46 protein-coding genes, 1 tRNA gene and 6 pseudogenes (2 of these 53 running past the window's edge) are annotated in these 57,065 nt (G+C 72.2%); 22 read left to right on the plus strand and 31 right to left on the minus strand.

Features of this window, described 5'->3' with window-relative positions; translation table 11 throughout:
• A protein-coding gene (locus ACZ3UD_RS23520; protein ID WP_465590931.1) for an Ig domain-containing protein crosses the window boundary here: on the minus strand, positions 1-694 show its 5' portion. The gene continues 1,205 nt to the left of window position 1, outside the view; the window shows 694 of its 1,899 coding nt (coding positions 1-694); the start codon lies at positions 692-694; its stop codon lies beyond the left edge, outside the window.
• A 538-nt stretch (positions 695-1,232) separates the two neighbouring features.
• On the opposite strand from ACZ3UD_RS23520, the gene ACZ3UD_RS23525 reads away from it, so the two are divergent.
• Complete coding sequence (locus ACZ3UD_RS23525; RefSeq protein ID WP_465590934.1) at positions 1,233-2,438, plus strand: protein kinase domain-containing protein; 1,206 nt, start codon at positions 1,233-1,235, stop codon at positions 2,436-2,438.
• On the opposite strand, the gene ACZ3UD_RS23530 is transcribed toward ACZ3UD_RS23525, so the two are convergent.
• The 8 genes from ACZ3UD_RS23530 to ACZ3UD_RS23565 form a co-directional block, all read right to left on the minus strand.
• Positions 2,435-3,880, minus strand: coding sequence for a hypothetical protein (locus ACZ3UD_RS23530; RefSeq protein ID WP_465590937.1), 1,446 nt, complete (start codon positions 3,878-3,880; stop codon positions 2,435-2,437). The genes ACZ3UD_RS23525 and ACZ3UD_RS23530 overlap by 4 nt on opposite strands.
• A 3-nt stretch (positions 3,881-3,883) precedes the next feature.
• On the minus strand, positions 3,884-7,489 hold the full coding sequence (locus ACZ3UD_RS23535; protein ID WP_465590940.1) for an MFS transporter: 3,606 nt from the start codon (positions 7,487-7,489) through the stop codon (positions 3,884-3,886).
• Between the two features lies 1 nt (position 7,490).
• On the minus strand, positions 7,491-8,543 hold the full coding sequence (locus ACZ3UD_RS23540; RefSeq protein ID WP_465590942.1) for a hypothetical protein: 1,053 nt from the start codon (positions 8,541-8,543) through the stop codon (positions 7,491-7,493).
• A 73-nt stretch (positions 8,544-8,616) separates the two neighbouring features.
• Positions 8,617-9,705, minus strand: a complete 1,089-nt coding sequence (locus ACZ3UD_RS23545; RefSeq protein WP_465590945.1) for a WD40 repeat domain-containing protein — start codon at positions 9,703-9,705, stop codon at positions 8,617-8,619.
• Positions 9,706-9,920: 215 nt separating this feature from the next.
• Positions 9,921-10,391, minus strand: coding sequence for an ATP-binding protein (locus ACZ3UD_RS23550; RefSeq protein ID WP_465590948.1), 471 nt, complete (start codon positions 10,389-10,391; stop codon positions 9,921-9,923).
• Between the two features lie 98 nt (positions 10,392-10,489).
• Positions 10,490-10,933 carry an STAS domain-containing protein gene (locus tag ACZ3UD_RS23555; RefSeq protein ID WP_465590951.1) on the minus strand — a complete coding sequence of 148 codons (444 nt, stop codon included), beginning with the start codon at positions 10,931-10,933 and terminating at the stop codon, positions 10,490-10,492.
• A 118-nt stretch (positions 10,934-11,051) separates the two neighbouring features.
• Positions 11,052-11,951, minus strand: coding sequence for a SigB/SigF/SigG family RNA polymerase sigma factor (locus ACZ3UD_RS23560; protein ID WP_465590954.1), 900 nt, complete (start codon positions 11,949-11,951; stop codon positions 11,052-11,054).
• A 917-nt stretch (positions 11,952-12,868) separates the two neighbouring features.
• A complete protein-coding gene (locus tag ACZ3UD_RS23565) occupies positions 12,869-14,281 on the minus strand; it encodes an amidase (RefSeq protein WP_465590957.1) in 1,413 nt (470 codons plus the stop codon).
• A 960-nt stretch (positions 14,282-15,241) separates the two neighbouring features.
• Here ACZ3UD_RS23565 and ACZ3UD_RS23570 point away from each other — a divergent pair.
• The 5 genes and pseudogenes from ACZ3UD_RS23570 to ACZ3UD_RS23590 all read left to right on the plus strand — a co-directional run bounded on the left by ACZ3UD_RS23570 (position 15,242) and on the right by ACZ3UD_RS23590 (position 22,198).
• Complete coding sequence (locus ACZ3UD_RS23570; RefSeq protein WP_465590960.1) at positions 15,242-15,562, plus strand: hypothetical protein; 321 nt, start codon at positions 15,242-15,244, stop codon at positions 15,560-15,562.
• Between the two features lie 220 nt (positions 15,563-15,782).
• Positions 15,783-16,088, plus strand: coding sequence for a hypothetical protein (locus ACZ3UD_RS23575; RefSeq protein ID WP_465590963.1), 306 nt, complete (start codon positions 15,783-15,785; stop codon positions 16,086-16,088).
• 126 nt (positions 16,089-16,214) lie between these two features.
• On the plus strand, positions 16,215-17,543 hold the full coding sequence (locus tag ACZ3UD_RS23580; protein ID WP_465590965.1) for a M1 family metallopeptidase: 1,329 nt from the start codon (positions 16,215-16,217) through the stop codon (positions 17,541-17,543).
• Between the two features lie 88 nt (positions 17,544-17,631).
• Positions 17,632-19,374 carry an RNA ligase family protein gene (locus ACZ3UD_RS23585; RefSeq protein WP_465590968.1) on the plus strand — a complete coding sequence of 581 codons (1,743 nt, stop codon included), beginning with the start codon at positions 17,632-17,634 and terminating at the stop codon, positions 19,372-19,374.
• Positions 19,374-22,198, plus strand: a pseudogene (locus ACZ3UD_RS23590) (RNA repair domain-containing protein). Before ACZ3UD_RS23585 ends, ACZ3UD_RS23590 begins: the two are co-directional and overlap by 1 nt.
• Positions 22,199-22,487: 289 nt before the next feature.
• On the opposite strand, the gene ACZ3UD_RS23595 reads toward ACZ3UD_RS23590, so the two are convergent.
• Positions 22,488-22,715 (minus strand): class I SAM-dependent methyltransferase, encoded by a 228-nt coding sequence (locus ACZ3UD_RS23595; RefSeq protein WP_465590971.1) that lies wholly within the window; start codon positions 22,713-22,715, stop codon positions 22,488-22,490.
• A gap of 37 nt (positions 22,716-22,752) precedes the next feature.
• Positions 22,753-23,187 (minus strand): annotated as a pseudogene (locus ACZ3UD_RS23600) (peptidoglycan-binding domain-containing protein); the annotation flags it as partial.
• A 224-nt stretch (positions 23,188-23,411) separates the two neighbouring features.
• Between ACZ3UD_RS23600 and ACZ3UD_RS23605 the strand changes: the two are divergent.
• The 5 genes from ACZ3UD_RS23605 (at position 23,412) to ACZ3UD_RS23625 (ending at position 29,370) form a co-directional block, all read left to right on the plus strand.
• Complete coding sequence (locus ACZ3UD_RS23605; RefSeq protein ID WP_465590974.1) at positions 23,412-24,005, plus strand: helix-turn-helix domain-containing protein; 594 nt, start codon at positions 23,412-23,414, stop codon at positions 24,003-24,005.
• 41 nt (positions 24,006-24,046) lie between these two features.
• A complete protein-coding gene (locus tag ACZ3UD_RS23610; RefSeq protein ID WP_465590977.1) occupies positions 24,047-25,303 on the plus strand; it encodes an MFS transporter in 1,257 nt (418 codons plus the stop codon).
• An 814-nt stretch (positions 25,304-26,117) separates the two neighbouring features.
• On the plus strand, positions 26,118-26,537 hold the full coding sequence (locus ACZ3UD_RS23615) for a YciI family protein (protein WP_465590979.1): 420 nt from the start codon (positions 26,118-26,120) through the stop codon (positions 26,535-26,537).
• Positions 26,510-27,841, plus strand: coding sequence for an RNA polymerase sigma factor (locus ACZ3UD_RS23620; protein ID WP_465590982.1), 1,332 nt, complete (start codon positions 26,510-26,512; stop codon positions 27,839-27,841). The genes ACZ3UD_RS23615 and ACZ3UD_RS23620 overlap by 28 nt, the downstream gene beginning before the upstream one ends.
• Positions 27,842-27,975: 134 nt before the next feature.
• The gene (locus ACZ3UD_RS23625) at positions 27,976-29,370 is read left to right on the plus strand and encodes a pyridoxal phosphate-dependent decarboxylase family protein (RefSeq protein ID WP_465590985.1); all 1,395 of its coding nucleotides are present in this window, start codon (positions 27,976-27,978) and stop codon (positions 29,368-29,370) included.
• A 265-nt stretch (positions 29,371-29,635) separates the two neighbouring features.
• On the opposite strand, the gene ACZ3UD_RS23630 is transcribed toward ACZ3UD_RS23625, so the two are convergent.
• On the minus strand, positions 29,636-30,130 hold the full coding sequence (locus ACZ3UD_RS23630) for a hypothetical protein (RefSeq protein ID WP_465590988.1): 495 nt from the start codon (positions 30,128-30,130) through the stop codon (positions 29,636-29,638).
• 149 nt (positions 30,131-30,279) lie between these two features.
• Between ACZ3UD_RS23630 and ACZ3UD_RS23635 the strand changes: the two genes are divergently transcribed.
• Positions 30,280-30,708 (plus strand): PPOX class F420-dependent oxidoreductase, encoded by a 429-nt coding sequence (locus tag ACZ3UD_RS23635; protein WP_465590992.1) that lies wholly within the window; start codon positions 30,280-30,282, stop codon positions 30,706-30,708.
• A 125-nt stretch (positions 30,709-30,833) separates the two neighbouring features.
• On the opposite strand, the gene ACZ3UD_RS23640 is transcribed toward ACZ3UD_RS23635, so the two are convergent.
• From ACZ3UD_RS23640 to ACZ3UD_RS23655, 4 genes are all read right to left on the minus strand, one after another.
• Positions 30,834-31,625: a putative protein N(5)-glutamine methyltransferase gene (locus ACZ3UD_RS23640; RefSeq protein ID WP_465590995.1), complete on the minus strand. Its 792-nt coding sequence runs from the start codon at positions 31,623-31,625 to the stop codon at positions 30,834-30,836.
• A gap of 247 nt (positions 31,626-31,872) precedes the next feature.
• Entirely contained in the window at positions 31,873-33,930 is a 2,058-nt protein-coding gene (ligA, locus tag ACZ3UD_RS23645; RefSeq protein ID WP_465590998.1) for an NAD-dependent DNA ligase LigA, read from the minus strand.
• Between the two features lie 71 nt (positions 33,931-34,001).
• A complete protein-coding gene (locus tag ACZ3UD_RS23650; RefSeq protein WP_465591001.1) occupies positions 34,002-34,712 on the minus strand; it encodes a ScbR family autoregulator-binding transcription factor in 711 nt (236 codons plus the stop codon).
• Between the two features lie 276 nt (positions 34,713-34,988).
• Positions 34,989-35,432, minus strand: a complete 444-nt coding sequence (locus ACZ3UD_RS23655; protein WP_465591004.1) for a RidA family protein — start codon at positions 35,430-35,432, stop codon at positions 34,989-34,991.
• A 215-nt stretch (positions 35,433-35,647) separates the two neighbouring features.
• Here ACZ3UD_RS23655 and ACZ3UD_RS23660 point away from each other — a divergent pair, with 215 nt between their 5' ends.
• A complete protein-coding gene (locus tag ACZ3UD_RS23660; RefSeq protein WP_465591006.1) occupies positions 35,648-36,283 on the plus strand; it encodes a C40 family peptidase in 636 nt (211 codons plus the stop codon).
• A 2-nt stretch (positions 36,284-36,285) separates the two neighbouring features.
• Here the strand turns inward: ACZ3UD_RS23660 and ACZ3UD_RS23665 are convergent, their stop codons facing one another.
• Positions 36,286-36,762: a MarR family winged helix-turn-helix transcriptional regulator gene (locus tag ACZ3UD_RS23665; protein ID WP_465591009.1), complete on the minus strand. Its 477-nt coding sequence runs from the start codon at positions 36,760-36,762 to the stop codon at positions 36,286-36,288.
• A gap of 107 nt (positions 36,763-36,869) precedes the next feature.
• Between ACZ3UD_RS23665 and ACZ3UD_RS23670 the strand changes: the two genes are divergently transcribed.
• A complete protein-coding gene (locus ACZ3UD_RS23670) occupies positions 36,870-37,280 on the plus strand; it encodes a VOC family protein (RefSeq protein WP_465591011.1) in 411 nt (136 codons plus the stop codon).
• A gap of 158 nt (positions 37,281-37,438) precedes the next feature.
• On the opposite strand, the gene thrS is transcribed toward ACZ3UD_RS23670, so the two are convergent.
• The 3 genes from thrS to ACZ3UD_RS23685 all read right to left on the minus strand — a co-directional run bounded on the left by thrS (position 37,439) and on the right by ACZ3UD_RS23685 (position 40,294).
• Positions 37,439-38,698 carry a threonine--tRNA ligase gene (thrS, locus tag ACZ3UD_RS23675; RefSeq protein ID WP_465591014.1) on the minus strand — a complete coding sequence of 420 codons (1,260 nt, stop codon included), beginning with the start codon at positions 38,696-38,698 and terminating at the stop codon, positions 37,439-37,441.
• Between the two features lie 247 nt (positions 38,699-38,945).
• Positions 38,946-39,677, minus strand: coding sequence for a leucine-rich repeat domain-containing protein (locus ACZ3UD_RS23680; protein WP_465591017.1), 732 nt, complete (start codon positions 39,675-39,677; stop codon positions 38,946-38,948).
• Positions 39,674-40,294 carry a TetR/AcrR family transcriptional regulator gene (locus ACZ3UD_RS23685; RefSeq protein WP_465591020.1) on the minus strand — a complete coding sequence of 207 codons (621 nt, stop codon included), beginning with the start codon at positions 40,292-40,294 and terminating at the stop codon, positions 39,674-39,676. Before ACZ3UD_RS23685 ends, ACZ3UD_RS23680 begins: the two co-directional genes overlap by 4 nt.
• A 150-nt stretch (positions 40,295-40,444) precedes the next feature.
• Here ACZ3UD_RS23685 and ACZ3UD_RS23690 point away from each other — a divergent pair.
• Positions 40,445-41,013 (plus strand): annotated as a pseudogene (locus ACZ3UD_RS23690) (IS630 family transposase); the annotation flags it as partial.
• A gap of 212 nt (positions 41,014-41,225) precedes the next feature.
• On the opposite strand, the gene ACZ3UD_RS23695 reads toward ACZ3UD_RS23690, so the two are convergent.
• From ACZ3UD_RS23695 to ACZ3UD_RS23705, 3 genes are read right to left on the minus strand one after another with little or no spacing between them, the layout of a single operon-like run.
• The gene (locus ACZ3UD_RS23695; RefSeq protein ID WP_465591022.1) at positions 41,226-42,083 is read right to left on the minus strand and encodes a class I SAM-dependent methyltransferase; all 858 of its coding nucleotides are present in this window, start codon (positions 42,081-42,083) and stop codon (positions 41,226-41,228) included.
• 23 nt (positions 42,084-42,106) lie between these two features.
• Entirely contained in the window at positions 42,107-42,451 is a 345-nt protein-coding gene (locus ACZ3UD_RS23700; RefSeq protein ID WP_344641599.1) for a VOC family protein, read from the minus strand.
• 1 nt (position 42,452) lies between these two features.
• The gene (locus ACZ3UD_RS23705; protein WP_280685940.1) at positions 42,453-42,632 is read right to left on the minus strand and encodes a ribbon-helix-helix domain-containing protein; all 180 of its coding nucleotides are present in this window, start codon (positions 42,630-42,632) and stop codon (positions 42,453-42,455) included.
• Between the two features lie 290 nt (positions 42,633-42,922).
• Between ACZ3UD_RS23705 and ACZ3UD_RS23710 the strand changes: the two genes are divergently transcribed.
• Both ACZ3UD_RS23710 and ACZ3UD_RS23715 read left to right on the plus strand, forming a co-directional pair.
• Entirely contained in the window at positions 42,923-43,201 is a 279-nt protein-coding gene (locus ACZ3UD_RS23710; RefSeq protein ID WP_465591026.1) for a hypothetical protein, read from the plus strand.
• Between the two features lie 143 nt (positions 43,202-43,344).
• Positions 43,345-43,860 (plus strand): annotated as a pseudogene (locus ACZ3UD_RS23715) (IS630 family transposase); the annotation flags it as partial.
• Positions 43,861-44,204: 344 nt separating this feature from the next.
• Here ACZ3UD_RS23715 and ACZ3UD_RS23720 read toward each other — a convergent pair.
• A complete protein-coding gene (locus ACZ3UD_RS23720; protein ID WP_465591029.1) occupies positions 44,205-44,693 on the minus strand; it encodes a carboxymuconolactone decarboxylase family protein in 489 nt (162 codons plus the stop codon).
• Positions 44,694-44,796: 103 nt separating this feature from the next.
• Between ACZ3UD_RS23720 and ACZ3UD_RS23725 the strand changes: the two genes are divergently transcribed.
• Complete coding sequence (locus ACZ3UD_RS23725) at positions 44,797-45,768, plus strand: pirin family protein (RefSeq protein WP_465591031.1); 972 nt, start codon at positions 44,797-44,799, stop codon at positions 45,766-45,768.
• 610 nt (positions 45,769-46,378) lie between these two features.
• Positions 46,379-47,410: a site-specific integrase gene (locus ACZ3UD_RS23730; RefSeq protein WP_465591034.1), complete on the plus strand. Its 1,032-nt coding sequence runs from the start codon at positions 46,379-46,381 to the stop codon at positions 47,408-47,410.
• Between the two features lie 372 nt (positions 47,411-47,782).
• Here ACZ3UD_RS23730 and ACZ3UD_RS23735 read toward each other — a convergent pair.
• The 7 genes and pseudogenes from ACZ3UD_RS23735 to ACZ3UD_RS23765 form a co-directional block, all read right to left on the minus strand.
• Positions 47,783-48,578 (minus strand): annotated as a pseudogene (locus ACZ3UD_RS23735) (short-chain fatty acyl-CoA regulator family protein); the annotation flags it as partial.
• A 540-nt stretch (positions 48,579-49,118) separates the two neighbouring features.
• A tRNA-Trp gene (locus ACZ3UD_RS23740) sits at positions 49,119-49,191 on the minus strand.
• Between the two features lie 259 nt (positions 49,192-49,450).
• Entirely contained in the window at positions 49,451-50,581 is a 1,131-nt protein-coding gene (locus ACZ3UD_RS23745; protein WP_465591037.1) for an esterase/lipase family protein, read from the minus strand.
• Between the two features lie 196 nt (positions 50,582-50,777).
• Complete coding sequence (locus tag ACZ3UD_RS23750) at positions 50,778-52,082, minus strand: ferritin-like domain-containing protein (protein WP_465591040.1); 1,305 nt, start codon at positions 52,080-52,082, stop codon at positions 50,778-50,780.
• Positions 52,083-52,137: 55 nt separating this feature from the next.
• Positions 52,138-52,830 (minus strand): HvfC/BufC family peptide modification chaperone, encoded by a 693-nt coding sequence (locus ACZ3UD_RS23755; RefSeq protein ID WP_465591043.1) that lies wholly within the window; start codon positions 52,828-52,830, stop codon positions 52,138-52,140.
• Positions 52,830-53,714: an MNIO family bufferin maturase gene (gene bufB, locus ACZ3UD_RS23760; protein ID WP_465591046.1), complete on the minus strand. Its 885-nt coding sequence runs from the start codon at positions 53,712-53,714 to the stop codon at positions 52,830-52,832. Before bufB ends, ACZ3UD_RS23755 begins: the two co-directional genes overlap by 1 nt.
• The gene (locus ACZ3UD_RS23765; protein WP_465591049.1) at positions 53,711-54,367 is read right to left on the minus strand and encodes a hypothetical protein; all 657 of its coding nucleotides are present in this window, start codon (positions 54,365-54,367) and stop codon (positions 53,711-53,713) included. Before ACZ3UD_RS23765 ends, bufB begins: the two co-directional genes overlap by 4 nt.
• A gap of 507 nt (positions 54,368-54,874) precedes the next feature.
• Here ACZ3UD_RS23765 and ACZ3UD_RS23770 point away from each other — a divergent pair.
• From ACZ3UD_RS23770 to ACZ3UD_RS23780, 3 genes and pseudogenes are all read left to right on the plus strand, one after another.
• A pseudogene (locus tag ACZ3UD_RS23770) lies at positions 54,875-55,354 on the plus strand (transposase); the annotation flags it as partial.
• 307 nt (positions 55,355-55,661) lie between these two features.
• Positions 55,662-56,693: a hypothetical protein gene (locus ACZ3UD_RS23775; RefSeq protein WP_465591052.1), complete on the plus strand. Its 1,032-nt coding sequence runs from the start codon at positions 55,662-55,664 to the stop codon at positions 56,691-56,693.
• A 167-nt stretch (positions 56,694-56,860) separates the two neighbouring features.
• Positions 56,861-57,065, plus strand: the 5' portion of a protein-coding gene (locus ACZ3UD_RS23780; protein WP_465591054.1) for a M20/M25/M40 family metallo-hydrolase. Its footprint extends 1,166 nt past the window's final position; the window shows 205 of its 1,371 coding nt (coding positions 1-205); its start codon is at positions 56,861-56,863; its stop codon lies off the right edge, out of view.

The following is a 57,065-nucleotide window of genomic DNA, read 5'->3' on the forward strand; positions in this document are numbered from 1 at the left end:
AGGCGGCCGTGGTGTTGCCGAAGTGGCCGGCGGCCTTGACGGCCTCCTGGGCGAGCTGATTGCCGCTGGCCTGGCTGGGCGAGGCGGCCGCGTTGTCGTACCAGACGCCGGACAGGACGCCACCGCTCTGGTACGGGATGAAGTTGGCGTTCGACGGGCAGCTGACCGCGCCGGAGGCGACGTTGGGGCCGTCGCACCACTGGGTCAGGTCCGCCGACCAGGTCTCGCCGTTGGTGCCGATGCCCTTGAACATCTGCTGGGTGGCACCGGCGGCGCCGGCCGAGTCGCCGGAGAACTTCGCGTTCCCGTTGGCGTCGGTGGTCTGAGTGCCCCACTGGTTGCCGTAGAAGACCAGGTAGACCTTGGAGTGGCCGCTCTGCACGCCGATGCCGTCGACGCCACCGCCGTAGGACAGCGTCTGCTGGCCGGTGGCCGCGGCCTGGTTCTGCGCGGCGAGCCACTTCTTGTAGTTCTCGTGCTGCTTCATGCCCGGCACCGCGCCGTGGCGGTACTGGTGCCCGTTCTGCGGGTTCCAGGGGTTGAACTCGTTGGCGGTGCTGCCCGAGGAGCTGGAGATGTCCTGCGCGGCGGCCGGTCCGGCCGCACCGACGAGACCTGCGGCGGCGAGCGCGAGTGACGCGATTCCGGTGAGCGCCGCGTACTTCGCGCGCCGCGTACTGCGGGAGTGACCCATGGGGTGAGGGTGCCTCTCTCATAACCGATCGCCCGAACGGCTGGGGGGCCGCGGAACGATCCCTTTGTGGGGAAGGGAACTGACGGCGAATTCCACCGATCGTCAAAATCCGGCATGTGTTCCGACACCCGGAATTGACTGCCCGTCGGTGGACGGCCGTCTGCTGGGAATGAAGGAAAGCAGAGCTGATGAACGCGGGTCAACGGCGAAGGGTAAGGAAATATTAAGAGTGGGCTTCCGGGCAGGTGAAAGGCCCGGTGCACACCCAAGTTGACGCGTGTAGCCATTCACTGAATACGCCTCAGAAGACTGTTTTCCCATTCAGTGAAACGTCGCGCCCTCAACATTTTCATCATTGACTGTGAACGGCGTTCGCAGCCCCCGAGCGCGACGGCATCACCCACGGAAAAGGACCGCGACGACCGGAGTCGCCGTGGCGGGAAAGACCGGTTCGACCGCGAAGCCCACACCCGATGGCCCCCGGTGGGGTTCGGCGGGAGACTGGCCGTGGGGGTCGAGGCACGGTTGGAGCGCAGCGATGGGCGATGGGCGGACCCTCGACGAAGTGATCGCCGCCGACGGCCCGCTGCCGCCGCGCGAGGCGGCCCGGGTCGGCGCCCAGATCCTGGCCGCGCTGGTCCGGGGGCACAGGTCGGGGCGGGTACACGGGGCCGTCGAGCCGAGCCGGGTGGTCCTGGAGCAGGGACGAGCGCTGCTCACCGCGTTCGCAGCCGAGCCGCTCAAGGGCTCCCCCGACTACCTGGCGCCCGAGCGGGCCGCAGGTCGTCCGCCCGGCCCCGAGGCGGATCTGTGGTCGCTGGGGGCCACGCTGTACAGGGCCGTGGAGGGCCGACCGCCGGCGGAGCAGCCGCCCGAGCCGCGTCGGGCCGGTCCGCTCTCACCGGTCATCGTGTCGCTACTGCGCCCGGACCCGGCGCAGCGGCCGGGCGCCGAGTGGACCGGGCACATGCTCGACCGGGTGGCGGCGGGCTTCACCGTCGGCCCGGCGACCGCCGAGGCCCTGCCGCCCCGGGAGCCGGCCGCGGCACCCCCTGCGACGGGTAAGCCGCCTCCGGCTGTGCGGCGGCCCTGGGTGCTGGTCACGGCGGTGGTCCTCGCGCTGGCGCTGATCGGCGGGTTGGTCCTCCTGCTGGCCGGCCGCGGTACGCATCACCAGGCGGCCACCACGGCGCCGTCCACGCCGCCGTCGGCCACCGCACCGACGACACCCGGGACGCCCACGACCCCGCCGCCGACACCCGGGACACCGTCGCCCCAGCCCCCGTCGACCGCTCCGCCGCAGACCCCGGGGGCCTCGGTGCCCCCCGGCTACGTCGAAACCACCGACCCGGCGGGCTTCAGCTTCGCGGCTCCCACCGGGTGGACGCGGAGCGACAACGGCATGGGCGCCGGCGACTACTCACCGGACAGCGGCGGCCACGTGCTGCGGTTCGCCCTCATCCCCAACCCTTCCAAACAGGCCCCCCTCGACGGGTTCCGCCAGATCGAACAGTCACTCACCCAGCAGGGCGGCTACACCCGGATCGACCTGCGCGCCAACACCTACCAGGGCAATCCGGGTGCCTACTGGGAGTTCACCTTCGGCTCGTCCCACGTGGGCGCGCAGTCCTTCCTCGCCCCGAACGGCACCGAGTACACGATCTACCTCTCCACCCCCGACTCCGACTGGGCCTCCTACCAACCGGTCCTCACCACCGCGCTGAACACCTTCACGATCCCTTAGGTCCCGATCTCCTCGATCCGCCGCCCGTCCACCCAGGCCGACCAGCCGTTGGAGCAGACGATGTGCGCCCAGTCCCCGGCCCGTTCGAGCAGCTGCAGCTCCACTCTCCCGTCGATCCGGGTGACGGCCGTGAGCGCCGGGTCGGGCGCGGTCCAGGCGGACATGCCGCCGGACGGGACGCGGTGCGTGGGCCGGAAGGCGGGTGCGGCGGGCGGGGCGGGTGGCGCCGGGGACGCGGGCGGGCGGCTGAGCGGTTCGGTCACCGCTGCCGTCACCGTCACCGCCTCCGTCCTCGGACGGTAGACCTCCTCGGGCAGGGTCAGCTCCGGGATCGGCCGCAGGAAGTCGCGGGCCAAGTTGCACGCCTCCACGACGCCGAGCGCCCGCAGGCCGAAGCGGACGGCCGACCAGTCCTGCCCGGCCCGGGTGAGGCCCTGGCTGACCAGGGCCCAGACGGTCGGCTCGGTCACCACGAACAGGACCATGTCCTCCTGCGCGACGGGCCGCCCGGCCTCGTGACCGACCACCTGGACGTCGTGCAACGAGAGCAGGCTGATCCAGGTGAACAGCGTGCCCGCGAACGTCGCCAGCGTGAGCCCGAGTTCGTAGGCCGGCGGATCGCCCGCCCCGGCCCGCTCGACGTACCCGGTCTCCTCGTACCGGCGCAGCTCCCGCTCGGCGAGGGCGGCGGTGACCGGCGGGAGGGTCGTGCCGGTCCCCCCGCCGGGGTGCATCTGGGTGGCGAACAGCTCCGCGACGACGTGGGCGATCCACCGCCGGTCGGCAACCCGCAGGGCGTCGTCCTGGGCCTCCAGGACGTCCGCCAGGGTGATGGTGACCGGCACCGGTTCCGTCCGCCGTCCGGCGAAGGAGCGGAAGAAGGCGGCCTTGTACGCGTCGACCAGCACCAGCAGGAAGGCCAGTTGCTCGGCGGTCAGCTCCTCCTCCGGCAGCGGCATCGGCTGACCGCTGGAGAACTGGACCTGGAGCTGCACCCACCATTCGAGGTCCTGGTGCGAGAAGGGGGCCATCAGCTCGTACCCGCCGTCCAGCGTGGGTCGCAACCCGACGATGATGTCCTCGGACAGGCGGGACGCGTACAGCCGGCACTGGGTCGGCGCGCTGTTGAACAGGGCGCTGCGGGCGTCCACCACCCGGTCGGGGACGGCGAGCGGGGTCAGCGCGATCCGTACGGCGGTCGTGGGCAGCTCGGTGAACTCCCGGAGCAGCTCACCGACTTCGCGTACCGGCCCGGTCGCGCCCAGGACCGGGACGGCCAGGTCGGTGAGCGGTGACAGTACGCCGGGCTCGGGCAGCCCCAAGTGACGTACCAGCGGCGCGAATTCGGCCCGTTCGAGGCGGATGGTGCGGGCCAGGCCGCCCGGCGAGCGCTCGGGCGTCTCCATACCGGCAGCCGCCGCGCCGGTGGCTTCGGTGTCCATGGCTCACTTTCCTTCCGCCGGTTCGCCCCCGCGTGCCGGGCCCGAGGAGATGCCCTTGACCACGTTCCCGGCCTGCCCGCCGACCGCCTGCACGACGTGACCGCCGAGGTCGCCCAGGCCGGGACCGGGCAGGGTACGGAAGGCGGGTTGCGACGCGCCGTGCCCCTGGACGAAGGCCGCCAGGTTCGAATCGACCTGCTCGGCCAGGCCGTTGATCGAGGTGCCGAACTTCTGCTTGGACAGGAGCTCCATCTGCGACGGGGTGTAGATGCCCCTGCCGCAGTCGCCCAGGAAGGACTTCATGTCCATGACCCGCTGGTAGGCCGCGGGGTCCGCGCCCTTGTAGTAGTACATCATCGGTTCGAGCTTGCCGGAGATGTCCTTGGCCACGCCCCGGGCAGTCTCCTGAAGCGCGCTCCCAGGGCTCAGCTCTTTCGGGTTCATGTACGCCTTGTAGGTGGTCACCGACCCGGTCTGCGCGGCCCACTTGGGATCGGGCGGGTAGGCGAGGGCATCATTCTTGAGCACCGGCAGATCCTGGTACGCCTCCGGATGTTTGCTCTGGGTCACGGCCTGCAGGGCCTTCCCCGCGTCCTCGGCTTTGCCGCCCGTGGCCTCGGCGTACGCCTGGTTGTACGCCTTCTGGAACGCGTCGTTGGCCTCGGGGGCAGTCACCGGCACACCGTTGAGCGTCAGTTGATTGGCGACCTTCAAATTCTTGAGCTCCTTGTACAGGTCCTCGGCCCGCTGCGAGGTGGGCGAGGCTTTCTCCAGCTGCGCCAGGGTCTCGCGGTACGCCATCTGGTTCAGGGCCAGGTCGCGGTCCATCCCGACGGACCCCTTGCTCTTGGCGTTGCGCAGGTCGGTCAGGTCGCCGACGGTCAGATCCCGTCCGCCTCGCTGGAAGCCCTGGGCGTTGAGGGCTTTGACGGTGTCCTCCTGGGCTTGCGTCAGCATCGGTTCGAGGGCGCCCGCGTAGTCACCCTGGATCTCCTTGGGGACCGTCTTCAGGGTGGCCTTGCCCTGGTACAGGAGGTTGGTGTCGATGACCTTCTGCCGGAGTGCCTGCTCGGCCGCGGCGATCTCCGCCGCGCTCGCCCCCTGGGCCTTCAGGGTCTTCAGGTCGGTCGCCATCTGCTGGAACTCCTGCGCCGCCTTCCGCCCGGCGGCCTGCTCGGTGAGGAAGGCGGCGTCGGTGGCGGCGTTGGCCGTCGGGACCGGGCCGGGAGGCGGCTGGCCGCCGTACAGCTTGCTCAGCGTGGGGGTCTCCTTGACCGCCTCGGCCGCCGCCGGGCCGATGTTCTTCAGGCCGAGCGAGTGCAGCCCTACGGCGTTGCCGAAGTCCTGGACCATGGCGAGCGCGATCGAGAGCCGACCGGCCTGCGGCGCCGGGCTGTTGGGGTCGATGACCTGGCCGATGGTGGCCTGGTAGGCGGCCTGCACGGTGTTGATCGGCAGCACCGCGTTCGCCGCGCCGAGCAGGGCGTGGCCGAGCCCGCCCTCCTCGTACCCGACGCCGAAGCCCTGGACGGCGTTGCGGCCGACCATGAACGCCCCGAGCTGGGCGGCCCCGGCGGCGGTCAGTGGCACCGCGAACGGGGCCAGCAGCATCTCCCCGGCGATGGCGACGTGCTGCCACCCGACGGCGGCGGCCTCGTGCTCCTGAGCCGCGATCGAATCCAGTTCGGCGGCGGCCGCCTCCGCCTCGTTCCGACCCTGGGCCTGGGTGAGCAGCGCCGTGGACATCTGGCGCAACGCACCCTCGGTGTCGCTGCCCGGGGCGCCGCTCTCGATCTGCTGCAGCACCCGGTTGGCCATCTCGAACTGGCCGGGCGGGAGGTGGTCGATCAGGTTGCTGAGGTAGTTCTCGCGGGCCTCCGTCGCGTCCAGCTGGTGCAGGTAGTCGGTGTAGTCCGCGTCCCGCTTGGTGCTGGCGGCGAGGAGCTTGTCCCTGCCGTCGTCGCGGGCCGTCTCCCGGGCTTCCAGTCCCTTCGTGTTGGCGTCCCGGAGATTCTTCTCCAGGTCCGTGATGGTCTGCAGCTGGTCGGGAGTGAGGCCCTTGGCCGGGTCGACGTCGTCGAGCAGGCCCTGCAGCCGCTGCCAGTAGTGCGACGGGTTGTCGGGGTCGGGGTCGTAGTAGTTGGCGCCGCTCAGTGCCTGGAGCCGGTCCCGGATCGCCTGGGCGGGGTCGGGTGCGGGCGGCGGCGCGGGCGCGGGAGCAGGAGCGGGGGGCTGGTCGGGTATGGGCTGGGCGTCCCCGCTGGGCCCTTCGTCCAGTGGCTCGGGGCCGGGCGGCAGGTCCGGGAGCACGGGCGGCAGGTCCAGGAGCGCCGGTACCGGTTCCTCCGGCGGGAGTGCCGGGAGCGGTCCGGCGTCCACCGGGAAGTCCGCCCGCGCGCTGGGCAGGGTCAGGGCCGGGTCCGCCATGCCCTGCGCGTGGCGCCAGTTGAGGTACTGGTTGAACTCGGCGTCGGTGGGCGGGTCGGTGAAGCCGGGGTGGGTGGCGCGCCAGCGCTGGAAGGCCGGGTCGTCCAGCAGCCCCTGGATCCAGTTGTTGATCGCCTGGCGGTCCCCGGGCGGCATGTTCGGCCGCGGCTGCCAGGGCGGTTCGCCGCCACCGTCCGGGCCGCCGTCATCCGGGCCGCCGCCCGGCTCGCCCGCCAGGGCGCCGGCCAGATTGCCCAGGAACGAGCCCAGGATCCCGCCTGCCGCCGCCGCGGCCGCCCCGGCCGCGGCGTACCGCAGCACCGTGCCGCTGCCGGTGCAGCTCAGCCAGGCCTGGCCCCGGAGCTTGCATTCAAGCGATCCGCCGTCGTCGGCGTGGGCCGGGATCGCGTCGGTGATCCCGTGCAGGAGCAGCACGGCGCCGACCAGCAGCACGACGCAGGCGGTGGCGGGCGGACGCGCACCGGTGACGGAGATCAGGACGGCGGCCAGCGCGAGGGCGCCGGCCAGGCCGTACTTGACCGGGCTGTCGGTGATGAGCGATGCGACGATCAGCGACACGGCGGAGCCGAGCAGGCCCACCGTCATGCCGGTGATCCCGGTGATGCGGTGGTGGCGGGTCGGGGCGACCTGTTTGACCACCGCCGACCAGATCCGGCGCAGGAACGTCGACACGATGCTCCCGAGCACGGTCGGTGCTCCCGCGAGCACGCCGACGGCGAGCACCGCCCCGGCCGCGGGCGCGACGATCTGGGCGGCCAGCAGCGCGACCGCCGCGCCCCACAGCAGGTGGACGGAGGCTGACCGGTCGCCCCGGACCAGCCCGGCGAGCGTTTGCGGCAGCGCGCGCAGGTCGGCCAGGAAGCGGGTGGTGCCGACGGCGTGCCAGTAGCCGAACACCCCGAACAGCACGGCGGTGAGCAGGCCCCAGAACAGCGCGCCCTGGAAGAAGTTGCCGTGGCTGGTGGCCGGCGCCCCGTGCGGCACCTTCCGCCAGCCGCCGTAGCGGACGGCGATCAGGAAGACGTTCACGGTGTAGCCGATCACGCCGCCGACCACGGCCCCGGTCACGGCGGACCAGACGTGCTCGCGTAGCCACCCGGGCAACCGCCGGACGACGTCGCCGATGGTGGGGACGGTCTGCTGGGCGGTTGCGGTGGTCATCTCAGCGCTCCGTCCGGTCCACGATGACGAACCCGCCCGCGTACGGCTGGGCGGAGGTGCGCACCCGCAGCACGGCGTTGCCCCCGGAGGCGAAGCAGGCCGCGGTGGTGCTCCCGGGCTCCAGCCGGGGCGACCCGACGGCGGCGGGCAGGGTGTACGGCACCTGGTCGCCGTTGTGCAGGGTCACGCAGCCGTGCGCGGGCACCCGCAGGTACTGCGGATGGAACCGTCCGTCCAGCACCAGGGCGCTGGGGCCGGGGGCCACCCGCTCACCAGCCCGCACGAGCGCCGGGGTGCCGAACGGCCGCTGCCAGACCACCAGCACCAGGAGGACGGCCAGCAACGCGTAGGCCGTGGGGTGCGGCCCGACCTCGCGCAGCCGGCGGACGCTGCGCCCGGGGTCGGCGACCAGCAGGCCGAGCGGTGCCCCGTAGGCCAGGTGCCCGGCGTAGGCGATGGCAATCAGCCCGGCCCCGCGCAGCGCGTAGACCCCGGCGACGGGCGAGGCCACCGCGAGGGTCTCGATCATCAGGCCCCAGGCCAGGCCCCACTGCCAGCGCCGGCCGGAGGCGAGGACGGCGTAGCTGATCCCGAAGCCGATGCCGTTGGAGAAGTGGAACGCCCAGCCGAGCAGCCCGGTGCGCGGGTCGGACGAGACCGCGCCCAGGGCGAGCACGCCGTAGGTGTCGATCGGGGCGAAGAGCCGGACCCCGGCCAGCACGAACGGCACCCGGACCAGGTCGTAACCGAGGGTGCCGATCAGGCCGCCGACGGTCCCGACCACGAGGGCGCGGTGCAGCCGGCCCAGGCGCGGGCGACGGGCGGTCGCCACGCCGATGGCGGCGAGCAGCGCCAGGCTCGGCACGGTCACCGACCAGAACCAGACGGCGAACGGCGCCAGGCCGTACGCCCAGGCCAGGACGGGGGTGACCGGGAGGAGACCGAGGAGCGCGCACAGGGCCCCGACACCTCGCCCACCGGGCCCGGCGCAGGCCCGGACCACTGGGCTGCCCACGGTCGAGGTGCGCTGCTGTCCTCGTGCCCGTTCGGCCATCTCGGGTTCCGATCCGACCTTCTCCTGCCACGATTCCACCGGCGGGTGACCAAGGGCAACCAATGACCGAGGGCTACAGCTCCCAGTGGCGGATCGTGCGGTCGGCGCTCGCGGAGACCGCACTCCGGCCGTCCGCGGTGAAGGCCACGCCGTTGACGTTTCCGGTGTGGCCCTCGTACCGGGCCAACTCCCGGCCGTCCGCCGGGTCGACCAACCGGACCCGGTTGTCGACACCGAGGACGGCGAGCAGGTCGGCGTCGTAGTAGTCGGTGCCGCTGCCGGTCAGCACTCGGCAGCCGTCCGGGGACACCGCCAGGCAGCGCAGGTTGCCCGCGCCGATCTCGAAGTGGCCCGTCTCGGCGCCGGTGACCGGGTCCCACACGTGCAGCAGGTTGTCCATGGTGGTCGCGACGGCAAGGCCGCCCCGGACGGCGAACCCGACGGCGGTGACCGCGAACAGCCCCTCACCGAACCGGCCCAGCTCCGTGCCTGCGTTCAGATCCCACAGCCGCACCTGGTCGGCGCCGAGCTCGTACTGGGCGGAGCCGGACAGCAGCTGTCGGCGGTCCGGGGAGAAGGCGACGGCGGTGACGTCCGCGGTGTGCCCCGCAAGGCGCCGCAGCTCCTGCCCGGTCGCCGGGTCCCAGCAGCGCACGGTGTGGTCCCCGCAGCCGGTCGCCACCAGTCGGCCCTCCGGGGAGAAGACCGCGGCCAGGCAGCCCTGCTCCTGTCCGTGGAAGCGGCGCAGTTCGGCGCCGGTGTCGGTGTCCCACAGGACGGCCGGGCCCCAGACGCCGCCGGACACCGCGAGCCGACCGTCCGGGGAGAGGGCCGCGCACTGCACCCCGTCCTCGTGGGCGACCCAGCGGCGCAGCTCCGTCCCGGCTCCGAGGTCCCACAGTCTGAGCGTGTGGTCCTCGCTGCCGGACAGGAGCAGACGGCCGTCGCGGGAGAGGGCGAGACAGGTCACCGCCGCCGTGTGGCCGGTCAGGACGGACGCCGCGCGCGGCGGGCCCGGCGGCGGACCTGGTGGTGGACCTGCCGGTGGACCGGGTGGTGGACCTGCCGGTGGACCGGGTGGTGGACCCGGTGGTGGGCCGGGTGGTGGACCCGGCGGCGGGCCCGGCGGGGGGCCGGTTGGAGGTGTCCCGATGCCTGGCATGTCGGCGCTCCTGCATGAGGGGGTGACCCGCCCGCGACCACTGCCGACGCTACGCCTCGCCCGGGCCCGCGACCACGCGCGGAGCTTCGCGCGTGGGCCCCCGGCGGGTCCCGGTGCCGGGAGCACCACGATGTGGGCGGCCGGCGCGGAGGACGAATCGAGGCACCTGGCGAAGGGCGGGACGAGGGCGCCGGTGCCGAGGGTCGGGCGGCCGGTCAGCTGCCCGGGTGTGGGGGCAGGGCGTCGAGCTCGGCCCAGACCGTCTTGCCGTCGCCATGCGGCAGGGCGCCCCAGCGGGTGGCGGCCTGCTGGACGATGAAGAGTCCGTGCCCGCCGGGCAGGCCCGGGCGGTGCGGGCGGCGCGGTTCGGGCAGGGCCGTCGACCGGTCGCTGACCTCGATCCGCAGGCGGGTCTCGGAGGCGTCGAGGACGAGGTCCACGGCGCCGCCGGCGTGCAGCAAGGCGTTGGCGACGAGTTCGGCGACGAGGAGCACGATGTCGTCCTCGGCCCCGGAGGCGCCCGTCGGCCACGACCAGTCGGCGACGGCCTGCGCGGTGTACGCCCGGGCGCGGGAGACGGGCTTCGGCAGCCCGGCCAGGTGCAGGCGTCGGCGCTGGCCGCCGGGCGGCAGCGTGGGGCCGGCGCCCGGCCGGTCGCCGTCGAGGGTTGCCCGGCTGGTCGTCATGTGCGGGTTCCCCTTCGGTTTCGGCGCTGTGTTCCGCTACGTCTGCTCGGTTTCCCGACCACTGCCGGATTATGCGTGCCTCCGGCTGCCGGGAGTGGTCAGAACGGTGCGGCGAGCGCGTCCTCCAGGGACGGATGGAGCGAGAACACGGTGTCCGTGCAGGTCAGTTCCAGCAGCCGCCGCACCGCGACGGAGGGCGCCGACAGGCGAAACCCCACGTCCGCGGCTGCGGCCGCCATCCGCGTCCGCAGCAGCAGGTTCAGGCCGGAGGAGTCGCAGAAGTCGACGCGCCCGAGGTCGACGACCAGCAGCGGCGGATGCCGCTCCACCAGGTCGTCGAGCGTGCTCCTGGCTGGGGCCAGGGTCTCGATGTCGAGGTCGCCGGCCAGCGCGCAGACGGCCGCCAGGGTGTCGGTGTGCCAGGTGTGCACGGCCAGGTCGGGCCCGGAGCGGGCACCCGGCCGGGAGGGTTCGGAGGGGACGGTGGTCGGCGGCACGGTCGCGGGCTCGTTCTCTGCGGGCATCGTCTTCTCGGCTGGCATCGTCGTCGTGTTCCCTCCACGGGGGTCCTCCAGGAGCCTGCGCACGCCGACCGGGGTACGGCCAGGCCGTGGTCGGCGTGCGCGGCGTCGCGTGTGCTCCTGGTGCCGTGAGGCCGGCTCAGGTGGCGGTGAGGTCCGCGCGCAGGTGCTTCAGCGTGCGGGTGAGGAGACGGGAGACGTGCATCTGGGACAGCCCGAGGCGGGCGCCGATCTGGGACTGGGTGAGCTCCTCACCGAAGCGCATGGACAGGATGAGCCGGTCACGTTCCGGCAGGGCGGCGATGAGGGGCTTGAGGACGATCAGGTTCTCCACCGTCGCGAACCGCGCATCGTCCGCGCCGAGGCGCTCGGCGAGCGGGCTCGGCTCCTCCTCGCCCTCGGTGGCGGAGGTGTCCAGGGAGCCGGCGGTGCGGCCGTTGGCGGCGGCGAGCCCCTCGATCACCTCCTCCTCCGACAACTCGAGGTGCGCGGCGAGCTCGGACACGGACGGCGAGCGGCCCAGCCGCTGGAACAGCACGTCGCGCGCCTTGGCGAGGGTGATGCGCAGCTCCTGCAGGCGTCGCGGCACGTGCACGGCCCAGGTGGTGTCGCGGAGGTGCCGGCGGATCTCGCCGAGGATGGTCGGCAGGGCGAAGGTGGTGAACTCCGCGCCGTGGTCGGGGTCGAAGCGGTCGATCGCCTTGATCAGGCCGAGCGAGCCGACCTGTATCAGGTCCTCCTGGGGCTCCCGCCGGTTGCCCACCCGGTGGACCGCGAACCGCACCAGGGACAGATTGAGCTCGATGAGCGTGGCCCGCACGTACGAGTACTCGCGGGTGCCCTCCTCCAGTGTCGACAGCCGGGCCAGCAGCACCCTGGTCAGCTCGCGCGCGTCGGCGGGCGCGACCTCCCGCGGGTTCTCGATGCCGGCGAGTTCCGGGACGACGGCGCGCGGGGCGCCGGACGCGTCGACCGTCGGGGCCTCGTGCTGACCCGGGGCTGTCGCCCAGTGGAGGAGTTCGTCACTGGTCGTGGCCATGTCGGTCCTTTCCCCTCGGCGTACGGTCCGTCCCCGGGTACCCGCCGAGACCGGATCCATGTCCGGTGCCGCTGTGAAGATTGTGCGAACGGTCGGCTCGGGCGGGCGCCGTCGCGGCGGGCGCATGAACCGCGGCATCGGGGGCAGCCGAGCGGATACGACCCGCCGGGCCGTGCCGGATCGGACCGGCCTCACCGCACCTCACCTCACCTCATCGCACCGCATCGCACCGCATCGCACCGCACCGCACCGCACCGAGAGGAGCCCTCGCCCATGACCATCGCCCCCGCCCAGCCCGGCCTCCCGCCGCCACCGCCGCCCCCGGAGCCCCCGGTACCGCCGAAGCCGACCCGGCCACCCGACCCGCCCGTGGTGCCCGACCCGCCACCGCCACCCGGCTCCCCCGTACCTCCGGCGGATCCGCCTCCGGCACCCGACCCCATCCGGCCGGACCCCGACCCACCCGCGCCGCGGCCGGGCCGCCCCCACCCGACCGAACCACCCGACTGAGCCCCCGTCAGCGGCATCCGCTCTCTTGGGCCGAGCCCTCCCCGTCGGCAGCAGAACGGAGCGCGGGACATGTGGTGGAGTCTGCTCCGCCTCGTCGTCGGCGTCGCGGCCGCGCTCTTCACCTACGGCCCTGCCGGCCGCGCGAGCACCTCATCGGCCGCCTCCGCGACAACCACCCCTACGCGCTGCCGCGCGTACCCGTGGCGGAGACGCCGGTGCGGCGCCCGGACGCCCGGGACGCCGCCGACATCCCCGGGCCTGCGCCGGGCCGCCGTACTCCGTAGCCCGAAGGCCCGTAGCCCGGCATTCCCCTGGTTCGACAGCCCGTCACCGGATGGCCCGTCACCGAATCCGCCGGTGTCCGGCCCTGCCCCGTCGCCAGGGCCGGACACCGGCGCGCGCTCGGGTTACGAGCGCGGGTCGATGGGGGCGAGCACGCCGAAGTGGCGCTCGATCACCTCGGCGGCCTCCAGGCACAAGTCCTCGCGGTACATCCGCCCGATGAGCTGGAGGCTTTGCGGCATGCCCTCCGCGAGCCCGGTGGGCACGCTCACCGCGGGCACGCCGACCAGCGAGGTCACGGTGCACAGGGCTCCCGGCAGCATCATCCGGGCGTGGCTCTCGACGTCGGTGCCGTCCGGGAGCACGTCGGCCCCGGGGACGGGCTGGGGGCAGGTGGCCCCGAGGAGCAGCGGGTGGGTCTCCAGGAGTTCGGCCCAGTCCCGTTGGAGGCTGAGCCGGACACCGGTCTGCCGGAGGAACTCGGCGAGATCGGCGTGCGGAGTGCGCTCCATGAACAGGTCGATGTGCTGGGCGCCCTTCTCGGTGAGCAGTTCCCTGGTCCGGGACCACTTCAGGCCGAACTCGGTCATGATGAGCTTGCCGTAGCACTCCAGGGACTCGAACAGCTTGGGGATCCGCACCTCCTCCACGGCGTAGCCCGCCTGCTCCAGTGCGGCGGCCGCCTCGTCGATGGCGGCACGGATCTCGGGGTGGACGCCGATTCCGGACGGATCGGCCACGATGCCGATCTTGAGCGGACCGGTGGGGCGGGGCCCGTACGCGGGTACCGGGACCGCCCTGGGGTCCTGCGGGTCCGCGCCCGCCAGTGCCTCGTACGCCGCGCGCAGGTCGGCGACCGAGCGGGCGATCGGACCGTCGACGGGGATGAGCTGGGAGGCCAGCATCGGCTCCTGGCCGAGGATGCGGTGGTCGGCGGCGAAGCGGCCGTGGCTCGGCTTCAGTCCGGCCACTCCGTTGAAGGCCGCGGGCAGCCGGACCGAGCCGCCCGAGTCGTTGCCCAGGCCGAGCGCCGCCATCCCGACGGCCACCGCCACCCCGTCGCCGGTGCTGCTGCCGCCCGGGGTCTTCGACCGGTCCCAGGGGTTGTACGTCCGGCCGAAGAGCTGGCTCGCGGGGTCCGAGGAGATCGCCAGGTCGGGCATGTTGGCGTGGCCGATCGGGATCGCTCCCGCGGCGCGCAGCCTGCGCACCGGCGGGGAGTCGGTCTCGGCCACGTGATCGCGGAACCTCGGCACGCCGTGCGTGGTCGCCCACCCCGCGACGTGGATGTTCTCCTTGACGGTGAACGGCACGCCGGCCAGCGGGCCGAGCCGCTCCCCCGCCGCGCGGCTCCGGTCAGTTGCGCGCGCGGCCTCGCGGGCGCTGTCCGCCATCAGCTGGGTGACGGCGTTCACGACCGGGTTCACCGCCGCGATGCGCTCCAGGTGGCTCTCGACCACCTCGGTCGCCGAGATCTCGCCACGGGCGACGGCCGCGCCCAACTCGGTGGCGTTCAGCTTCCACAGTTCCGTGTCCATCGCTCGCCGGGCCGCCCGCTGCCCCTTGGTGGTGCGCGGGCCGCCCTGCCCCCTTTCCCTCGCTACGCCGTGACGGGTCGTGCCACGCCATGGCAGCGGCGGCCGACATCGACCGCCCGTCGTTTCGATGCGCTTGCATCACATCCCATTCCGGGAAGCGATGCAAGCGCATTACTACGGGGCGGTGACGGGCCGTCGAGGTGGTGCGGCTCGGGCCGTCGTGGGGCCTTGACGGGGGCAGGCGCGTTCCTGCGCGCGTGTCGCACCGATGATCTGACCGCCCATCGTCAACTCCCCGATCGGCAGCTTCACCTGGCGGGGTGGTTAGCCGCCGATTTTCCGAAGGTACTCGAACCGACCTGCCCGAGCAGCCTGGTACGAATACGGAGCGAAGGAAATCCGGTACGCGGGGGCGCGGTTGCCGCGCCGCCGGAGTGGTTCGGGAGGGAGGCGGGGAACGGATGAGGGCAGCGGCGGACGTCCGGGCCATGGCCGTGGCCGGGGTGGAGTCCGGGTGGGGCAGTTCGGGGAAGTTGAGCGCGGTGCTGTCCGCCCTTCGCGACCGGGGCGGAGGGAAGCTCAGATTCATCGGACTGGCATCCGGGCTCGGGCGGCCGGTGCTGGCCGCGCAGTCGGCGCAGCGCCGGTTCGACCTGCCGGAGGGTGGGTCGGGCGAGGAACTCGGACGGATCGTCCGGGCGCAGCGCGTGCGGGCGGTGCTGGTGGTGCTGGACGGAGGGCTGGCGAAGGCAATGCGCGCCCACGGTGTGCCGGTGGTGTTCGTGGACAGCCTGCCCTTCCTCTGGACGGGGGGTGACCGGCCCTACCTCCCGCTGGACACCGAGGTGTACTGCGCCCAGCGGTGCGTGGAGCTGCCCTCGGAGGGCGCCGGGGGGCTGGCGGACGCACACCGGCTCCGCTGGGTGGACGCGGTGATCGCCGGCGACGGAGTAACCCGCGATGCCGCGCCGACGCGGCACCCCCGCCGCGCCCTGGCCCAGCACGGTCTTCGCCGAGGAGGAGGCGCTCGCGCTGCGCGCTCACGGCGAGGGGACGGCCCTCGATCTCAGCTACGGCGGGATCGCCCGCGCCACCGACCTCGACCGCCGGCGGACGGCAACGGCCGTACGGGAGAGCCTGGTCGAGAAGCTGAAACACCTGGCCGGTGAGCCCGGCATCGACTGGACGGCGCTGACCACGGCGGTCGGCACGGGCGGCGCGGCGCAGGTCGCCGACGCCCTGGTCGAACTCCTGGGGGCCGCCGCCCCTGCCCGCCGATGAGGTCCGCCGTTCCACACCCGCTGACCTACGTCCGCTTCCGTGTGCCCGCTGCTGGCTGCCCGTTGAGGTGAGCCGCCGACCCGGCCGACGCCACCGATGCAACCGTCTGGCAGCCCCCGCCACCCGAGCTCCAGTGGGCCGCGCTCGGACGTCTACCGGGGCATCCGTCCGGACCTGCGCCACCGGCCGCGGCGCTGCGCGGGAGATTTCGGGAGACCTGGTGCTGCCGCCCCCCGCGGTCCGCCGGATCACCCCGACGGCGGAGCTGCTGCGTGTCCCCGGCGTGGTCGAGGCCGTTCTCAAGGTCGGTGTCGGCAACGCGGTGTCCGCCCAGCGGGCCTCGCACAACGCCTCGGGGTACGTCCACGCGGTGGGTGCCTCGATCAAGGAGGTGGAGCGGAGGATGCGCGAGGTGCTCGGTACGTTCACCACCGAGCTCACGCCCACACCGGTCGACGGCCCCTCGCGCACTCCCGTCGACGGCCCCACGCCCACGGACAGCCCCGCCCTGGAAGGCGCCCGGTGAGCGACACCCTGGGCGGTCCAGCGGGTGCTGGCCCGGCACGGCGGCTGATCCGCCAAGCCCACGGCCCCACCAGCAAGACCCATGAGACCTACCCGACAGCCCCTACCACCGACAGGAGTACACGGCGTGCGACGCCCCCTCCTCCCCCTGTTCTCCGTCCTCGCCGTGCTCCTGTCGGTGGCCGCCGGGCCGCCCGGCCGCGCGCCCGTCGACCCGACGCGCACCCCCGGCACTCCCGCCTACTCCGTCGAGCTGCGCAGCGACGCCACCGGCGCGCACTGGCGGGGCCACGAGCGGATCACCTTCAGCAACACCTCGCCCGAACCGCTACGCGAGGTGTACCTGCGGCTCTGGGACAACTCCCACGGCAGTTGCGCGGCCCCGCCGGTGCGGGTGTCCGGCCTCAACGGCTCCGCCGAGGTCGCCTGCACCGCGCTGCGCGTGCCACTGCCCCGCCCGCTGCCCCAAGGCGTCGCCGGGAGTGTCGAGTTCGACCTCTCCATCGACGTCCCGGACGGCGTCGACCGCTTCGGCCGCGACGGCGCCTTCAACTTCCTCGGCAACGCCCTGCCCGTCCTAGCCGTCCGGGACGAGGCGGGCTGGCACCTCGACCCGTACACCGACCTCGGCGAATCCTTCTACGGCCTCGCCTCCGACTTCGCCGTCACCCTCGACCACCCCACCAACCTGCTGGTCCCCGCCACCGGCAGCGCTCTGGACACCCCCGGCGAGCCGGGCCGCACGGTCACCCGGGTGGGCGCCCACCAGGTGCGCGAATTCGCCTGGGCGGCAGGGCCGTTCAGTCGGATCGCGGGCCGATCCGCCGACGGCGTCCGGATCGCCGTGTACTCGGCCGCCGGCATCAAGGCGGAGGACGCCCGCGCGATGCTCGACCTGTCCCTGCGGACCGTCGACGCCCACTCCGCCAGCTACGGCGCCTACCCGTACGGCGATCTGGCCCTGGTGCTCGACAACGGCTTCGCGTTCGCCGGCATGGAGTACCCGGCCTTCGTGCTGGACCGGATCAGGCCCTCCGCCGTCATCCACGAGCTGGCGCACCAGTGGTGGTACGGCATCGTCGGCGACGACCAGTACCGCGCGCCCTGGCTGGACGAGTCCTTCGCCGAGTACGCCATGGACCTCGTCCTCGGCGACACCGGCGAGGGCTGCGCCGCCGCCACGCCCTGGCAGTCCGCGAACGAACGCCTCACCAATCCGATGAGCTACTGGGACGCTCACCCCGACCGCTACGAGGCGGTCATCTACGACCACGGCTCCTGCGCCCTGCACGAACTGCGCCGCCTGATCGGGCCGGAGCCGATGTCCGCCCTGCTTCGCGGCTACGCCCGCGCCCACTGGTACGGCGTCTCGACCACCGCCGACTTCAAGGCCGCCGCCCAGGCTGCGACCACCGTCGACCTGACGCCCTTCTGGCGCGAGCACCGCATCGACTGAGCCCGCGCCGGCTCGGTTAATCGGTGGCCCGGCCCTCCCGCACGCTCCTACAGTGTCCGCCGGATCAAGGACGTTCAGGGAGCCGGACATGCGAGTGCACTACCCTCGGACGCCGCATCTCCCCTGGTCACCGGGGGCGACGGCGGACGACGTACGGACCGGGGACCTCTCCGGACTGGCCGGCGCGGAGGTCGTCGTCACCGAGAAGCTCGACGGCGAGAACACCACGCTCTACCCCGACGGCCTGCACGCCCGCTCGCTGGACTCCGCGCACCACCCTTCCCGGGCCTGGGTCAAGGGCTTGCAGAGCCGGATCGGCGCCCGGCTCCCGGAGGGCTGGCGGATCTGCGGGGAGAACCTGTTCGCCCGGCACTCCATCCCGTACACCGACCTGGACAGCTGGTTCTACGGCTTCTCGGTCTGGACCGAACGGGACCACTGCCTGGACTGGGACGACACCGTCCGCTTCCTGCACCGACTCGGCATCCCCGTACCCCGGGTGCTGTGGCGCGGCCGTTACGACGAACGGGCGCTGCGCGCACTGCGGTTGGACCTCGACCGGCAGGAGGGGTACGTGGTCCGGACGGCCCGGGGCTTCCCCCGCGCCGAGTTCGGCGAGCGGATCGCCAAGTGGGTCCGCCCGCAGCACGTGCGCACCGACACCCACTGGATGCACGCCGCCGTGGTGGAGAACGGGCTCGGGCCGGGCGCCGCGCTCTGGGCGGTGCGTTCCGGCCAGCTGCCCGAACTCCCGCCGCTGGCAAAGGCCTTGGGCCTGCCCGAACTGGCCTGCGAGCCCGATGAGTTGGCCGAGGTCTCCGCCCGACTGGACGAACTCGGCCGGACCGGGGACACCCGACTGGCCGGTGTGCTCGCCAGCGCGCTGCGCACCGCCCGCCGGGAGCAGCTCGCGCCGCGACTGGCCGGGCGGCTCGGCCTGCCGCTGGCCCGGCGGGTCGCCGACCTGGTCGGGCTGCACCCCGGTCTGCACCAGCCGTACCCGGACGAGGAGCGCCGCGCCGGGCTGGTCCGGCTCTCCTGCGCCGCCGACCTCGGCGTGCTGCACGCGGTCGCCGCGGCCGCCGCCCCCGGCCGGGCCGAGCGCGAACAGGTCGCCTGGTCCGCCCTGCACGCCGAGGACGCCGCGCTGCTCGGCCCGGACCCGCTCGGCCGGCTGCGCACCGGTCTGCGCGAGGCGCTGGCCGACCTCGACCGCGACGCCGCCGACCGCTGCTGGGCGCAGGCCCGCGAGGCCTACGCGCTCGGCCGGATCTCCACCGTGGAGGAGGCCCTCGCCGCCGCCTGGCGCTGGCGCGACGGCCGCTTCCCCCGCCTGGTCCACCTGAGCGGCCCGGCCGGCAGCGGCAAGAGCACCTTCGCCGCCACGCTGCCCGGAGCCGCCACCCGGATCAGCCTGGACGACCTGCGCGCCGCCCGCGGCTCGCGCGCCGACCAGCGCGACAACCCCGAGGTGCTGCGCGAGGGCCTGGACCGACTGGACGCCGCGCTCGCCGACCCGGCCACCACCGTGGTCTGGGACGCCACCTCACTCAACCGCCACCAGCGCTCCCACGTCCACGCCGTCGCCCGGCGCCGGGACGCCCTGGTCACCCAGGTGGTGCTGCTGGTCGGAGAGGAGGAGCTGCTGCGCCGCAACGCCACACGCCCGCACCCGGTGCCGCCCGAGGTGCTCACCGCCCATCTGCACCGCTACAGCCCGCCCTACCCCGGCCAGGCCCACCGCACCTGGTACGTCGGCCCGCGTGGCACCGTGGAGGACACGGCGGGCTCGCTCGACTCGCTCGACTCGCTCGACCCCGTGGAGGACTGATGCGCCCCATCGAACAGGTCTGCCAGCGCATCCGCTGGGACGCCCGATTCGACCCGGCCCGGTTCACCCTGGGCGTGCGCCAGCGCGACGACCGCACCGAGCGCGTCCCGCTGGAGGCCTTCGCCGCCTCCGGCGAGATCCCCTGGCACCGGGTGCACTGGGTCGAGGCCGACGGCCTGCGGGTGTGGGACCGCGCCACCGGCACGGACCTCCTGGACACCACCGAGGCCGGGCGCCGCACCGACCCGCGCCGCCTGCCCGCACCCTTCTTCACCGCCACCGCCCCGCACGCCTGGCGGCCGGAGGGCGGCTGGCAGCCCGGCGTCGACGCCGGGACGGCGGTCGCGGACAGCCTGCGCGTGGTCACCTGGAACACCCTGTGGGACCGCTACGACGCCGACCGGATCGACACCGCCCGCCGCCGACCGCTGCTGCTCGCCGCACTGGAGGCCGCCGACGCCGACGTCATCGCACTGCAGGAGGTCGAACCGGCTCTGGTCTCCCTGCTGTTGGCCGCTCCCTGGGTCCGGGACGGCTACACCCTGGGCGCCGACCCGAACGGCCCGGACGTGGCCGACCACGGGCTGCTGCTGCTCAGCCGGCTCCCCGTACTGGAGGCCGGACGGCACCAGCTCGGCCCGCACAAGGCCGTCATCGCCGTCACCCTCCGGACCGTTGACGCACCACTGACCGTCGCCGCCGTCCACCTGAGCAGCGACCACTCGCCGGACGGGCCGGCCCGCCGACAGACCGAACTCGCGGCGCTGGCCGAGGGCTTGGGCGCAGTCGTGGGCGAGCTGCTGCTGCTCGGGGACTTCAACGACGGCCGCTCCGGCCCGGCGGGCCCGGCCGCCGCGCTCGGGCTGCGGGACGCCTGGACCGAGGTGCACGGTCCGGCCGACGCCACCCCCACCTTCGACCCGAGCGCCAACCCGCTCGCCGCCGTCTCCACGCTCACCGGCCGAGCCGCCCGCCTCGACCGAGTGCTGCACCGCTGCGACCGCGCCCGGGCCACGGGGGCCACCCTGCTCGGCGACCGCCCGACCAGCGACGGGCTCCGCCCCTCCGACCACTACGGCGTGGCCGTCGACCTCGCCCTCGGCGGCGGCTCCTCCCCGGCGACGCTCGACGCCGCGCCGACCGCGCGCACCGCCGTCGCCTGGCTGCCGCCCGAGGAGCTGTGGCCACCGATCCAGCGCCTGCGCGCCGCGTACGACCCGCAGCTGCGCCGCTGGCCGCCGCACGTCAATCTGCTCTTCGGCTTCGTCCCGGAGGCCGAGTTCGACCGCGCCCTGCCGCTGCTCGGCGCGGCCGCCGCCGAGGTCTCCCCCTTCACCGCCCGCCTGGACGGCGTACACACCTTCGGCCACCGCGAGGGCGCCACCGTCTGGCTGGACCCGGCCGCCGACTCGCCCGAGCCCTGGGCGGCTCTGCGGCACGCCCTCGAACGGCGCTTCCCCCGCTGCCGGAGCCGTGCCGAGGGATACACCCCGCACCTGACCCTCGGGCGCAGCGCGGACCCGCAGCGGGTGGCCGCCGACTGCGCGGCCCGGCTCGACGGGGTCTCGGCGCGGGTGGGCGAACTGGTGGTGCTCTCCCGGCGGGGCGACGAGCCGATGCGGGTGCGTGCGGTGGTCGAGCTGGGAACGGGCGAGGTGCGGGTCCCGCCAGCGGAGCCGGTGGTCCCGCTGCGGCCCGAGCCCGCTGAACGTACGGCTGTCGCCGCCGAGTTGGCCGCACGGATCGCTGCGGCGCTGCCCGAGGGCCTGGTCCACACCGTCGGCTCGCGGCGGCTGGGCTGCCAGCTGGACGGCGGCGACCTGGACCTGGTGGCCGCCCTGCCCGGCCCGGCCGATCTGAGGGCGTCCGCGCCCGGGTGGCGGCCGCACTGCCGGAGGCGGGCCGGGTGCGCGAGGTGCGCGGCGCTCGGATGCCCGGGCTGCGGCTGGAGGCGAACGGGCTGACCGTCGACCTGGTCGTGGTGTTCACCGGTGAGCTCGAACCGTCCCAAGCCATCGCCCGGCGCGCCGAGTTGGGCGAGGCGGCCGCGGTCGCGCTGAGCGCGGTCACGGACGCCGAGGCGATCCTGACGGCGGTCGGTGAGCGGCGCGGGCGTTTCGTCCGACTGGCCCGGGAGGTCAAGACCTGGGCGCGGGCGCGCGGCCTGGACTCCGCGCCGTTCGGCCAACTACCGTCGCTGGCCTGGTCGGTGCTGGCCGCGCGGACCGTCCTGGACGCGGACGACACCGCCGGAGCCGCCCTGTTCCAGAGCTTCGCCGAGACCTGGGCCTGCTGGGACTGGCACCAACCCGTCAGTCTGACGGCCGACTTCACGGATCGGACCGCCGCTCCCCTGAGCGTCCTCACCCCCTCCGCCCCCGTCCGCAGCTGCACCAGCCAGGTCGGCGCCGACGCCCGCGACCTGATCGCCGAGGAGCTCTACCGCGCCTGGGAGCTCGGCACCGAGAGCCCCGACCCCTGGCCCGCCCTGCTCTCCCCGCCCCCGCTGCACCGCCGCCACGCCGCCTGGGCCGTGGTCACCACCGGCGAGGAGTCCCTCGGCGCCGTCCGCGGCCGCCTCCGGGCCCTCCTCGCCTCGCTGGAGGAAGCCGGTGCCACCCGCCTCCACGCCTGGCCCCGCCCCTACCGCAGCCGCGACGGCCGCACCCACTTCGCCATCGGCCTCGGCCCCACCCCACTGACCCGGGACCGGCTCACCCCGATCACCACCGCCTGGTCCCGAGACCTCCCAGGCGTCCACGTCGACTACGCCGAGGGCGGCGCGGTCCCGACCCTCGCGTCACCGCGGGAGGGCCTCGGCTGAGCGCCTGGGCCGACCGCAGCGACCCCTCGTAGACCTCGCGGCGTGGGGCCCCGCCGACGATGCCGATCGGCTGGGGGTCGAGGAGCACCGTGACCCGCCCCCTCGGGCCGGTCTCGATCTCCTCGCCGGTCGGCTCGCAGCGGAACCCGTCCTTGTCCAGGGATGCGCGGTCGAGCCGGTAGTCGGGCTTCTGGACGAGCAGGAAGAACTCCCCGCCCGGCACCAGGCTCCGGTGGATGTTGCGGCACATCCGTTCCATCGCCGCGATGCCCTCGGCGTAGTTGAGGCACTACACGCCCAGCGCGATGTCGAACCGCCGCTCCAGCGGCCGCAGTTCGGCCACGTCGCCGACCTCGTAGCGCACGCCCAGCGGCTCGCGCTGCTCGAACTCCCGCGCGGCGGCGATCATTTCGGCGGAGATGTCGACGCCGAACACGTCCGCGGCGCCGCGCCGCTTGAGCTCCCGGCGGTAGAAACCGTTGCCGCACGCCAGGTCGAGGACCGACTCGCCGCGCACGTTCAAAGCCCCAGTCGCCGACGAGGAAGCGTTGGAGCGCGGTGATGGTGTTGGGGCCGAGCTGGCCGTCAACGGTTCCGGCGTTGTATCCGCGATCGTTGAGGTAGCGCTGCCAGGCCTTCCAACTGCCGGGGCCGAGCTGACCGTCGATCGCGCCGGGGTCGCATCCGGCCGCGCGGACGTAGCACTGCACGCTCTTTGCTCCAGTGGTGTTGAGGCCGAGGTTGTTGACTGCCTGGATGGTGACGGTCCGGCCGGTGACCTGCTGGGCGGGCGCGGCGGTGGTCGCGGTCGCACCGGCGAGGGCAGTTCGACGACCGCTCGCGGCCCGGGCGCCGAGCTCAGCCGGATCCATCCGGCCCGCCTGAGCAGCCATCCGGCCGTACTGACAGCTGAGTTGAGGAGTACGGTGACCGCGATCAGCACCCGTTCGGCGGGCGTGACGGGCCCCGGCACCCGCGCCACCCGACATTCTCAGAACCGGCACACCAACCACCCACCGGCGCCCACGGCGGCGAGCAAAAGGAGGAGGTTGACCAGCAGCGCCCCACCCGCCACCTGAGCCGGTTCGAGCCGAGCGCCCCACTCCAGTACCCCTTCCATCCCCGTCCCCTCGCGTCAGCAGTCCCTTGCTGCACTCAACGACAGATCCAAAAATTTTATTGCGCAATTTTTCCTTCGGATCTACCGTGAAGCATGCCCCAGCACCCCGAGCCCGAGCGGATCACCGACCTCTCCCGCCTGAAGGCGTTCACCAACCCGCTGCGCATGCAGCTCTACCGCCTGCTCTACGCCGCGGGCACCGCTACCGCTTCCCAGCTCGCCGAGCAGGTCGACCAGGCGCCGTCCCTGGTCAGCTACCACCTGCGCAAGCTCGCCGAGCACGGCTTCGTGACCGAAGCGGGCGCGCAGAGCCCCGACGGGCGGGAGCGGTGGTGGCAGGTGGCGTCCGAGGAGGGCTGGGGCTTCCGCGAGTCGGACCTCGCCGGTACGCCCGAGGGCGCGGCCGCCGTCGGCGCGGTCACCCGCAGCCTGGTCGACAGCCGCGCCGCGCAGTACCGCACGTACCTGGACCAGGGCGCCGCCTGGGGCAAGGAGTGGACCGACGCGGCCTTCAGCGCCGAGTGGCTGCTCGACCTCACCCCGGTCGAACTCGCCGAGATGAGCGACGAACTCGAAGCGCTGGCCCGTCGCTGGCGGGAGCGCGGCAAAGCCGCCAAGGCCGCTGGCGACACCGAGGGCCGCGAGCACGTGTCCGTCCACCTGTACGGCTTTCCGTTCCGCCCCTGACGCGGACGTCCGTTTCCGTCACCGACCCGCTGGAGCCCGCCATGGCCACCGTGGAGACAGCACCGCCGATACGCCCCGACGCCCCCGCCCACCGCGACGCCAATGTGCTGCGCTGGCTCACCGCCTACACCGCCTCGCTGATCGGCGACAGCGTGTACTTCCTCGCCCTCGGGTGGTCCGCCCAGAAGGCCGCCGGGCCGACCGAGGTCGGTCTGGTGATGGCCGCCGGGGCGCTGCCACGGGCGGTGCTGATGCTCGGCGGAGGTGTCGTCGCCGACCGCCTCGACCCCCGCCGGGTGATCCTCGGCAGCGACACCCTGCGCTGCCTCCTGATCCTCTCCGTCGCCGCCGCCATCGCCCTGACCACGCCCGCGCTCTGGCTGCTGGTCGTGGTGGCCCTGGTCTTCGGCGCCGTGGACGCCCTGTTCGTCCCCGCCGTCGGCGCCCTGCCGCCTCGGATCACCAGCTCCGACCAGCTCGCCCGGGTCACCGGCCTGCGCTCCCTGGCGATGCGTCTGAGCCAGATCGCCGGCCCGCCGATCGGCGGCCTGGCCATGGGTCTCGGCGGCCCGGCCGTCGCCTTCGCCATCGCGGGCCTGCTCTTCGCCCTGTCCCTGCCACTGCTGCTGACGATACGGATCCACCCGCTCGAAGCGCCGTCCGAACAGCCCCGGCCGGGCCGGAGCACCGCCCGCGCCGAACTGCTCGACGGGCTGCGCTACATCCGCCGCCACCGGCTGATCGGCCCGCTGGTCGCCGCCGGGGCGGTCTGCGAACTCGGCCTCACCGGCACCCTCAACGTCGGCATGGTGCTGCTCAACGCCGAACGCGGCTGGGGCCCGTCCGGCTACGGCTGGATCGTCGCCTGCTTCGGCGCCGGAGCGGCCGCCAGCGCCGCCCTGCTCGCCATCGCCGGCTGGCTGCCCCGGGCGGGCCTGACCATGGTCGCGACGCTGCTGGTTGGCAGTGCGGGCGCGGCCGCCATGGCGCTGGTCCCGAGCCTGTGGGCGGCCGCCCTGCTGGCGGCGCTGGTCGGGCTGGGCGCTGGCGTCTTCGGCAGCCTGGACAGCGCTCTCATCCAGACCACCGCCGACCCCGCCTACCTCGGCCGGGTCACCTCCGTCGTGATGCTCACCATGGTCGGCCTCGCGCCGCTCAGTTACCCGCTGGTGGGCGCCGCGATCGGGGCCTGGGGCACGACCCCGGTGTTCCTCGGCTGCGGCGGCCTGTCCTGCCTGGGAGCGGCCTTCGCCTTCGCCTCGAAGGCGGTTCGGCAGGCGGAGCTGCCCCGGCGGTAGAGTCCACGCCCATGTGGGAGGAACTCGGCGCGATCGACTGGGCGGGGCTCAGGCACGACTACGGCTCCGCCTCGGACGTCCCGGGCCTGCTGCGGCACTGCGCGGGCCCCGGCGCAGGCCGCCGATGCCCTCGCCAATCTCCTCTTCCACCAAGGCGGTTGGGCCTGCCCGGCCGCGACCGCCGCACTCCCCCGCCTGGTCCGGCTGGCCACCCGGTCGGGCGTCCCGACCGGCCTCCCGACCCGGCTCGAACTGCTGGACCTGATGACGGATCTGAGCAGCGAGGCCGCCGTCGTCGACGCGAAGTGGGTGGACGAAGGCTGGGCCGCGGCCTGGGAGCGAGCCGTGCCCGAGCTGCTGGGCCTGGTGTCCGGTCCCGGGCCGGAGATCCGCCGGGCCGCCGCGAGCCTGGTCGGCCGGGCCGGCAGCCCCGGCACATTCGTCCTGGCCACGCTGCTGACGCGATGGGACGCGGAGGAGGATCCCGCCACAAGCCTCGACCTGGTGATCGCCCTCGGCGCGGCCACCCACCCCGCCGCCACCGTCCTGGCCGAGACCCTCACCCGAGACGACCGCCTCATGACCTCCGCCGGCTGGCACGACTTCGTCGACGACGAGACCGTCCGCGCGGCCGTCACCACCCTGGTCACGGCCACAACACCCCCGGCCGCCCCCCCGTACCGACCCGTAACGGGCGTCCGGCGAAAAAAATCCGGTCCGAATCCGCCCGCCGTGTCGATCCGCGAGCGCGCCGTTCGACCTGGGACTGAGAGGGTCGGGAGACGACCCCCGATCAAGGAGAAGGAGAGCGACGATGGCGAAGTACATGCTGATCATGCGGGGCACGGACGAGTCCCTGGCGAAGATGACGGAGACGCCCTTCGAGGAGATGCTCGAAACCATCGGCCGCTTCAACGACGAGCTGATCCGGGCCGGCGTGCTCGTCGCCGCCGAGGGCCTGGACGACCCGTCCCAGGGCGTGGTGGTCGACTACAGCGGTGAGACCCCGGTGGTCACCGACGGGCCGTACGGTGAGACGAAGGAGCTGTTCGGCGGCTTCTACGTGCTCGACGTCGCTTCGAAGGAGGAGGCCGTCGAGTGGGCCAAGCGGCTCCCGGCGATCCCCGGCTCGAAGTGCGAGATCCGGCGCGTGCCGGGCATCGACGAGTTCCCGCAGGACAACGAGTGGATCGTCAAGGAGCGGGCGTGGCGCGAGCGGACCGGCCAGCTGTGACGCCCGAGGCTCCCGACGGCCCGCCGATCGCCGAGTCGGCGCGGCGGGCCGTCGAGGCCGTCTGGCGGATCGAGTCGGCGCGGATCGTCGGTGCGCTGGCCCGCTACACGGGGGACTTCGGGCTCGCCGAGGACGTCGCACAGGAGGCGCTGGCGGAGGCGCTCGTCACCTGGTCGCGCGACGGCGCGCCGGCCAGTCCGGTGGGCTGGCTGCTGGCGACCGCCCGGCGGCGGGCCATCGACACCTTCCGCCGCAAGTCGGCACTGGACGAGCGGTACGCCGCGCTCGCCGGACAGCTGGCGGACGGCGAGTTCAGCTCGGGCGCGGCGGCCGCGCCCGAGCGGCCGGACGACCTGCCGTGGGATCCCGACCGGGTCGACGACGACGTCCTCGCGCTCATGTTCACCGCCTGCCACCCGGTGCTGTCGCCCGAGGCCCGGGTGGCGCTCACGCTGCGCGTGGTGGGCGGCCTGTCCAGCGAGGAGATCGCCCGGGCGTTCCTGGTGCCGACTCCGACCGTCCAGGCCCGGATCACCCGGGCGAAGAAGACCATCGCCGCCGCCCGCGTGCCGTTCGAGCTGCCGCAGCCCGAGGAACGGCGCGAGCGGCTCGGCGCCGTCCTGAGCGTCCTGTACGTGATCTTCACGGAGGGCTCGACGGCGACCACCGGCGACCACCTGCTGCGCCCCGATCTCGCCTACGAGGCCGTCCGGCTGGCCCGGATGCTGGCCGCCCTGCTGCCCGCCGAGCCGGAGGTGCACGGGCAGCTCGCGCTGTTCGAGCTCACCGCCGCGCGCTTCCCGGCGCGGACCGGGCCGGACGGCGAGGCGGTGCTCCTGGAGGACCAGGACCGGCGGCTGTGGGACCGGTCGGCGATCCGTCGCGGCCTGGCCGCACTCGGCCGGGCCTCTTCCGCCGGGCGGGGCCTCGGTCCGTACGGTCTGCAGGCCGCGATCGCCGCCTGCCACGCGACGGCGGCCTCGGTGCGGGAGACCGACTGGGAGCGGATCGTGCTCCTCTACGAGTCGCTCGGCCGGGTGGCCCCGTCGCCCGTGGTCGAGCTCAACCGGGCCGTGGCCGTCGCGATGGCGAGCGGACCGCAGGAGGCGCTGGCCGTGGTCGACGACCTGCTCGCCTCCGGCCGCCTGTCGGGCTCGCTCCTGCTCCCGGGCGTGCGCGGCGAACTGCTGGCCCGCCTCGGCCGCACCGCCGAGGCCCGGGCCGAACTGGAGCTCGCCGCCCGGCTGTGCCGCAACGCCCGCGAGCGGTCGGTGCTGCTGCGCAAGGCTGCCGCATTGGCCTGACGCCCGCCCGGCGGCTCCGACCGCACCTCCCCACGAGCACCCGAACTCCCAGGCCACCCGCGTCGAATTGGCCCGCGACACCCCACCCCCCACCCACTAGCCTCGGGCTGACAATCGATCAACGGAGAAGCCCCATGCACCCCGCACTCGCCGCCGACCTCGACCAGTTGCCCGCCCTCCTGGAGGAGACCCGGCAGCGGGCCGTCGCCTTCCTCGCCGGCCTCGACGGCCCGGTGATCCCGCAGCAGGCGGACCGGCCGACGCCGGCGCAGCCGCTGCACGAGGACGCCGATGGTCTGCGGGCGGCGCTGGCGGAGTTCGGCGAGCGCTGGCAGCCGCGGCTGTCGGCCAGCGCCGGACCTCGCTACTTCGGCTTCGTCACCGGCGGTGCGACCCCGGCCGCGCTGGCGGGCGACTGGCTGACCTCCGCCGCCGACCAGAACTCCAACTCCTCGCTGGACCCGGCCGGTCAGCACCTGGAACGGGAGACGGTCGGCTGGCTGCGCGAGCTCTTCGGCCTCTCCCCCGCGCACAGCGGCACCTTCGTCAGCGGCGCGACCATGTCCAACACCGTCGGCCTGGCGGTCGCCCGGGAGTGGCTGGGCGAGCGGCTCGGCGTGAACGTGGCCGAGGACGGGGTCGCCGCGCTCGGCCGGGTGCGGGTGCTGTCGGGCAGCGCGCACTCCAGCGTGTCCAAGGCGCTGAGCGTTCTCGGCCTGGGCCGCCGGGCGCTGACCACCGTGCCCACACTGCCCGGCCGCGAGGCCGTGGACGTGGCCGCTCTGGAGGGCGCGCTCGCCGAGGCCGACGGCCCGTGCATCGTGGTGGCCAACGCGGGCACGGTGAACACCGTCGACTTCGACGACCTGCGCGCGATCGCCGGCCTGCGCGAGCGGTACGACTTCTGGCTGCACGTGGACGCCGCCTTCGGCGCCTTCGCCGCCCTCTCGCCGAAGCACGCCGAGCTGACGGCCGGGCTGGACCTGGCCGACTCGGTCTGCGTGGACCTGCACAAGTGGCTCAACGTGCCCTACGACAGTGCCGTGCAGTTCACCCGCCGCCGCGACCTGCAGGCGAGGGTCTTCCAGAACGCCGCCGCCTACCTCGGTCCGATCGGCGAGCACCCCGACCTGGTCCACCTCACCCCGGAGAACTCGCACCGACTGCGCGCCCTGGCCGCCTGGTTCACCCTGCGCGCCTACGGCCGGGCCGGCCACCGGGAGATCGTGGAGCGCTGCGTCACCGGCGCCCGCGCACTCGGCGAGGCCGTCGACGCGACCGACGGCCTGCGGCTGCTCGCCCCGGTCCGCCTCAACGTCGTCTGCTTCACCCTTGCCGCCGACCCCACCCCCGAGCGCCTCGCCGCCCTCGCCGCCGGACTCTCCGACGAGGCCTTCCTCACCCCCACCCGCTACGCCGGCCGGCCCGCCCTGCGCGCGGCGTTCAGCAACTGGCGCACCACGGACCAGGACGTCCGCCGCACCGCGTCCGCGCTCGCGGACGCAGTCCGGAAGCTGGCATCGAACTGACCTACAGCGGGCTGCACCTGCACCGCGAGGCCATCGCGTCCAGCGGGGTGTAGTTCCCCCCGGGAGAAGCAGGTGGTGTGCTGCGCGGTGTCGACGCCCTTGCCGCAGGGGCGCCCGGAGTCGGCGTCCGCCGCGATGATCACCCCGACGGGCGAAGGAGGCCATGGCCCGGTTCATCTCGGCGAGCGGGTGGCCGGCCGTCCGGTAGTGCAGCTCGTAGCGTCAAACCCGCTGCGTGCAGCGGCTCACCGGCGCGCGCAGCGGCTTACGGGTGCGCACCGTCCCCGTACACGCCCCCCGCCGAGTCGGTCAGGCTCGCCATGAACTCCGCATGGGCGAGGTTCATGAACACCAGTGCGCGCCAACGGGGCCGGTGGGCGGGGTGGTCGCGGAACCGTTCGGCGGTCTCGCACAACCGCTCCCACCAGAGCATGACGTCCTGGCGCAGCCGCTGGGTCTGTCCGGGCTCGTCGTACCGGCCTTCGGCCATCACCTCCTCCCAGGCGCCGAGCAGGTCGGCCAGGTGGATGCAGTCGCTGGCGGTGATCTCCGCGAGGCGTTCGGCCGCGAATCGGGCGTCGCTGCCCTCGGGCTGCGCGGCGACGACCTCGCCGAGGCGTGCGGCCAGGAACTTCTGCAGCGGGGTGACGTCCTTGTAGTGCAGGTCGTCGGAGAACTCCAGGACTTCCTTGGGCTGGTGGGAGGCGGCCATCGTGCGGTGCCCTCTCGGCTCGAACAGCACTCGGTGACGAATCGTCACTCCTCGTCGCCTCCCGACCCTAGCCCCCTGCGGCCGCCGCCATCGGCGGATTGCACAGATCCCCGCCGTTTCGCTCCGATCGTCCCCGCCGCGCAACACGCCTGCCGTGCCTTGACCTTCACACCGGTGTGAAGCCCGATGATGCTCCCATGACCGCCACTGCTTACGACCCGTACGCACTCCTCGCGCAGAGCCGACTCGGCGTCCTCGCCACCATCAAGGCGGACGGCCGGCCCCAGCTCTCCCCCGTCATGCCCCACTACGACCGGGAGGCGAACGTCATCCTGATCTCCACCCGGGAGGGGCTGGCCAAGACGGCGAACCTGCGCCGGGACGCACGGGTCAGCCTGGAGGCGACCGGACCGGACGGGCGGTCCTGGGTCACCGCCGAGGGCGTCGCCACCCTCACCGGGCCGGGCACCGACCCGCACGGGCCCGAAGTCGAGGCGCTGGTCGACTACTACCGCCGGGCCGCCGGGGAGCACCCCGACTGGGCGGAGTACCGCGAGGCGATGGTGTCCGACCGCCGGGTGCTGCTCACCATCCCGGTCGACCACGTGTACGGGGCCAGGATCTGAGAACGCATGGCCTGAGCACGCGGGGCCTGAGCACGCGGGCGCTGCGACCGCACCGTCCGCGGACCGAGGCATGACGGCCCGTCCCGGCCACCGGCACGGGGTGCGGTGGCCGGGACGTTCATCGTTCACGGTCGGGTCGCGGTGACCACCGTCGCGTCCAACTCCTCGTCCCGGCTCACCATCGCCGTCAGGCCCGCCGCCCGCGCCACCGCCAGCGCGCCCGCCGCCTGCCGCTCGCTGGTCTCGAACAGCAGCGAGCCGCCCGCCGCCAGCCACCCCGGTGCCTCGGCGGCCACCCGGCGCAGCACGTCCAGTCCGTCGGCCCCGCCGTCCAACGCGGGCCGGGCCTCGTACAACCGGGCCTCGGGCGGCAGCAGTTCGAGGTCGCCGGTCGGTACGTACGGGACGTTGGCGATCAGCACCTCCACCCGCCCGCGCACCGCGTCGGGCAGGGCGGTGAACAGGTCGCCCTCGAGGATTCGGGCGCCCGTTCCGGCCAGGTTGCGCCGGGCGCACCGGACCGCGCCCGGGTCCAGGTCGGCGGCGTACAGCTCGACGGGGTGTCCGGCGGTGGCCGTGACGGCGGCGCCGAGTGCGCCGCTTCCGCAGCACAGGTCGACCACCAGCGCACCGGGGCCGGTGAGTCGGGCGGCAACGGCGGCCAGGAACTCGCTGCGCCGACGTGGGACGAAGACGCCGGGGTCGACGGCGATCCGCAGACCGGCGAACTCGGCCCAGCCGACGACGTGTTCGAGCGGCCGCCCCTCCGCGCGGGCGCGGACCATGGCGGCCAGCTCGGCGGGTGAGGCGGCGGCGGTGAGCAGGATCCGCGCCTCGTCCTCGGCGAACACGCAACCGGCGGCGCGCAGCCGGGAGACGACCGAGGAGCGGAGAGCGGCGGAGGAGAAGAGCGGCAAAGGGAACCCCTTGGGCAGGAGAGGAGGAGAACGGAGGACTCCGTCAGGGCTCCCGCCAGGGCCGACACCGCATCGGCGCACCCGCGCTACGCGCGCGGGGCGCCCGCACGGCCGCGCTCCGGGAGCACCCGCTCGGACATACCGGTAATGGGTCTCACCTCCCTGTGTCGCGGTCGTGTTCGGCGTCGGCCACCCTACCGCACCGGCGCCGCCGGCGATCAAGCCGTTCCCACCGCCCTGGACCAACTCAGCCGAGGAAGTCGGCCACCAGGGCCACGAACTCCTCCGGCGTGGTGATCGGCACGCCGAGCTCCTCCGCCTTGGCCCGCTTGGAGCCCGCCTTCTCGCCCGCGACCAGCAGGGTGGTGCGCCCGGACACCGAGGAGGAGGCCTTGCCGCCCGCCCGCTCGATCAGCTCGTTCATCGCGTTGCGGGAGAGTTCGGCCAGGGCGCCGGTCATGCTGCCGGTGACCACGACGCTCTGGCCCGCCAGCGGGCCCGCCGCCCCGACCTCGTCCGTAGCGGTGGAAACCGAAGCGGCGGCTGCGGCGGGCTCGGTCACCTCCGTGCCCACCCCCTGCGCCGCCAGCCGGTCCAACAGCGCTGCCACGTCGGCGAGTTCAGCCAGGATCACGGCCGCCTTCTCCACCCCGATGCCGTCCACGGCCGCCAGCGCCTCGGCGTCGGCGGCGCGGATCGCGGCCATGCTGCCGAAGTGGGCGGCGATCCGGCGCGACATGGTCCGCCCGGTGCCCCGGATGCCGAGCGCGCAGAACACCCGGTTCAGCGGCCGGGTGCGCGCGACGTCGATCGCGGCGAGCAGGTTGTCCGCACTGGTCTCGCCCATCCGCTCCAGGGTGAGCAGCTGCTCACGGGTGAGGGTGAACAGGTCGGCGAGGTCGGCGACCAGCCCGGCCTCGACCAACTGCACGGCCCGGGTGCCGCCGAGGCCCTCGATGTCGAGCTGGTCACGCCCGGCCGCGTAGATCACCGAGGCGACGGTCTGGCAGCCGCGGCCGCGCACGCAGCGCCAGCGCTGCTCGGAGGTGTCGATGGCGTCGCCGCAGCGCGGGCAGACCTCGGGGAAGGCGATCGGCTGCTCGGCGCCGGTTCGCTCGTCGACCAGCGGTGCCTCCACCCGCGGGATCACGTCCCCGGCGCGGTAGACGAACACCTGGTCGCCGATCATCAGCCCGCGGCGCTCGATGTCGGCGGGGTTGTGCAGGGTCGCGTAGGTGACGGTGACGCCGTCGATCACCACCGGTTCGAGCACCGCCCGGGGCGCGATGATCCCGGTGCGCCCGACGTTCCACTCCACGCCCAGCAGCCGGGTCACCTTGTGCTGGGCCTGCAGTTTGCGGGCCACCGCCCAGCGCGGCGCGCGGGAACCGGAGCCGGCTTCCTCCTGGTCGGCCACCGCGTCCGCCTTGACCACCACACCGTCGATCCCGAAGGGCAGCGCGGCGCGCAGGGCGGCGATCTCCTCGATCCGCTGCTCCGCCTCGGCGAGGGTGGCGCAGCGACGGGGTGCGGCCTCGGTGCTGGCGGCGGTGTTGGCGCCGAGTCCGGCCAGCCGGACCAGTAGCTCGGCGTGGTCGAGACCGGGCAGGCCGAGGGCGTCGTAGCCGAAGAAGGTGAGCTCGACCCGGTAGGGGCGGTCCTTGGCGCGCAGGGTTCCGGCGGCGCCGCTGCGCGGGTGGGCGAAGGGGGTGGCGCCGTGGGCGGTGCGGACGGTGTTGGCCTGCTCGAACTGCTCGTGGGTGAGCAGCACCTCGCCGCGCAGTTCGACGTCGAGCGGCTCGGCGAGCCGGGCGGGCAGGCCGAGCACCATGTCGGCGGCGTGGCTGATGTCCTCACCCGCCAAGCCGTCGCCCCGGGTGAGCAGCTGGGTGAGCCAGCCAGCCTTGTAGCGGGCGGCGACGGCGAGGCCGTCCAGCTTGGGTTCGACGCACCAGGCGGCGACCGGGCGGCCGAGTCTGCGCTCCAGCCCGGCGGCCCAGGACTCCAGCTCCTCCGCGGAGAAGACGTTGTCGAGCGAGAGCATCGGCGCGCTGTGCGGCACGTCGCCGACGGCCGCGCCGCCGGCCACCTTGCCGGTGGGCGTCTCGGGCAGCACCTCGCCCGGGTGCTCGCGCTCATAGGCCTCGATGGCCCGCACCAGGGCGTCGTACTCGTCGTCCCCGAGCGGGGTGGAGCCGTCGGCGTAGTACGCGGCGGCGGCCCGTACGGCGGTGGCGACGGCGTCGGCGTAGGCCTCCGGGGAGGCGAGGGCTGCGGGGGAGGCCGTGGTGGCTGCGTCCTTCATACCGACATCATGTCGAGCAGCGCTGACATTCGACCTGTCGCACGTGCGCGCCGCCCTCGCCGCGGCGCACGTCAGACGGGCTGCGGAAGCCCCGCATGCCAAGCCTGACGCTCCGCCGACTCCTCGCCACCCTCCTCCGCCGCGCGGGCCGCGGCGACCTCGGCGACCACCTGGGCGCCACGGTCCGGGCTCATCCGCAGCGAGCCGAGCACTCCGGGCACCGCAACGCTCGGCATCAGGTGCTGGAACAGCCCGGACACCCGCTGCTCCAGGTCGGCACGACCGGAGAGCTTCTGCGATTGGATCTGCACGCCCGTCCAGGCGGCGGTGATCAGCCAGGCGGTGTCGGCCGGAACGACGTGCGGGAGCAGCTCGCCGCGCTCACCGGCGGCGACCAGCAGCGTCTCCATCCGGCTTATCCAGCCGGGGATCGAGCCGCCGCCGATGTCGTCGAACACGTCCTGGCCGAGCGAGAGCCGGGCGCCCGCGCTGAGCAGCGGGTCACGCGGCATCAGGTGCGCGACCACCATCCCGGTGTCCACGAACTCCTGGAGCTTGCAGCTCCGTTCAGGCACTCCGTCCTGGACGAACTGCTCCTCCACGACGCCTTGCGCGAGATCCCGCTTCGAGGCGAAATGGAAGTACACCGCGCCCCGCGTCACCCCCGCCCGGGAGACCACCTCCCCGATGGTGGCCCCCTCGTAGCCGAACTCGTCGAAGACCGACGCCGCGGCCTCCAGGATCAGCCGACGCGTCCGAAGCGCCCGCTCCTGCCGCACCACCGCAACCACCCCGCCTGAGCTCCCGCAAAACAAAACCAAACACCCCGCATCTTAGCTGCGGGCGGCCCACAGGCGACAAGGCGATGACGGGGAATCGACCCAACCTCCCCTCTTTCCCCACGCACCCGTTCATTCCTCCCCACGACCTGTCAGATCCCGGCAGCACCGGCCGATGCGGAGCCAGCCACCGATCCGACGACGAACCCTCCCTCCACCCTCCATTTCCACCTTGAAACCGAACGATCGGTTTCTTTCAGTCGTCTACCCCGGGGCACGTCACGGCAGCACGGCCACCGCCTCCACCTCCACCAGCTGGTCGGTGTAGCCGAGCACCGCGACGCCGAGCAGCGTGCTAGGGGCGTCGTGCTCCCCCATGTACTCCCGGTACACGTTCCACACCTTCACCAGGTCCGCCTGGTCACTGGAGGCCACGTACACGGTGGTCCGCGCGATGTCGGAGAGCCCCGCACCCGTGTCCTCTAGCACGGTTATCAGATTGCGCATCACCTGGTGGGCCTGCCCTTCGTAGTCGCCGACGGCGACCGTACCCCCCTCCTCGTCCAGTGGGCAGGCCCCGGCCAGCCACAGCGAGCGGGCTGGGGCGTCGACCACCGCCGCGTAGGCGTAGTCGACGGCCGGGGTCAGGCGCGTGTTGCGGACCAGCTTGACGGCGCTGTTCACGAGGTCCTCCGATGGTTGCGGCCGAACTTTCGCGCTCATCGTTGGCCCCTCAGGACCGGTGGTCAAACGAATTTACGGCGAACTCCCAGCGGCGCCAAGGCCCGTGTGCTCACGATTCACCGTTGCGGGTGATGGCGCGCGGGCCCGCCGGACCGCGATCCTGGTAGCCGTCCGACGTGCGCCCCGCCGCGCCCCGCTGCCCCGCTCACACGGACGACCACGCCAACACCGCAGCAGCACCGGGGAGTCGACCGATGGAGTCCCAACCGCCCAACCGCGACCAGGCCTCCGGAGTCGGACGGCGCCGGATGCTCGGCCTCGCCCTCGGGGCGGGTCTCGTCCCGGCCCTCACCCCGGCGGCCGAGGCAGCGACCCAGGCCGCCCAGGCGGCCCACGCCGCACCGCCGTCCGAGCCCGTCGCCGCCCTCGGCCAACGGGTCGTCGCCGTGGCCGAGACCCAGATCGGCATTCCGTACGCCTGGGGCGGCGGCGACCGGCTGGGCCCGAGCCTCGGCTTCTGCGACGACGAGAACGGCTACCTCAACGGCAAGTGCCTGGGCGAGACCACGATCGGCTTCGACTGCAGCGGACTGTCCCTCTACTGCTGGTACCGGGCCAGCCACGGCACCGTCGAGCTCGGGCACTACACCGTCGCCCAGTTCCACCTCGGCGCCCCGGTCGAGCGCGACGCCCTAACCCCCGGCGACCTGCTGTTCTTCTCCCGCCCCGACGCGCCCCTGCACCACGTCGGCATCTACGCGGGCGACGGCGCGATGATCCACGCCGAGCGCACCGGCACGCTGATCGCCCGGGTCGAGCACGTCCTCGACGTCCCGCGCTGGGCGGGCGAGTTCGCCGGCGCCCGCCGTCCGGGGCCGCCGAGCGCCTGAGGTCAGAGGGCGCCGCGCCGCTCCTCCAGCCCGTGGTGCACCCGCAGCAGCAGCTCCCGCAGTGTCCGTCGCTCCCCCGCGTCCAACGGCGCCAGCAGTTCGTCCTGCACCGCCCGCGCCTGCCCTGCCAGCTCGGCCAGCAGCGCCCGCCCGGCCGGGGTGACCGACACCGAGACCCGTCGCCGGTCCCGCTGGTCCCGGGTGCGCTCGACGTACCCGGCCGCACCTAGCTGGTCGGCGACCTTCGCCAGGTCGCTCGGGTCGATGCCCAGCCGCTGCACCAGGTCCCGCTGTGCCTGCGGCCCGAAGTCGGCCAGCGCGGCGAGCACCGCCAAGTCCCAGAGCCGCAGATCGCGTTCGGCCAGCTGCTCGGCGAGCCGACCGCGCGCGGTCCGGCCGATGCGGGCGAGCAGGAACGTGCTGAGGTCCAGCAGGGTCGGCGGCAGCCCGTCGGGCGGGGTGGGGGTGTCGGAGGCCATGGCGGCATTCTAGGGTCCGTCCCTATAGTGGGTCTCGACCCATTAATTGACCCACCTCATCGCCCCACCTCATCGCCCCACTCATTCCGACCCCAGGAGTTCCTGCCGTGGACGCCCTGTACCCCCGTCTGCTCGTCACCCGCTTCGCCGAGTGCTTCGACTTCTACCGCGCGGTCCTGCCCGCGCTCACCGGCGCCACCCTCATCAAGGGCACGCCCGAGGGCCCGTACGCCAACTGGGACGTCGAGGACCAGGCCGTCCTGGTGCTCTTCGACCGCTCCGCGATGGCCGCCGCCCTCGGCACCGCCGACCTGCCCGCCCTCCCCACCGCACCCGCCCAGGATTCCGCGATGCTGGTCTTCCGGGTCGACGACGTGGACAAGGCCCTCGCCCACTGCCTCGACCACGGCGGTACCCTCGCCGCCCCGGCCACCGACCGCCCGGAGTGGGGCCCGAACCTGCGCAGCGGCCATCTGCGCGACCCGGAGGGCCATCTGATCGAGCTGCAGTCCTACTGACGGCCGCGGGTCGGGCAGCCCCTGGCCGTCCGCCCTCGAATCGCTCAGCCGCGCGGGGCCGGCGGCGGCGGACACGACCGCCGCGCCCATTCGACGGACGGCTGCCGCGGTCCCGCCGACACACCGCGCACCGCACCAGTCGTACGCATGCCACCGGTTCACCGGACGGACTCCTCCTCCCACAGTTCGGCGCTGCAGCCGGCGACCAGCGCGCCGATCCGTACCCAGGCCTCCTCGGCCGCCATCGGCTCAAGTCGGCGGCCGTCCCGCAGCCGCAGCGCGACCCGGTCGTCCACGGCCTCCTTGGCCCCGATCACCGCCTGGTACGGCACCAGCCGGGCCTCGCGGATCCGGGCGCCGAGGCTGCCGTGTTCCGGTCCGGCGATCTCGGCGCGCAGTCCGAGGTCCAGGCAGCGCTGCCGCAGCCGCTCGGCCTGTGGGACTTCGGCGTCGGAGATCGGCAGCAGCACGACCTGGGCCGGCGCGAGCCAGGCCGGGAACGCCCCGCCGTAGAGCTCGATCAGGTGGGCGACCACCCGCTCGACGCTGCCGATCACGCTGCGGTGCACCATCACCGGGCGGTGCTTGGCGCCGTCCGGGCCGATGTAGTGCAGGTTGAAGCGCTCGGGCTGGTGGAAGTCGATCTGGACGGTGGAGAGGGTGAACTCGCGCCCGGCGCCGTCGGCGATCTGCACGTCGATCTTGGGCCCATAGAACGCGGCCTCGCCTTCGGCCGCCTCGAACGGCACCCCGGAGCGCTCCAGCACATCGGTCAGCAGCGCGGTGGCCCGCTTCCAGAGGGCCGGGTCGGCAACGTACTTGCCGCCCTCGCCGGGCAGCGAGAGCCGGTAGCGGACCGGCACGATGCCGAGCGCGCGGTGCGCCTCGCGGATCAACTCCAGTGCGGCGACGGCCTCGTCGGCCGCCTGCTCGGGGGTGCAGAAGACGTGCGCGTCGTTCAGCTGGATCGCCCGGACCCTGGTCAGCCCGCCGAGCACACCGGACAGCTCGGAGCGGTACATGCCACCCAACTCGGCTATCCGCAGCGGGAGTTCCCGGTAGCTGTGGGGGCGGGAGCGGAAGATCAGCGCGTGGTGCGGGCAGAGGCTCGGGCGCAGCACCATCTCCTCCGAGCCGAGTTCCATGGGCGGGAACATGTCCTCGCGGTAGTGGTCCCAGTGACCGGAGATCTCGTACAGCTCCCGTTTGCCGAGCACCGGCGAGTACACGTGGCGGTAGCCGGCCCGGCGCTCGCGGCCGCGGATGAACTCCTCCAGGGTGTGCCGGATCGCGGCGCCGTCGGGCAGCCAGTACGGCAGGCCGGAGCCCATCAGCGGGTCGGTGTCGAACAGGTCGAGTTCACGGCCGAGCTTTCGGTGGTCGTGCTTCGGCTGGTCGTGCAGGGGCTGGTTGTTCATGGGGCTGGTCTCCACTCTGGTTCCGCGGGCGAGTGGATCCGGAGACGACGAAGCCCCGGGGCACTCGCCCCGGGGCTTCGGACTAGGTCAGCAGTCAGCGCACCGGGACTCTCTCCGGCGTCGTCGTGGCGAGTGCAGCGCGCTTCATGTCGTCCACGGTAGCAGGTCTTCGACGGTCTTGTTGATCTTTTCCCGCCGCGTCTCTCCGCCGATTCCACGCCGATTCCCCGCCGCAGCGGAACCGACCTCAGAACAGCACCACGCACCCGCGCGCGGCGAGCGCGTCCAGCAACCGGGCCGACGGCCGTACCTCGTTCCACCGCAGGTCGAGCTTCTCCAGCGCGGGCAGCGCGGTCGGATCGGCCAGCCAGTCCGGCAGTTCGACGATCCGGTTGCCGCGCAGGTCCAGCCGGCGCAGCCGCGGCAGCCCGGCCAGCACGTCCGGAAGCTCGGCGAAGGCGTTCTCCCGCAGTTCCAGTTCCCGCAGTTCGGCGAGCCGGGTGACGGAGTCCGGCAGGGCGGCCAACTCGTTGCCGCGCAGCCAGAGTTCACGCAGCGCACCGAGACCGCCGATGGATTCCGGCAGGGCGGTGAGCCGGTTCTGCTGGGCGCGCAGTTCGACCAGGGCCGCCATCTCGCCGATGGTGGACGGCAGTTCGGTGAGCCGGTTCTCGCCGACGTTGAGGTAGCGCAGCGCGGTGAGCCGCCCGAGCGCCTCCGGCAGGGCGGTCAGCGCATTGTCGTGCAGGTAGAGGAAGCCCCCGAGCGCGGCGAGTTCGCCTAGTTCGGCGGGCACCTCGGCCAGCCGGTTGTGCCCGAGGTCGAGGGTGCGCAGCCCGGTCAATCGACCGATGCCGGGCGGTAGTTCGGCGATCCCGGTCTCGGCGAGGATGAGCACGGTCAGCTCGGTGCGGTCCCACACCTCCGGCGGCACTTCGCCGAGCGGCTGCTTCCAGAGGTTGAGCGTCACGTCCGTCATGCCTGCGCCCCTCGGGTCGATGCGGGGTGGAACGACCCGTCCACGACGCGGTGGAGGAGGTCCTCCGGGAACTCGGCGAGCGTGCCGCGGGCCTCCTCGGTGAGGCGCATCGCAGTGGCGCCCTGGTGCAGGATGACCAGCAGCCGGGCGAGGTCGCGCGGGCGGACCTCCGGGGTGTGTTCGGAGGCCTCCTCGATCAGTTCGACCAGTCCGTCGATCAGCCGGGCCTCGTGCTCGGCGAGACTGCGGGCGACCTCGGGGTGGCGGGCGGCGTGGAGGGTGAACTCCATGGAGAGCAGGAACCAGCCCTCGTCCTCCCGGCGGCGGTCGGCCAGCTCGCGCAGCAGGCAGGAGGGGATGTCCTGGCCGGGGCCGACGTCCGTGAAGGCGGCGCGCAGGTCGGCGAGCAGCTTGTCGATCTGCTGGTCGTAGAGGGCGAGGAACAGCTGTTCCTTGTCCTGGCAGTTGGAGTAGAACGCGCCGCGGGTCAGCCCGGCGCGGGCGACGACGTCGCGGATGGACGTGGCGTGGAAGCCGTGTTCGACGAACAGGGCGAGGGCGCTGCCGTTCAGGGCGGCGACGGTCAGCGGGCGCCGCTTCGTGGGTGACTTGGGCACGAACTGCGGTCCTCGGCTCTCGTTCTCCGCTCGGCGGTGCCGCCGGGCGGCCCCGGCCCAGTCTACGGGTGGGCCGGGGCCGAGCCGTCCGCTCTAGTGTCCTGCGCCTGAAATTCGCTGCATATCTGCAGCCTTGCCTCCATGGCGCGCATGGGACGGCCGATGGCCGAGCTCACGTTGACCGACGACGAACGCGAGACGTTGGTCCGATGGGCGCGACGGGCGAAGTCCTCGCAGGCGCTCGCCCAGCGGTGCCGGATCGTCCTCGGCTGCGCGAACGGCAAGACGAATCAGGAGGTCGCCGCCGAACTCGGCATCTGGCCGCAGACGGTGGGCAAGTGGCGGCGGCGATTCCTGGACCGCCGGCTGGAGGGCCTCGCCGACGAGCAACGCCCCGGTGCCCCGCGGAAGATCGGCGACGAGCGGATCGAGGAACTGGTCGTCGCCACGCTGGAGCGGACCCCCGAGGACGCCACGCACTGGTCCCGGGCCTCGATGGCGGCGGAGACCGGCCTGTCGAAGTCCACGGTCGGCCGGGTCTGGCGGGCCTTCGGGCTCAAACCCCACCAGGTCGACACATTCAAGCTGTCCAAGGCCCCCAGTTCATCGACAAGGTCCGCGACGTCGTCGGGCTCTACCTGGACCCGCCGGAGCGGGCCCTGGTCCTGTGCGTCGACGAGAAGTCCCAGATCCAGGCGCTGGACCGCTCGGCACCGGTGCTGTCGGCGTACAGCTGAACGTCCCCAGCCACGTACGGATGAACGTGGCCACTTCTTGATGCGTGTCGAGGACCCTTCCCCGGCACTCTGCTGCTTGGTCGGTGAGGCCACGTGATGAAAGGACCCGACGGCATCGCCGTCGGGTCCCAGGCCGCCGCCGAGGCGGACGACTGGCTGGACCGTCCTTGCCCGATTCGACGGGTCGACGAGGGTCAGGTGGTGGCGAGCAGCATGTCCTCTCCGGTCGACGGGCGAAGGCCGTCGGTGCGATTGGCGAAGTAGCGCCCAGCGTGCGAAGCCCCCGACACGTGTCGGGCGTCCGCGAAACCGGATTCGCGGGCGAGGGCCAGCATCTCCTTCGGGGTGTAGAAGCTGATGAACGGCGTTCCGGACGCTCGCGCACCTTCCCTGCTCGCCCGCAGGCCGGGGCGGTCGGCCTCGTCGAGCAGGTCGGGCGGCAGGAGGAAGGTCATCGCGAGTGTGGAGCCGGGGGTGAGCCCGGCGATCTGGCGCAGGGTGGCCGCGGTGGCGTCCTCGGTGAGGTACATGGTGACGCCGGTGGACGCGATGAACGCCGGCCGACCGGGGTCGAAGCCGACGGCAACCAGCTTCTTCAGCCAGTCCTCGCTCGCCTCGAAGTCGACCGGCACCAGCTGCAGCCAGTCGGGGATGCCGTAGCCCAGTTCGACCAACCGACGGCGCTTCCACGCCTGCGGGCCGGGCTGGTCGACCTCGAAGACCCGCAGGCGGGAGGCGGTCTCCGGCCTGCGTTGGGCGAAGGTGTCCAGCCCGGCTCCCAGGATGACGTACTGGGTGACGCCGCGGTCGGCCTGCTCGATGACCAGGTCCTCGATGAACCGGGCGCGGGCTGCCATGGCCGCCCGGAACCCGCTGGTGAGGTGCGGGTCCATGTCGGGCCGGTGGCGCCAGTCGCCGTCGGGGGCCGCCAGCTCCAGGCCGATCTCGTCCTCGAACACGTGGGGCGGCCGGTCGACCTGGACGTGCATCGCCCGCCAGAGGGCGGTCCGCACCGCGGTGCCGTCCGGCGCCGCGGTCGCTTCGTCTGCCATGGTGTTCCCCTTCTCCGTCGCAGTCAGTTCTTGACCGGAGCCTGGAGGCTCCACAGCCGCCCGTCGGGGTCGCGGACCGTCATCAACCTGGTCCCGAAGTGGGTGTCCTCGAACGGCGTGACCACCTCGACGGACGGATCGGCACGAAACGCGTCCGCGTCCGGCACCTTCAGCACGACCTGCACCTGAGGCTCCCGGTCCTCGGGGACCTCCGCGATGAAGACGTAGGGACCGTCGCCGTTGCGGAGCTGGCCGGAGCTGTGGCCCGTCTCGAACTCCAGGTCGTAGCCCAGCGCCTGGAAGAAACGTGCCGCCTTGCCCCAGTTGTGGGTCTCCAGGAACAGGGCCTCGATTCCCTCGGTCGCCATGTCAGGCCTCCTTCTCGGTCGATTGGCACTCTTGCCCATGGGCGTCGTCGAGGTAGGCACGCAGCGCCTCGGCGACCAGTGCCGACAGCGACATGCCCGACTCGATGGCGCGGTACTTCACCTGCTTGATCAGCCCGATCGGCAGGTACACGTTGAACTGCTTGACTTCCTCATCGCCCACGAGACCAGGCTAACTCGTTGCTAGCATGCTAGCAAAATAGCCCGACCAAGACCGGGCGCGATCCCGAGGTGCTGCGGCTGGTACTCCGCGTCAACCCGGTGCTTACCACCGCGCCAGTCCCCGAGGAGCAGGTGCCGCAGCGGGGAAACCTCCGGCAGGTCGCCGGGTAACTGGCCGACGCCGTCCGGGAGCCGGCTGCGGATGCGCGCGGCGGGCGACGGCAACGGGCAAGGCACGGCGTGCGGCAGGCCGGTGGCCCGGGTGATCGCCAGCGGCGTACGGTGGAGGCGGTGAGCACGGCCGCACCCGCCTGGCCGCAGATGGAGCAGCTGCATGTCCGCCACCACGGAGCCTTCGCCTGCGTGAAGGCCGAACTGGCCGACGGCGAACGGGGCAAGCTGATGCGCCTGCGCTACACCGGCGCCGTCGGCAGATGGGGATTCGCCCCCTACTACGCCAGCAGCGATCGCTACGAGGACTCCCTGGTGCCCACCGGCCGCCCCATGGGAGCCGCCGCAGACGCACTCGACTGTGCCTGCCGGCTCCACCTCGCCGTCCCCGACATCTGACCAGACGCCAGCCACAGCCCCACCTCCGCCGTCAACCCCCGAAGGACTTCCGGAGCCGACCACTCAGCGAGACACCGAGGTGGCCTGACAGCTGGGGACGTTCGTCTGTACGCACCTGGGGAACTGAGGCCGTACGCCGACAGGTGCTGCCGATGATGCCCGGCATGCCCGAACGCCGAACCCACGACTACCTGCGCAACGGCGTCACCACGCTGTTCGCCGCCCTCGACGTGGCCAGCGGCGAGGGCATCGGCTCCCTCCACCGCCGGCACCGCGCGGCCGAGTTCACGAAGTTCCTCACCAAGCTCGACAAGGAGGTCCCCGCACACCTGGACGTCCACCTGGTCTGCGACAACTACGCCACCCACAAGACCCCGGCCATCCAGAAGTGGCTGGCTGGCCACCCGCGCTTCCACTTGCACTTCACCCCGACCAGCTCGTCCTGGCTCAACCAGGTGGAGCGGTGGTTCGCGCTACTGACGGACAAGTAACTCCGCCGGGGCGTCCACAAGTCCGTCCAGGCCCTGGAGAAGGACATCCGGGCCTGGATCAAGACCTGGAACGAGAACCCCCGCCCGTTCACCTGGACCAAGACCGCCGACGAGATCCTCGAACGACTCGCCTCATATCTTGAACGAATTCCTGGCGCAGGACACTAGCGACCGCACCGGCCCCGGTCACCGCCTTCAGCGCCTCCGCCCGTCGGCTCGCGGCGTCCTTGACGGCGGCGTTCGGTGCGGCGGCGTTCGGTTCGACGACATTCGGTTCGACGGCCGCCGAGGCGACCGGTGCGGCCAGCGCCAGACAGACCGTCGCGACCAGGGCGGAAACCGCATGACGTGCCATGCGACCCCCCTTCGTCAGCGGCGAGCCCCCGCCCGCCTCTGACGCCCAAGCTTCGTCGCCGCTCTGATGCTCCGGCATCCCCCACGGGAAGGAAACAGTCGTACACCCGCCATAGTAGGGCGTACGCCGAACGGGGAAGGCCGTGCGAGTAGGCCGGCTACTGCCCCGGGGTCGGACGGACCGGGTGCTTGCTCATGATCGACACCCGGTTGAAGGCGTTGATCGCGATCGCGACCCAGATCACCGCCGAGATCTCCTCCTCGGTCAGCGTCTCGCGCGCGACGCCGTAGGCGGCCTGCTGCAGGGCCGCGTCCGAGGGGGTCGTGGTCGCCTCGGCCAGCGCCAGCGCGGCGCGCTCCCGTGCGGTGAACAGTTTGGTGTCCCGCCAGGCCGGCAGCACGCCCAGCCGCTGGGCGGTCTCGCCCTCACGCAGCGCGGCCCGGGTGTGCACGTGCAGGCAGTAGGCGCAGCCGTTGATCTGCGACACCCGCAGGTTGACCAGCTCCACCAGCCGCCGGTCCAGTCCGGCCTCCGCCGCGACCGCCCGCGACGCCTCGGCGGCCGCGAGCTGCGCCCGGTAGGCCGTAGGGCTCTGCTTGTCGATGAAGACCCGCCGCTCCACCGGGACGACCGTCACGTCACTCACCTGGACTCCTCCACCCGCTCGCCGCTGCCCGGCACTCTGCCATGATAATAGTTGAATCTAGAACTATCTGCCACCATTCTCCACCGTGGGAGGGATCACCACCGTGAGTACCGCAGAGACCACAGAGACCGAGCCGCACCCCGCCGCTCAGCCACAGGACCCGCAGGTGGAGGTCCTGACCGCCCGGGACGTCCCGCTCGGCGGGCCGCGCGCGATGACCGTCCGCCGCACCCTGCCGCACCGCTCGCGCCGGATGATCGGCGCCTGGTGCTTCGTGGACCACTACGGCCCCGACGACGTCGCCCGCACCCGTGGGATGGACGTCGCCCCGCACCCCCACACCGGCCTGCAGACGGTCAGCTGGCTGTTCACCGGCGAGATAGAGCACCGCGACAGCCTCGGCGTGCACGCCTTCGTCCGCCCCGGCGAGCTCAACCTGATGACTTCCGGCCACGGCATCTGCCACTCCGAGGTCTCCACCCCCGCCACCACCGTCCTGCACGGCGTCCAACTCTGGGTCGCCCTGCCCGACGAGCACCGCCACACCGCCCGCGACTTCCACCACCACGCCCCCCGACCGGTCCCCCTCGACGGCGGCGAGGCCCGCGTCTTCCTCGGCACCCTGGCCGGCGACACCTCCCCCGTCCCGACCTTCACTCCTCTCCTCGGCGCAGAACTCACCCTCCACCCGCACGCCGCCGTCACCCTCGCCCTCGACCCCGCCTTCGAACACGGCGTCCTCGTCGACCACGGCGGCATCCGCCTCGCCGGAACCGCGCTACACCGCGCCGACCTCGGCTACCTCGCCCCCGGCCCCACCACCCTGACCCTCGCCAACACCGGCGACACCGAGGCCCGCCTCATCCTCCTCGGCGGCACGCCCTTCGAGGAGCAGATCATCATGTGGTGGAACTTCATCGGGCGGTCTCACGAAGACATTACCCGAGCCCGCGAGGAATGGATGAGCTCCGCGAACCCCGACCGCTTCGGCGCCGTCGACGGCTACCCCGGCGATCGCCTGCCCGCCCCGGAGCTCCCAGGAATCCCCCTCAAGGCTCGCGGACGCACCCGCTGACCTGGGCTTTAGGCGGTCGGCGGTGTGGCAGCCCCGGGCTACCACACCGCCGACCCGAGCCCCCTCCGCCCCGCCTCGAAGCGCCCCTTTCGACACTCGTCTCCGCCCTCGACGCATGACACGGTTCGACCATCTGTGACAGCGCCTGCCAGGACCAATGCTGACCCAATGCTGACTTTACTGACGTTCCGTCAGGCCTTTCTGGACGGTCCACGTCGCGCACTCGCGGAGTTTGCGGAAGTCGCCACACGGCGCCCAGCCTGGATCGTCGATTCGGTGCCGACCGCACTGTCGCGACGGTGCCCCGTGCCGGGCCTTCGCAGTCCTTCCGGTTCGCAAGGTTCGACGGCTCGTACCCGCAGCGGCAGCACACCCCGGAGGGTGCGGCTGCGAGGGCCTGCGGACGCCCCGGCACGCCCCTCGCCAGTTGCCGAAGGACGGTCACCACCCCGGACGGGGCATACCGGCGGAGACAGCCACCATGCCGCCCGCACCCCACCGGTGATCTTGCTTCAAGCCAGTTATTAGATCCGATCCCGCAGGAGGTTCCAAGAGCCCGCCGACGGAAAGAACCCGCCGGCCCGACCATCCCCGTCGCTAGGGTGACCCCATGACGGACGTCACAGCGGCAGCGGCACCCTCGATCGAGGCGCTGAACGCCCTGGTCGAGCTGGCCTGCGAACCGCCCACGGGCACCTCCCGGGCGAAGCAGCTGCGTTGGATCGCCAGCGAACTGCGCACCGCTCTGGCGCGAGGCACCATCGCGGAGACAGCCGCCGGCTCACTCGCACTGCTCCTCGCGCCGGACACCCTCGCTGCCTATCTCACCGCCGCCGAGCAGGGCCTGCTACGGCGCAAGCCCACCGCACGACCGGGCCAAGCCTCACCCGCGTCCATGCGCGCCCGGGAGGACTGCCTCCGCATCCTCAGCACCCGGGCCGGCCTCACCGTCACGTTCCCGGACCGCGACCGGCCGCAGGTCACACTCCGGCCAGTGGTCGCCGCCCGCCCGCGCAGCATCCTCCTCGGCCACCTGGAACACTCGGCCCGCCCCGGCCGGTCCGCGTCCCGCAGCCGGATCCTTGCGATCATCGGCACCGTGCTGGACACCGGCTGCCGCGCCGGCGAACTCTGCGCCCTGCGCACGGACGACATCGACCTGCACCACGGCACGATCCGCCTCACCCGCCGCCCCCAGCACCGCAACCCGCACACGACACCCGCCATCGAGACGGTCGCGCTGTCCCGCTCCACCCGGGCCGCGCTGCGCCATTGGCTCACCGTCCGCAGCCACCTCGTCACACGGGACACCACCGAACCCACCGGCCCGGATAACGAGACCACGAACGCCCTGTGGGTGAGCACCGCCCCCAGCGGCCACCCCCGCCCGGGCCTGCCCCTGCAGTTCCGCGGCCTGGCCCGGGCCTACGCCCGCGCGATCCACGAGCTCAACGCCGACATGGCCACAGAACCCGGCTGGCACCCCCTGCCGCGACGCATGGAACAGCTACGCCGCGCCATCGAACTCGAACCGGCCGACCCCGACGGTGAGACCCTCCGCCGAACCCGCACACCTGCCGACGGCTCCGAAGCAACGGCACCGGATAGTCGAGGCTGCCCAATGAACGGCTCTGTCCGGTAATCGGCTCTGTCCCGTAATCGCTGGTAGCGAACCGTGACAGGCGTCGTTGGCAGGTCATGCGAGATGCCAACGAGCTTGTGGGAACGGTATTTTCAGGGCTTTCGGCGCTGGTCGTCGAAAGCGTGACGGACGAGGGCGAGGTCGTCCGGGTGTCGGCGCTGACCCGAGACAGTCCGGTGCCGTTGCCACGCGCGCGGCACAGCGACGGCCGGGGGCAAGCTGGTCCGCCAGCGCGCGGTGCCCGCCATTCCGTTGGTCACCATGCGGAAAGTCCAGGCGAGGGAGTCCTCGGGCACGCCAGATCGGCGGGCCGGGGGTACGGGAGGTCTCTTGGCCAGCCGCAGGCTCTCTCCGACGGCGGGTCGGCAGTTATCACTTCAGGTCGGCCCACACCGAGCACGGGACGAAGGTACTGGTGTGCTCGTCGACAGCCAGCGGGCGGCCGATGGCCGGGGCTGAGCGCTGGGCGCAGGCGAGGCGTTCGCAGACCTTGCAGCCGAGGCCGATCGGGGTGGCGGCAGCCTCGTCGCCGAGATCCAGGCCGGTGGAGTACACCAGCCGGCCCGCGTGCCGGATCTCGCAGCCGAGGCCAATAGCGAAGGTCTTGCCGGGGCGCCCGCAGCCGCCGGGTGAGCGGGTGACGGCGCGCGCGGTCCAGAGGTAGCGGCATCCGTCCGGCATGGCGGCGACCTGGACGTGGACGCGGCCCGGCAAGGCGAGGCGAGGCGAAGGCGCCGTAGATGTTCCACAGTGGGCAGGTGCCGCCGGTGCGGGAGAAGTGGAACGGCGTGGCGGGCTGCCGCTTAGAGACGTTCCCGGCGCGGTCGACCCGGACGCAGGAGAACGGCACCCCGCGCCGTCCGGCGCGCTGCAGGGTTGGCCAGGCCGATCCGGGTGAGCGAGTGCGCCGCCGAGGACTCTGGGCTGGCCTGGGCGGCGAGCTCGGAGAGCAGCGCATCGTGCTCCGGGTAGGCCAGTTGGGTAGCCAGCCGGAAGCCTGCTGGCCGGGGCGGAGTCGGTCCGACAGCCGCAGGATCCGCGTCTTCGGGTAGTACTGGTGGAGTTTCTCCCCGTCGGCCGCGAGCTGGACACCGTGCCTGGTGGCCAGCCGTTCGGCCAGCACCGCCCTGACCTCGCCGCGCCGCAGATCTACGCCGAGCTCACACGCCTCGCGGAGCGGGCGGCCGTCGACGCCATCGCCTGGACCCTCAGCACCGCCAACCGCGCGGTTCTCGGCGAGCCCGCCTGCCGCAGCCGGCGCCCCTGGCACCAGAACCCGCGCCCCCACCACTTGCCTGGCCGCCCATCAGACGCCGCAAGAGATCGAACCCGCCACCGCCTGGCCGATGTGGCTCGGCGACCACACTGCGACCACCAGCCGACGGAACACCAAAAAGGCCGTTCCCGCCAGAAGCGGAAACGGCCTACAACCTGCAGTAAAGCAAGTCGGGACGACAGGATCTGAATCTGCGGCCCCTTGACCCCCAGCGATCCGCCCCGCATGACACCTGATGCCCGCTCATGACGCCCCATCCGTGAGAGACGCGTGAGAAGCGGTTCGCGATGGCAACCCTGACTGCGACCTTCCTCACAACCTCATTGTAGCCTCGCTCGCCCAGGTGAACACGGCCACAGCTTCTGATTCTCTTGTCTGCCGGATTCTGCTGATCGCCCATTCGAGAGTTCCGCGAAAACGGTCGGTTCTTTGCTGGTCCGGCAGGACTCGAACCTGCGGCACGCCGCTTTGGAGACGGTTTCTCTTCCAACTGAGCTACGGACCAGTGCGCTCCACCGCTCTCGACGAGGACGAGATCGGCCTGCTGGTCGCAGGGTGGGCGTTGAGCGGCACGACGCCGACGGCTTGGCATTCATCGCGCTCCGAAACTCCGCGGCAACCCCGGTCGCCTACAAGAAGAACGAGCGCCGCCACGTCCACGTGGTCCCATGTGGCGTTTGGCGGATGATCGGACTACGGGAGTTGGATCAGGTGAATGGCCCGCCGGATTCAACCCGACGGGCCATAAGAACGACCGATCTGTGCTACAGGCGGTCGAGGAGCCAGTTGCCGTGCTCGGCGGTCATGAGGGTGTGCCCTTCATTGGTGGCGGCGCACTGGAACTCGTCCAGCCGACTCTCCTGCGGCGGACGGCTGTTGACGTCGAGGTAGAGGTCGTCGTTGGTGTCGAGGCCGCGCATTGCCACGGCGCTGACCGTGGGGATGAAGCAGGTGTCGGGGTAGTTCAGGTCGGTGCTGCCCCCATGGCTCAGCGCGTCGGCGAGGATCTGGAAGGAGTTCAGCAGCCCGCCGGGGGCGCCGTCGCCCTCGGGGAATCCGTCGGTGTAGATGTCCTTCGGGTCCAGCCCGAGCTGGCTGCGCAGCTGGGCGACCAGCTGATGCTCGCCGCTGGCCTGGATGTAGAGCGTGGTGTCGTGGAACCAGAGGCCGGTGGATTTCACGGCCTCGGCGTGGGGGACGTCGCCGTTGCCGGTCCCGTTGCCCGCGCCGTTGGCCACGCCGATCTTGCGCGGTCGGCTCGGCCAGTCGCCGACGTCTCGGAGGTCGGCGAGGAACTTGGTGCGCAGCGGGTCCACGGCGGGTACGTCGTCGACCGTCTCGATGTGGCGCCACAGCATCTGGCGTGCGGCCGGGCTGTTGACCTGGTCGGAGAACAGTGAGTTCATCGGCTTGCTGTAGTGCGCGAAGGCTTGCAGGGAGAGGGGGATCCAGGCGCCGTTGTGTGGGGTGTCGTAGCTGAAGTATGTGGCGGTCTGGTGGTCGTCGTCCTGGGATTCCATCTTTGCGAGGGCGTAGCGGGTGATGAGGCCGCCCATGCTGTAGCCGCCGATCACGAGTTCGGCGTTCCCCGACCGCTTGCTGATCGTCTTGTGGATCGCCTGGATGACGGTCTCGGCGTGGTCGAGGATGGAGGCGCTGCGCTCCTGGTATCCGATGATGATCAGGTCTCGTCCGCGGGCGAGCAGGTTGCTGAAGAACGGGAACTGCTGGCCGTTCCAGGAGTCCCAGATGTGGTCCAGCGTGCTGGGGCCGCTGTCGAATCCGTCGGAGAGGATCAGCGGTCTGACCAGGCCGTGGTTTCCCTTGCCGTAGAACACCCAGGCCTGGCCGTAGGGCAGGCTCCAGGTGTCGTTGGGCTGGGGTGCAGCGAGCACGGATGGCGGCCGTCCCTGGGGGGTGACCAGTCCGACGGTGCCGATGGCCCGGGCTGCTTGAGCGTGGTGCTGGCTGTTCTGGGGGGTCGCGCCTGGGTGGCTCATTTCGGTTCGCCTTTCAGTGGTGTGGGGGTCATGGGGAGTGGTTTCGTTGCGGGGTGTTCCCGCGGCTTCGGGGAGCCGGACGTCCGGCCTGTCAGTTCGACCGGGGGCGGGCGGCGGGTGGTTGGGAGGGGAGGTGGGCGATGTCGGGCATCTTGTTGATCAGCCAGTGGACGCTGTTGTCCCCGCCCAGTTGGGGGAAGGTGGTGATGGCCTGGTTGCAGAGGTGGATCAGGTGCTCCTTCCTGGTGTGGTGGGCGCCGAACTTCCTGATCTCGCTCGGGAAGTCGTAGAACTCGAAGGTCGGCGCGGCGCACGGCGGTGGGGCGTCCGGGTTCGGGTTCAGCCTGCCGGTCGCTGTCTGCATGAGCAGGTCGGCGATGGGGTAGAGCAGGCCGCTCATCGCTGAGACGAAGGTGCGCTCCACGTGGTAGCGGGGGCTGGGCGTCTCGGCGGTGAAGGTGGCTGGCAGGTTGTAGAGCTTGTCGAGCATTGCGAGGGTGTAGCAGTAGGCGGCGTTGAACAGCCTCGCCAGGCCGGCGGCGGGCTCCTCGAAGTCGCCGATCTTCGGGTCAGTCACTACGTCGCGGACGGTCCCGATCGGCTCGATGCCCTGCTCGATGCGCTTGAAGCGGGCGTAGTGGGAGAGTTCGTCCAGCCCGGGAGTGGGGTTGACCGGGTCGATGGGGACGGTGGCCTTCGAGGGGTCGACCCCTTCACCCTGCTCGACGACCACCTTCAGTGCCTCGAGGGCGGAGGAGAGGTCGGTGATCAGGATGGGCTCGCCACCGCCGTCGCGGTTCCAGTAGGCGCGCTGGTACTGCCAGGGGATGCTGTCCTTGGCGTACTTCCATAGCTCCTTGCCCTCGGCGGCGTCCACGCGGACCAGGCCGTCCTCGATCGCCTGGTAGAACTGCCCGAGCGTCTGGTACTGGTCGGACTGCGGCGGGGCGTCCTGCTCGGCGGGCAGCTCCAGCGGCATGAAGACGTTCCTCATCAACTCGGGTGAGCAGGGCTGCAGATGCAGCCCGAGGTCGGGCACCCGGTGCAGCATCTTGCTGGGGTAGCCGGGGATGAAGTGGGGATCGTTGAAGGTGATCCGGTCGCCGGCGCCGAGGGCGACCATGAGGTTGCGCACCAGGCACAGGTGCAGCATCTCCTCGATCGCGATCGAGACGATGGTGCGGAAGGCGGAGATGCCGGGCTGCCACTGGTTGTGGCCCTTGGTTTGGATGGAGTAGGCGGCGAAAAGGTACATCGGGATGGTGGACATCTCCACCTGGGCTGCCTGGTGCAGGTGGTTGACCAGGGTCTCGTAGTCCTGGATCGGCTCGTTCGCTCTCACCTGGGCAAGTGGCTTGACGGTGAACGGCAGGCCGGAGGAGGCGAGGGTTGTCATCAGTGCTCCGTTCGGGTGGCCGGGTACTGGCTACCCGGGCGGGTGGGAAGGGGGCTCATGCCGGCGTGGGGGCGTGTGCCGCGTGGGGCTGGGTATCGAGGGGGCTGGTGACCAGCAGTGATTCCTCGCTGACGGCTACCCTGTGGCCGATGCGGCGCAGTGTCAGCAGGACCGGCTGGGCCGGGGGAGGCACGGGGTCCCGCCCGCGGGCGACGGCGTGCACGTAGGTGTGCACGGGGTGGCGGCAGCGCAGGACACGGCGGGGGTCGGGTTCGGCGGCGTCGTAGACCTCGGCGAAGGCCCGTTCGTAGCAAGCCAGTTCGATCACCAGATCGACCCACGGATCCCGTTCGTCGACGGGATCGGCCGCGTCGGGCCGGTTCTCGGCCAGGTGGACGGGAAAGCCCTGGACGAAGCGGTCGAGGGTGTAGCTGCTCGGGGGGACGGCGTCGAGGTACTCCTCCGCCAGTACGTCGAACGCCTGGCGGCCCAGCAGGTGGCGCAGTGCCGGGAAGCTGGCGTGCAGGCAGCCCAGCAGGCGCAATCGGTAGGCGCGTTGATACACGGCCAGACGCTCGGCTGCCGTCTGTCGCGCAGAGCAGGTCAGTACCGCCGGGACATCGTCGGCTACTCCGCGATCCGGGCACATGATTGCTTTCCGGAGCCAGAGTTGAAGACCGACCAGGTCGGCCGGAGGGATGGCGCTGGCGCGGTCGACCGCGCCATGCGTTCGGGCGTTGCTGCGCATCACGCTCCCGCCGGTGCGACTGTCCCCGCAAACTGCCGGGCCGGGCCGAGTTCACGGACCAGCTCGGGGAACGAGGGAAGCCGGTCGTCCCACTCCAGCAGGGTGGAGACCGGGCCCACTCGGGCCAGAACGTCGGCGTACAGGTCCCACACAGGGGACGCGACCGGCGCGTCGTGGGTGTCCACCAGGTGCGTGCCGGCGTCGGTGTGACCGGCCAGGTGGATCTGCACCACACGGTCCAGCGGAAGCGCCGCCAGGTACTCGGACGGGTCGGTGTCGTGGTTGACCGCTGAGACGTACAGGTTGTTCACGTCCAGCAGCAGCGCGCAGTCCGCTTCGACGGCAAGGCGCGCGACGAACTCCTGCTCCGGCATCGTGGAGGCGGTGAAACCCACGTACGAGCTGGGGTTCTCCAGCACCAACGGGCGCTCCAGCAGGTCCTGGGCGGTCCGTACCCGCTCGGCCATGTGAGCCAGCGCCTCCTCGGTGAACGGCACCGGAAGCAGGTCGTGCGTGTTGAGGCCCGCCACGCCGGTCCAGCAGATGTGGTCCGATACCCACGCCGCACCGACGGCGTCCGCCAGGCGGCGTAACCGGCGCAGATAGTCGACGTCCAGTTGATCGACGCTGCCCACGGACATCGACACCCCGTGCAGCACCACCGGACACCGCTCGGCCACCCGGTCCAGCACATGGCGCGGGAAGCCGCCGGAGTCCAGGTAGTTCTCGGTGATCACCTCCAGCCAGTCCACCCCCAGGCCGGTGTCGAGATGCTCAAGTACCCACCCGTGGTGCGGAGCGCGAAGACCGACTCCGAACCCCAGGAAGGGAAGACCGAACCGAGACCACGCACCGGTACCGACGACACCGGACGGCGACGTCACGCGACGGCCCCGTCCGACCCACTACCGTCGCCGCTTCCGGCGGAGCCGCTGCCGGCCGCCACGGTGGTGTCTCCCAGCGGCCGCCGGTCGCGCCTCGGCGCCTCGTACGAGGGGACCAGTTCGTCCGGGTAGCCCTCGCCGGGCGCGGGGCCGAACGGGATCCCGGCCTCGTACATCCGGGCCTCGAAGATCTGCCGGGCCAGCTTCCACACACTCTTGCCCTTCAGCGGGCCGCCGGCGAACACCCGGCTCTCGTTGATCGGGCTCGCGCAGCTGCCGTTATAGCGGCAGGCCTGCTCTCCCGGCTTGGCCAGCTCGGCGTCCGGCCCGGTGTAGCCGCACCCGCCCTGCCCTCGGCACTCGTTGGCGCCATGGCACACATGCAGCACCGTCGCGCACCGGCCCATGCCCGCCATCGGCGCGGTGCCGTCCAGGTCGTGGCCCTTGCAGGCGTTCAGGCCCATGCACACATGCAGCTCGGTGAGTTTCTGCAGCTGCGCTGCCTCGACCCGCGGCCCGCCCGACTCGCTCGCCATCCGCCGACGCGCCCGGCCCAGCGACCCGCCGACGCGGACCGCCTCGATCGCCTCCAGGGCCGCCGGATCGCGGGTCACCTGGCCGTTGCCGCTGCCATCACTGCCGGTTACGGACATCCGTCCTCCATCCAGAACGCCCCGAACGTGGGCCGGGCGGGTCGTTATGGAGTGCCGACCCGCTCCGATCCCAGCATCGGGGCACCCGACGGACGGCGCACGGACAGCGCCGCCATCCGAACCAACACCGCCGCCGACCCGACGGTGATCACCGACCGCGGTACGCCCGGGGCACGGGGCGTAGCGGACGGCGTGTCCCCTGCCGTGGTGGAACGTCATAGGAGCGGCGCCACCAGGACGCCGGCTCGGCCAGCGCTGGGGGTGGCGCGGCTGCGGCCTGCCGGCAGGCGATTTCGGACCGGCGCGGTTCGGCCTCGGCCTGGCGGCCAAGGTTCCCCCGGGCGGTCTGGCCTCCGGACCAGGTCCGTCCAGCCGGACGCACCATCCGACACGTTCTGATCGCGCCCGGCAGGCGGGGCGCCGCAGAACCCTGGGGTGCACGATTGGGCGATCTCCGGTGGCGCCTGTCGCCTCTCCCGCCCTGGTCGGCTTCCAAGATCATGCGATCTGGCCAGGGCAGTGATGGCCCTCGACGAAGAGATCACCGAGCTCGACGCCCTCATCGAGGACCGGTTCCGCGAGCACCCGCACGCCGACGTGATCCGCAGCCTGCCCGGCACGGGCAGCCAGCTCGGCGCCGAGTTCGTCGCCGCCACCGGGGGGTGACATGGCCGCCTTCGCCAGCGCGGACCGCCTGGCCGGCTATGGCGGGGTGGCCCCGGCCCCCAGGGACTCCGGCCGGGTCAGCGGCAACCTCCACCGCCCCCGGCCGCTACCACCGCGGGCTGCTGCGGGATATACCTCTCCTTGATGGCCAGCCTCCGATCCTGCCCCGCGTCGGGGACCTACTACGTCCGCAAGCGCGCCGAGGGCAAGGGACACAAGCAAGCACTGATCGCGCTCGCGCGCCGACGAGTGAACGTCCTGTGGGCGGTGATCCGTGACGAAGCGTGTTATCAGCCACCACCAGTCACGACGGCGGCTTGACAATGGCATTGGGATGTTCTCTGCTTCGAGATCCGCAAGGCAACTCCTGCACACCATCGCTCGATTGGACGATCAGGTCGTACACGCCTAACCTCGTAACGGAGGCAGCGGATATCTCCGGGGAGGCCTGCCTTCACCTCATTCCCCGAGAGGGCCCGCGCGAACGGCAATGCCCGGCACGTGATCATCGTGAAATTCACTCCATAGCTCCGGCTGCCATCCGGAAAGCCGTTTCTGCGACACCTCCCGCCAAGTCTTTCGGCGGAAGGGCCGTGTCTCTGTACCCGCACGCCCCAGGAGGTTATCCATGGGCACCGCCACGACCGGCACTGCCGCAAGTGCTGCCGTCACTCCGCTCTATGACGACATCTATGTCAGGGACAATTTGGCCGACGACGGACATGTTCCGAGTTCGGGAACCCTGTGGCATTCTCCTGACATCATCCCGTACGGCGAGGATCTTCTGACATTCGATCGGCTGGAGTCCGCCTACGGCCAGGATCTGGGGCGCAACATCGACAACGGGAAACCCAACAACGTCTATGTCAGAGGAAAGAACCTCGGAGCCTCGTCCCAGGGCCACGTGAAGCTCTTCGTCTCGCCTGCCTCCCTTCTCCTGACTCCCCGCCAGTGGTTCCCCATCACCCCGGTGGGAAAGGTCGAGCCGTCCGTCCCGTTCGCCCACCGCAGTGCGACGGACATCGCGAACGGCCAGATCTGCGCCACCCAGTACGCGTTCGTCTGGGAAGGCGACCACAATGTAGACCGCTACGGCAATCACTACTGCATGATCGCCATGGTCGGCACGCCGCGTCATCCTGTTGCCGACATGCCTCCCTCCTTCTCGACGAACGAGCAGTTCGCCCGCTGGGTCAAGTACTTGCCATCGGTGTCGTGGCGTAACGTGCACCTCGTTCCGTCAGACAGCAAGAACTTCTGCGTGAAATACTTGCATTTTGGAAACGAAAACAGCGGTCCAACCGACTTCTTCGTCACCGTCAAGTTCAAGAACATCTCCAGCGGGAAAGCGCACCTGCAGTGCACCGACCAGCAGGTGCCCCTGGACGAGTGGCTGACCATCGAGCCCAAGCGCACCACTTTCACATATCTTCTGGAAGATGTGCCCGGGAACTTCGACGCACACTTCACCCTCACCTACACGGGCATCCAGCCGATACCTGCGGACGCGAGTATCACCATGCAGTACCACGAGGTTTCAGAGGATCGCATGGAGGCAGGCGACGAGGACCTCTGGGTCCCCGCGGCGAGCGTCACCGGAAGTGCGTCCTCCGGGAAGGCGCTGCTGCTCGGCGAGTACTCGATAAAAGTATTCCACTGACATTCCCCCGCCACCTGCGGGCATGAGGGGCCCGTTCAGCCTCGCGCCGGCGAGGAGGGCGGGCCCGTGCGTGCCGGGCTCCGGGCCCGGTGCCCTCGCCATCCGAACCCGGAGGAGACGAGATGAACGCGAATATCGACCTTTCCGGGAAGGTCGGCGGACCTTTCATGGACGACCTGATCGCCGACCTCATGGATCTCGTGAGGATACCTTCCGTCTACGACCCCAGGGACCTCACGCCGATCAAGAGCGCCGCCGACAAGTGCGCCGAGCTGCTGAGAAGCGCGGGCGTCCCCGATGTCAGACAACTATGTATCGGGGACGCGAGCAAGAACGCCCCGCTGGTCTACGCGGAGTCCCCCGGACCCGACC

This window comes from Kitasatospora sp. NPDC023118, from assembly GCF_055560875.1.

Excerpts from the sequence above, each read along its gene's own strand:
- ACZ3UD_RS23525 (WP_465590934.1), top strand. The coding sequence starts at position 1,233 with ATGGGCGATGGGCGGACCCTCGACGAAGTGATCGCCGCCGACGGCCCG.
- ACZ3UD_RS23530 (WP_465590937.1), bottom strand. The coding sequence starts at position 3,880 with ATGGACACCGAAGCCACCGGCGCGGCGGCTGCCGGTATGGAGACGCCC.
- ACZ3UD_RS23535 (WP_465590940.1), bottom strand. The coding sequence starts at position 7,489 with ATGACCACCGCAACCGCCCAGCAGACCGTCCCCACCATCGGCGACGTC.
- ACZ3UD_RS23540 (WP_465590942.1), bottom strand. The coding sequence starts at position 8,543 with ATGGCCGAACGGGCACGAGGACAGCAGCGCACCTCGACCGTGGGCAGC.
- ACZ3UD_RS23545 (WP_465590945.1), bottom strand. The coding sequence starts at position 9,705 with ATGCCAGGCATCGGGACACCTCCAACCGGCCCCCCGCCGGGCCCGCCG.
- ACZ3UD_RS23550 (WP_465590948.1), bottom strand. The coding sequence starts at position 10,391 with ATGACGACCAGCCGGGCAACCCTCGACGGCGACCGGCCGGGCGCCGGC.
- ACZ3UD_RS23555 (WP_465590951.1), bottom strand. The coding sequence starts at position 10,933 with ATGCCAGCCGAGAAGACGATGCCCGCAGAGAACGAGCCCGCGACCGTG.
- ACZ3UD_RS23560 (WP_465590954.1), bottom strand. The coding sequence starts at position 11,951 with ATGGCCACGACCAGTGACGAACTCCTCCACTGGGCGACAGCCCCGGGT.
- ACZ3UD_RS23565 (WP_465590957.1), bottom strand. The coding sequence starts at position 14,281 with ATGGACACGGAACTGTGGAAGCTGAACGCCACCGAGTTGGGCGCGGCC.
- ACZ3UD_RS23570 (WP_465590960.1), top strand. The coding sequence starts at position 15,242 with ATGCCGCGCCGACGCGGCACCCCCGCCGCGCCCTGGCCCAGCACGGTC.
- ACZ3UD_RS23585 (WP_465590968.1), top strand. The coding sequence starts at position 17,632 with ATGCGAGTGCACTACCCTCGGACGCCGCATCTCCCCTGGTCACCGGGG.
- ACZ3UD_RS23605 (WP_465590974.1), top strand. The coding sequence starts at position 23,412 with ATGCCCCAGCACCCCGAGCCCGAGCGGATCACCGACCTCTCCCGCCTG.
- ACZ3UD_RS23610 (WP_465590977.1), top strand. The coding sequence starts at position 24,047 with ATGGCCACCGTGGAGACAGCACCGCCGATACGCCCCGACGCCCCCGCC.
- ACZ3UD_RS23615 (WP_465590979.1), top strand. The coding sequence starts at position 26,118 with ATGGCGAAGTACATGCTGATCATGCGGGGCACGGACGAGTCCCTGGCG.
- ACZ3UD_RS23625 (WP_465590985.1), top strand. The coding sequence starts at position 27,976 with ATGCACCCCGCACTCGCCGCCGACCTCGACCAGTTGCCCGCCCTCCTG.
- ACZ3UD_RS23635 (WP_465590992.1), top strand. The coding sequence starts at position 30,280 with ATGACCGCCACTGCTTACGACCCGTACGCACTCCTCGCGCAGAGCCGA.
- ligA (WP_465590998.1), bottom strand. The coding sequence starts at position 33,930 with ATGAAGGACGCAGCCACCACGGCCTCCCCCGCAGCCCTCGCCTCCCCG.
- ACZ3UD_RS23655 (WP_465591004.1), bottom strand. The coding sequence starts at position 35,432 with ATGAGCGCGAAAGTTCGGCCGCAACCATCGGAGGACCTCGTGAACAGC.
- ACZ3UD_RS23660 (WP_465591006.1), top strand. The coding sequence starts at position 35,648 with ATGGAGTCCCAACCGCCCAACCGCGACCAGGCCTCCGGAGTCGGACGG.
- ACZ3UD_RS23665 (WP_465591009.1), bottom strand. The coding sequence starts at position 36,762 with ATGGCCTCCGACACCCCCACCCCGCCCGACGGGCTGCCGCCGACCCTG.
- thrS (WP_465591014.1), bottom strand. The coding sequence starts at position 38,698 with ATGAACAACCAGCCCCTGCACGACCAGCCGAAGCACGACCACCGAAAG.
- ACZ3UD_RS23680 (WP_465591017.1), bottom strand. The coding sequence starts at position 39,677 with ATGACGGACGTGACGCTCAACCTCTGGAAGCAGCCGCTCGGCGAAGTG.
- ACZ3UD_RS23695 (WP_465591022.1), bottom strand. The coding sequence starts at position 42,083 with ATGGCAGACGAAGCGACCGCGGCGCCGGACGGCACCGCGGTGCGGACC.
- ACZ3UD_RS23700 (WP_344641599.1), bottom strand. The coding sequence starts at position 42,451 with ATGGCGACCGAGGGAATCGAGGCCCTGTTCCTGGAGACCCACAACTGG.
- ACZ3UD_RS23730 (WP_465591034.1), top strand. The coding sequence starts at position 46,379 with ATGACGGACGTCACAGCGGCAGCGGCACCCTCGATCGAGGCGCTGAAC.
- ACZ3UD_RS23750 (WP_465591040.1), bottom strand. The coding sequence starts at position 52,082 with ATGACAACCCTCGCCTCCTCCGGCCTGCCGTTCACCGTCAAGCCACTT.
- ACZ3UD_RS23755 (WP_465591043.1), bottom strand. The coding sequence starts at position 52,830 with ATGCGCAGCAACGCCCGAACGCATGGCGCGGTCGACCGCGCCAGCGCC.
- ACZ3UD_RS23765 (WP_465591049.1), bottom strand. The coding sequence starts at position 54,367 with ATGTCCGTAACCGGCAGTGATGGCAGCGGCAACGGCCAGGTGACCCGC.
- ACZ3UD_RS23775 (WP_465591052.1), top strand. The coding sequence starts at position 55,662 with ATGGGCACCGCCACGACCGGCACTGCCGCAAGTGCTGCCGTCACTCCG.